The sequence below is a fragment of the Anaeromyxobacter dehalogenans 2CP-1 genome (assembly GCF_000022145.1).
Classification (GTDB): domain Bacteria; phylum Myxococcota; class Myxococcia; order Myxococcales; family Anaeromyxobacteraceae; genus Anaeromyxobacter; species Anaeromyxobacter dehalogenans.
Window position 1 is genome coordinate 1,018,430 of sequence record NC_011891.1, and the last position, 54,249, is coordinate 1,072,678.

General features: G+C 76.5%; 53 protein-coding genes and 1 tRNA gene (1 of these 54 running past the window's edge). 29 read left to right on the forward strand and 25 right to left on the reverse strand.

All coding sequences use genetic code 11. The annotated features are described in order from the left end of the window. Positions 1-355: 355 nt before the first annotated feature. A complete protein-coding gene (locus tag A2CP1_RS04475) occupies positions 356-1,135 on the forward strand; it encodes a DUF4142 domain-containing protein (protein WP_245529979.1) in 780 nt (259 codons plus the stop codon). A 66-nt stretch (positions 1,136-1,201) separates the two neighbouring features. Here A2CP1_RS04475 and A2CP1_RS04480 read toward each other — a convergent pair whose 3' ends face one another. Next, entirely contained in the window at positions 1,202-3,103 is a 1,902-nt protein-coding gene (locus tag A2CP1_RS04480) for a carboxypeptidase regulatory-like domain-containing protein (protein ID WP_012632259.1), read from the reverse strand. A 384-nt stretch (positions 3,104-3,487) separates the two neighbouring features. On the opposite strand from A2CP1_RS04480, the gene A2CP1_RS04485 reads away from it, so the two are divergent. After that, the gene (locus tag A2CP1_RS04485; RefSeq protein WP_012632260.1) at positions 3,488-3,982 is read left to right on the forward strand and encodes an energy transducer TonB; all 495 of its coding nucleotides are present in this window, start codon (positions 3,488-3,490) and stop codon (positions 3,980-3,982) included. A 27-nt stretch (positions 3,983-4,009) separates the two neighbouring features. On the opposite strand, the gene A2CP1_RS04490 is transcribed toward A2CP1_RS04485, so the two are convergent. From A2CP1_RS04490 to A2CP1_RS04500, 3 genes are all read right to left on the reverse strand, one after another. Then, positions 4,010-5,242: an ABC transporter permease gene (locus A2CP1_RS04490; protein ID WP_041450616.1), complete on the reverse strand. Its 1,233-nt coding sequence runs from the start codon at positions 5,240-5,242 to the stop codon at positions 4,010-4,012. An 82-nt stretch (positions 5,243-5,324) separates the two neighbouring features. Next, a complete protein-coding gene (locus tag A2CP1_RS04495) occupies positions 5,325-6,230 on the reverse strand; it encodes a S1C family serine protease (RefSeq protein WP_012632262.1) in 906 nt (301 codons plus the stop codon). Further along, positions 6,227-7,165 carry a S1C family serine protease gene (locus A2CP1_RS04500; protein ID WP_012632263.1) on the reverse strand — a complete coding sequence of 313 codons (939 nt, stop codon included), beginning with the start codon at positions 7,163-7,165 and terminating at the stop codon, positions 6,227-6,229. The genes A2CP1_RS04495 and A2CP1_RS04500 overlap by 4 nt, the downstream gene beginning before the upstream one ends. Before the next feature lie 166 nt (positions 7,166-7,331). Between A2CP1_RS04500 and A2CP1_RS04505 the strand changes: the two genes are divergently transcribed. From A2CP1_RS04505 to A2CP1_RS04515, 3 genes are all read left to right on the forward strand, one after another. Beyond that, the gene (locus tag A2CP1_RS04505) at positions 7,332-7,958 is read left to right on the forward strand and encodes a helix-turn-helix transcriptional regulator (protein ID WP_012632264.1); all 627 of its coding nucleotides are present in this window, start codon (positions 7,332-7,334) and stop codon (positions 7,956-7,958) included. A gap of 134 nt (positions 7,959-8,092) precedes the next feature. After that, positions 8,093-8,602, forward strand: coding sequence for a HugZ family pyridoxamine 5'-phosphate oxidase (locus tag A2CP1_RS04510; RefSeq protein WP_012632265.1), 510 nt, complete (start codon positions 8,093-8,095; stop codon positions 8,600-8,602). A gap of 689 nt (positions 8,603-9,291) precedes the next feature. Continuing rightward, complete coding sequence (locus tag A2CP1_RS04515; RefSeq protein WP_012632266.1) at positions 9,292-10,404, forward strand: HNH endonuclease; 1,113 nt, start codon at positions 9,292-9,294, stop codon at positions 10,402-10,404. Positions 10,405-10,416: 12 nt separating this feature from the next. Here the strand turns inward: A2CP1_RS04515 and A2CP1_RS04520 are convergent, their stop codons facing one another. Genes A2CP1_RS04520 through A2CP1_RS04530 form a run of 3 tightly spaced genes read right to left on the reverse strand, consistent with a single transcriptional unit; the run spans position 10,417 to position 13,147 of the window. Beyond that, positions 10,417-10,803, reverse strand: a complete 387-nt coding sequence (locus A2CP1_RS04520) for a translation initiation factor (protein ID WP_012632267.1) — start codon at positions 10,801-10,803, stop codon at positions 10,417-10,419. Next, a complete protein-coding gene (locus A2CP1_RS04525) occupies positions 10,800-12,011 on the reverse strand; it encodes a TfuA-like protein (RefSeq protein WP_012632268.1) in 1,212 nt (403 codons plus the stop codon). Before A2CP1_RS04525 ends, A2CP1_RS04520 begins: the two co-directional genes overlap by 4 nt. Further along, complete coding sequence (locus A2CP1_RS04530; RefSeq protein WP_012632269.1) at positions 12,008-13,147, reverse strand: YcaO-like family protein; 1,140 nt, start codon at positions 13,145-13,147, stop codon at positions 12,008-12,010. The genes A2CP1_RS04525 and A2CP1_RS04530 overlap by 4 nt, the downstream gene beginning before the upstream one ends. A 70-nt stretch (positions 13,148-13,217) precedes the next feature. On the opposite strand from A2CP1_RS04530, the gene A2CP1_RS04535 reads away from it, so the two are divergent. Together A2CP1_RS04535 and A2CP1_RS04540 are read left to right on the forward strand one after the other, a co-directional pair. Beyond that, complete coding sequence (locus tag A2CP1_RS04535) at positions 13,218-14,615, forward strand: M20/M25/M40 family metallo-hydrolase (protein WP_012524971.1); 1,398 nt, start codon at positions 13,218-13,220, stop codon at positions 14,613-14,615. Between the two features lie 129 nt (positions 14,616-14,744). After that, positions 14,745-17,270, forward strand: a complete 2,526-nt coding sequence (locus A2CP1_RS04540; protein ID WP_012632270.1) for a glycogen/starch/alpha-glucan phosphorylase — start codon at positions 14,745-14,747, stop codon at positions 17,268-17,270. Here the strand turns inward: A2CP1_RS04540 and A2CP1_RS22895 are convergent. Further along, positions 17,173-17,610 carry an MGMT family protein gene (locus A2CP1_RS22895; protein WP_081444525.1) on the reverse strand — a complete coding sequence of 146 codons (438 nt, stop codon included), beginning with the start codon at positions 17,608-17,610 and terminating at the stop codon, positions 17,173-17,175. The two genes, A2CP1_RS04540 and A2CP1_RS22895, sit on opposite strands and share 98 nt — an antisense overlap. A 108-nt stretch (positions 17,611-17,718) precedes the next feature. Between A2CP1_RS22895 and A2CP1_RS04545 the strand changes: the two genes are divergently transcribed. The 4 genes from A2CP1_RS04545 to A2CP1_RS04560 all read left to right on the forward strand — a co-directional run bounded on the left by A2CP1_RS04545 (position 17,719) and on the right by A2CP1_RS04560 (position 20,389). Further along, positions 17,719-18,270, forward strand: coding sequence for a BP74-related protein (locus A2CP1_RS04545; RefSeq protein WP_012632271.1), 552 nt, complete (start codon positions 17,719-17,721; stop codon positions 18,268-18,270). A 94-nt stretch (positions 18,271-18,364) separates the two neighbouring features. Further along, a complete protein-coding gene (locus tag A2CP1_RS04550) occupies positions 18,365-18,946 on the forward strand; it encodes a LemA family protein (protein WP_012632272.1) in 582 nt (193 codons plus the stop codon). Further along, positions 18,946-19,737 (forward strand): TPM domain-containing protein, encoded by a 792-nt coding sequence (locus A2CP1_RS04555; protein ID WP_012632273.1) that lies wholly within the window; start codon positions 18,946-18,948, stop codon positions 19,735-19,737. The genes A2CP1_RS04550 and A2CP1_RS04555 overlap by 1 nt, the downstream gene beginning before the upstream one ends. Before the next feature lie 10 nt (positions 19,738-19,747). Further along, positions 19,748-20,389, forward strand: coding sequence for a TPM domain-containing protein (locus tag A2CP1_RS04560; RefSeq protein WP_012632274.1), 642 nt, complete (start codon positions 19,748-19,750; stop codon positions 20,387-20,389). 16 nt (positions 20,390-20,405) lie between these two features. Here the strand turns inward: A2CP1_RS04560 and A2CP1_RS04565 are convergent, their stop codons facing one another. Both A2CP1_RS04565 and A2CP1_RS04570 read right to left on the reverse strand, forming a co-directional pair. Continuing rightward, positions 20,406-21,878 (reverse strand): potassium/proton antiporter, encoded by a 1,473-nt coding sequence (locus A2CP1_RS04565; protein WP_012632275.1) that lies wholly within the window; start codon positions 21,876-21,878, stop codon positions 20,406-20,408. A gap of 80 nt (positions 21,879-21,958) precedes the next feature. Continuing rightward, positions 21,959-22,999 (reverse strand): radical SAM/SPASM domain-containing protein, encoded by a 1,041-nt coding sequence (locus A2CP1_RS04570; protein ID WP_245529980.1) that lies wholly within the window; start codon positions 22,997-22,999, stop codon positions 21,959-21,961. Positions 23,000-23,030: 31 nt separating this feature from the next. On the opposite strand from A2CP1_RS04570, the gene A2CP1_RS04575 reads away from it, so the two are divergent. Together A2CP1_RS04575 and A2CP1_RS04580 are read left to right on the forward strand one after the other, a co-directional pair. Further along, positions 23,031-23,696, forward strand: coding sequence for a helix-turn-helix domain-containing protein (locus A2CP1_RS04575; RefSeq protein ID WP_245529981.1), 666 nt, complete (start codon positions 23,031-23,033; stop codon positions 23,694-23,696). A 148-nt stretch (positions 23,697-23,844) separates the two neighbouring features. After that, positions 23,845-25,224: a response regulator gene (locus A2CP1_RS04580; RefSeq protein WP_012632278.1), complete on the forward strand. Its 1,380-nt coding sequence runs from the start codon at positions 23,845-23,847 to the stop codon at positions 25,222-25,224. A 36-nt stretch (positions 25,225-25,260) separates the two neighbouring features. On the opposite strand, the gene A2CP1_RS04585 is transcribed toward A2CP1_RS04580, so the two are convergent. After that, positions 25,261-25,467 carry a hypothetical protein gene (locus tag A2CP1_RS04585; RefSeq protein ID WP_012632279.1) on the reverse strand — a complete coding sequence of 69 codons (207 nt, stop codon included), beginning with the start codon at positions 25,465-25,467 and terminating at the stop codon, positions 25,261-25,263. Positions 25,468-25,569: 102 nt separating this feature from the next. Then, positions 25,570-25,791 (reverse strand): hypothetical protein, encoded by a 222-nt coding sequence (locus A2CP1_RS04590; RefSeq protein ID WP_012632280.1) that lies wholly within the window; start codon positions 25,789-25,791, stop codon positions 25,570-25,572. A gap of 171 nt (positions 25,792-25,962) precedes the next feature. On the opposite strand from A2CP1_RS04590, the gene A2CP1_RS04595 reads away from it, so the two are divergent. The 4 genes from A2CP1_RS04595 to A2CP1_RS04610 are packed head-to-tail and all read left to right on the forward strand — an operon-like array spanning position 25,963 to position 29,561. After that, a complete protein-coding gene (locus A2CP1_RS04595) occupies positions 25,963-27,147 on the forward strand; it encodes a CgeB family protein (protein WP_012632281.1) in 1,185 nt (394 codons plus the stop codon). Continuing rightward, the gene (locus A2CP1_RS04600) at positions 27,144-27,914 is read left to right on the forward strand and encodes a sugar phosphate nucleotidyltransferase (protein ID WP_012632282.1); all 771 of its coding nucleotides are present in this window, start codon (positions 27,144-27,146) and stop codon (positions 27,912-27,914) included. The genes A2CP1_RS04595 and A2CP1_RS04600 overlap by 4 nt, the downstream gene beginning before the upstream one ends. A 4-nt stretch (positions 27,915-27,918) precedes the next feature. After that, the gene (locus A2CP1_RS04605; RefSeq protein ID WP_012632283.1) at positions 27,919-28,680 is read left to right on the forward strand and encodes a TIGR04290 family methyltransferase; all 762 of its coding nucleotides are present in this window, start codon (positions 27,919-27,921) and stop codon (positions 28,678-28,680) included. Between the two features lie 11 nt (positions 28,681-28,691). Next, positions 28,692-29,561 carry a glycoside hydrolase 5 family protein gene (locus tag A2CP1_RS04610; protein WP_012632284.1) on the forward strand — a complete coding sequence of 290 codons (870 nt, stop codon included), beginning with the start codon at positions 28,692-28,694 and terminating at the stop codon, positions 29,559-29,561. Here the strand turns inward: A2CP1_RS04610 and A2CP1_RS04615 are convergent. Beyond that, a complete protein-coding gene (locus tag A2CP1_RS04615; protein WP_012632285.1) occupies positions 29,552-30,295 on the reverse strand; it encodes a hypothetical protein in 744 nt (247 codons plus the stop codon). The genes A2CP1_RS04610 and A2CP1_RS04615 overlap by 10 nt on opposite strands. Positions 30,296-30,500: 205 nt before the next feature. On the opposite strand from A2CP1_RS04615, the gene A2CP1_RS04620 reads away from it, so the two are divergent. The 4 genes from A2CP1_RS04620 (at position 30,501) to A2CP1_RS04635 (ending at position 33,318) form a co-directional block, all read left to right on the forward strand. Continuing rightward, positions 30,501-31,013 carry an OmpA family protein gene (locus A2CP1_RS04620; protein ID WP_012524989.1) on the forward strand — a complete coding sequence of 171 codons (513 nt, stop codon included), beginning with the start codon at positions 30,501-30,503 and terminating at the stop codon, positions 31,011-31,013. Between the two features lie 87 nt (positions 31,014-31,100). Continuing rightward, positions 31,101-31,523 (forward strand): NfeD family protein, encoded by a 423-nt coding sequence (locus A2CP1_RS04625; protein WP_012632286.1) that lies wholly within the window; start codon positions 31,101-31,103, stop codon positions 31,521-31,523. A gap of 28 nt (positions 31,524-31,551) precedes the next feature. Beyond that, positions 31,552-32,562 (forward strand): SPFH domain-containing protein, encoded by a 1,011-nt coding sequence (locus A2CP1_RS04630; protein ID WP_012632287.1) that lies wholly within the window; start codon positions 31,552-31,554, stop codon positions 32,560-32,562. Positions 32,563-32,658: 96 nt separating this feature from the next. Next, positions 32,659-33,318 carry a DUF4142 domain-containing protein gene (locus A2CP1_RS04635; RefSeq protein ID WP_012632288.1) on the forward strand — a complete coding sequence of 220 codons (660 nt, stop codon included), beginning with the start codon at positions 32,659-32,661 and terminating at the stop codon, positions 33,316-33,318. A 161-nt stretch (positions 33,319-33,479) separates the two neighbouring features. Here A2CP1_RS04635 and A2CP1_RS04640 read toward each other — a convergent pair whose 3' ends face one another. Beyond that, on the reverse strand, positions 33,480-34,304 hold the full coding sequence (locus A2CP1_RS04640) for a MerR family transcriptional regulator (protein ID WP_012632289.1): 825 nt from the start codon (positions 34,302-34,304) through the stop codon (positions 33,480-33,482). 79 nt (positions 34,305-34,383) lie between these two features. Here A2CP1_RS04640 and ligD point away from each other — a divergent pair, with 79 nt between their 5' ends. Together ligD and A2CP1_RS04650 are read left to right on the forward strand one after the other, a co-directional pair. Then, on the forward strand, positions 34,384-36,753 hold the full coding sequence (gene ligD / locus A2CP1_RS04645; protein WP_012632290.1) for a non-homologous end-joining DNA ligase LigD: 2,370 nt from the start codon (positions 34,384-34,386) through the stop codon (positions 36,751-36,753). A 68-nt stretch (positions 36,754-36,821) separates the two neighbouring features. Beyond that, on the forward strand, positions 36,822-37,160 hold the full coding sequence (locus A2CP1_RS04650) for a hypothetical protein (RefSeq protein WP_012632291.1): 339 nt from the start codon (positions 36,822-36,824) through the stop codon (positions 37,158-37,160). 18 nt (positions 37,161-37,178) lie between these two features. Here the strand turns inward: A2CP1_RS04650 and A2CP1_RS04655 are convergent, their stop codons facing one another. Beyond that, positions 37,179-37,448 (reverse strand): hypothetical protein, encoded by a 270-nt coding sequence (locus tag A2CP1_RS04655; protein ID WP_012524996.1) that lies wholly within the window; start codon positions 37,446-37,448, stop codon positions 37,179-37,181. Positions 37,449-37,511: 63 nt separating this feature from the next. Between A2CP1_RS04655 and A2CP1_RS04660 the strand changes: the two genes are divergently transcribed. Further along, positions 37,512-38,813 carry a mechanosensitive ion channel family protein gene (locus A2CP1_RS04660; RefSeq protein WP_012632292.1) on the forward strand — a complete coding sequence of 434 codons (1,302 nt, stop codon included), beginning with the start codon at positions 37,512-37,514 and terminating at the stop codon, positions 38,811-38,813. A gap of 68 nt (positions 38,814-38,881) precedes the next feature. Here A2CP1_RS04660 and A2CP1_RS04665 read toward each other — a convergent pair. After that, positions 38,882-38,957, reverse strand: a tRNA-Ala gene (locus A2CP1_RS04665). 105 nt (positions 38,958-39,062) lie between these two features. Here A2CP1_RS04665 and A2CP1_RS04670 point away from each other — a divergent pair. The 3 genes from A2CP1_RS04670 to xrtE all read left to right on the forward strand — a co-directional run bounded on the left by A2CP1_RS04670 (position 39,063) and on the right by xrtE (position 43,706). Then, positions 39,063-41,324, forward strand: coding sequence for a tetratricopeptide repeat protein (locus A2CP1_RS04670; RefSeq protein ID WP_012632293.1), 2,262 nt, complete (start codon positions 39,063-39,065; stop codon positions 41,322-41,324). Between the two features lie 218 nt (positions 41,325-41,542). Further along, positions 41,543-42,049 (forward strand): hypothetical protein, encoded by a 507-nt coding sequence (locus A2CP1_RS04675; RefSeq protein WP_012632294.1) that lies wholly within the window; start codon positions 41,543-41,545, stop codon positions 42,047-42,049. 10 nt (positions 42,050-42,059) lie between these two features. Continuing rightward, entirely contained in the window at positions 42,060-43,706 is a 1,647-nt protein-coding gene (gene xrtE / locus A2CP1_RS04680; protein WP_012632295.1) for an exosortase E/protease, VPEID-CTERM system, read from the forward strand. A 16-nt stretch (positions 43,707-43,722) separates the two neighbouring features. On the opposite strand, the gene A2CP1_RS04685 is transcribed toward xrtE, so the two are convergent. The 3 genes from A2CP1_RS04685 to A2CP1_RS04695 form a co-directional block, all read right to left on the reverse strand. Further along, positions 43,723-44,418: a response regulator gene (locus A2CP1_RS04685; RefSeq protein ID WP_012632296.1), complete on the reverse strand. Its 696-nt coding sequence runs from the start codon at positions 44,416-44,418 to the stop codon at positions 43,723-43,725. Then, positions 44,415-46,007, reverse strand: coding sequence for an ATP-binding protein (locus tag A2CP1_RS04690; protein WP_012632297.1), 1,593 nt, complete (start codon positions 46,005-46,007; stop codon positions 44,415-44,417). Before A2CP1_RS04690 ends, A2CP1_RS04685 begins: the two co-directional genes overlap by 4 nt. 82 nt (positions 46,008-46,089) lie before the next feature. Beyond that, a complete protein-coding gene (locus A2CP1_RS04695) occupies positions 46,090-46,392 on the reverse strand; it encodes a hypothetical protein (RefSeq protein ID WP_012632298.1) in 303 nt (100 codons plus the stop codon). Positions 46,393-46,535: 143 nt separating this feature from the next. On the opposite strand from A2CP1_RS04695, the gene A2CP1_RS04700 reads away from it, so the two are divergent. Then, positions 46,536-48,578 carry an APC family permease gene (locus A2CP1_RS04700; RefSeq protein ID WP_012632299.1) on the forward strand — a complete coding sequence of 681 codons (2,043 nt, stop codon included), beginning with the start codon at positions 46,536-46,538 and terminating at the stop codon, positions 48,576-48,578. Here A2CP1_RS04700 and A2CP1_RS24055 read toward each other — a convergent pair. Together A2CP1_RS24055 and A2CP1_RS04710 are read right to left on the reverse strand one after the other, a co-directional pair. Then, positions 48,503-48,976 carry a glycosyltransferase gene (locus tag A2CP1_RS24055; protein ID WP_425358203.1) on the reverse strand — a complete coding sequence of 158 codons (474 nt, stop codon included), beginning with the start codon at positions 48,974-48,976 and terminating at the stop codon, positions 48,503-48,505. The genes A2CP1_RS04700 and A2CP1_RS24055 overlap by 76 nt on opposite strands. A gap of 131 nt (positions 48,977-49,107) precedes the next feature. Next, on the reverse strand, positions 49,108-49,509 hold the full coding sequence (locus tag A2CP1_RS04710; RefSeq protein WP_012632301.1) for a four-helix bundle copper-binding protein: 402 nt from the start codon (positions 49,507-49,509) through the stop codon (positions 49,108-49,110). Positions 49,510-49,754: 245 nt separating this feature from the next. Between A2CP1_RS04710 and A2CP1_RS04715 the strand changes: the two genes are divergently transcribed. Further along, complete coding sequence (locus A2CP1_RS04715) at positions 49,755-51,503, forward strand: hypothetical protein (RefSeq protein WP_012632302.1); 1,749 nt, start codon at positions 49,755-49,757, stop codon at positions 51,501-51,503. 33 nt (positions 51,504-51,536) lie between these two features. On the opposite strand, the gene A2CP1_RS04720 is transcribed toward A2CP1_RS04715, so the two are convergent. The 4 genes in view from A2CP1_RS04720 to cyoE are tightly spaced (at most 19 nt apart) and all read right to left on the reverse strand, a layout consistent with a single transcriptional unit that may run on beyond the window. Beyond that, positions 51,537-51,965, reverse strand: a complete 429-nt coding sequence (locus A2CP1_RS04720) for a DUF420 domain-containing protein (RefSeq protein WP_012632303.1) — start codon at positions 51,963-51,965, stop codon at positions 51,537-51,539. Next, positions 51,962-52,828 (reverse strand): ABC transporter permease, encoded by an 867-nt coding sequence (locus tag A2CP1_RS04725; RefSeq protein ID WP_012632304.1) that lies wholly within the window; start codon positions 52,826-52,828, stop codon positions 51,962-51,964. The genes A2CP1_RS04720 and A2CP1_RS04725 overlap by 4 nt, the downstream gene beginning before the upstream one ends. Then, positions 52,825-53,775, reverse strand: coding sequence for an ABC transporter ATP-binding protein (locus A2CP1_RS04730; RefSeq protein WP_012632305.1), 951 nt, complete (start codon positions 53,773-53,775; stop codon positions 52,825-52,827). The genes A2CP1_RS04725 and A2CP1_RS04730 overlap by 4 nt, the downstream gene beginning before the upstream one ends. A 19-nt stretch (positions 53,776-53,794) precedes the next feature. After that, positions 53,795-54,249, reverse strand: partial view of a heme o synthase gene (gene cyoE, locus A2CP1_RS04735; protein ID WP_174315301.1) — the 3' portion only. It continues 433 nt past the right edge of the window; 455 of the gene's 888 nt are visible here — the last part of the coding sequence; its start codon lies off the right edge, out of view — the gene reads right to left on this strand; the stop codon is at positions 53,795-53,797.

Below are 54,249 nucleotides of genomic sequence, written 5' to 3' on the forward strand. Positions count from 1 at the left end.
CCGGCAACGGCGGGCCGGCGCGGGGTGGCCGGGCGTGGCAGACGGGCGCGGCACGGGCCCCGGGGCCGCTGCTCGCGGGGAGGACGCTCGGGCGGAGCGTGCGGATCGCTCGGTCCCTCTCCACCTTGTTCGCCGACGCATTCGGGAACCCAAAGGAGAGCGATCGATGATGCAATGGAATCGTTGGGGGATCGCCGCGGGTCTCGCGGCGGCGCTCGCGTTCGCCGGCCAGGCGGTCGCGCAGGGCGCAGGCGGATCGGGCGGGAGCACGGGGAGCGGGCAGTCGGGGGGCAGCACCGCGGGTGACCGCGGCAGCGCGGGCAGCTCGGGATCGATGGGGAGCGGCTCCGGCAGCATGGGCGCCGGTTCCGCGGGCGGCAGCGCCGGCGCGAGCGACGCCGGATCGAGCGCCACCGGCGCGACGCCGGGCGCGACCGGCAGCACCGGGACGGGCTCGGCGGCGCACGGGTCCTCGAAGAAGATGTCGAAGACCCTCGAGGATGGGCTCCAGAAGCTGCACGCGGCCAACCTGTCCGAGGTGCAGATGGGCGAGATGGGCGTGCAGCACGCGCAGAACGAGCAGGTGAAGCAGTTCGCGCAGCAGATGGTGGACGACCACCGGAAGGCGGACGAGCAGCTCACCCAGACCGCGCAGCAGATGGGCGTGGACCTGAACGGCAGCGCCTTCCAGAAGGAGCAGACGAAGGCCCAGAAGCAGACGGACAAGCTGACCTCGAAGACCGGGGCCGCCTTCGACAAGGCCTACATGGCCGTGATGGTCGAGGACCACCGGAAGGACACGCGCGAGGTCGCCACGCTTGCGAAGCAGGCGCGCCAGGGCCAGCACCAGGAGCTCGCCTCGTTCCTCGAGCAGACGCACGGCACGCTCCAGGGGCACCTCAAGGCGGCGCAGCAGACGCAGAAGGCGCTCGGCGCGGGTCGCCAGGCGCGGAAGGCGCACGGGAGCTCGGGCGCCGGCTCGATGGGGACCGGCTCCGGCTCCGGCGGCAGCTCGGGCTCGACCGGCGGGAACCCGGGCTCGTCCGACACCGGCTCCGGCGGCGCTGCGGGCTCCGGCTCGCCCAGCGGCGGCGCGGGCTCGGGCTCCGGCACCGGCGGCGGCGGGACGCACTGACGTCGAGCGCGCGTCCGGCGCGCGGATGCGAACGGGCCGGGGGCGTCGCGCTCCCGGCCCGTCGTGCTATCCGCGCACCAGCCGCCGGGGCACGCGCACGTCGAACGTGGACGTGCCGCGCCGCACCTTCAGCAGCACCGACGTGCCCTCCGGGCCGCGGATCGCGTCGATCGCGCCGGCCATGCCCAGCTCGGCCACCTGGCGCCCATCCACCTCCACGACCAGGTCGCCGCGGCCCAGCCCCACCTCGGCGGCCCCGCCGCCGGCGATGACCTGCGCCACCGCCAGGCCGTCGCCCGACGGCGCCAGCACCGCGCCGATGCCGGCCAGATCCACCCGCGGCTCCTCGCCGTCCGCCGTGGGACGGAGCCGCACCTCCACCGGCCCGGCCGTCCCGCCCGGCTCGACCTGCACGCCGCCCAGCACGCGCGCGTGGTGGCCGGCCGCGGCCACGAAGATCGAGGAGCGCGCCGGCAGCCCCGCGAGCGCGAACGTCCCGTCCGTCCCGCTCACCGCCTCCGACAGCACCGGGAACGTGGACGCCGCGGCGCTCGGCAGCGCGCCCTCCACCGAGAGCCGTGCGCCGGCGATGGGCGCGCCGGTGGCGTCGTCGCGCACCACCCCGGTCAGCCGCCCCCCGGACTCCAGCGCCGCGTCCACCACCGCCTCGCCGCCGTCGCCCGGGATCTCCACCGCGCGCTCGCCGGACGGCGCGTAGCCCGGCGCGGTGATCACCACCGTCGCAGGGCCGGGGGCGAGGTCGTCGAGCGCGTAGCAGCCCGAGGGATCGATGACGGACCGCGTCCGCTGCGGCACCAGCCGGAGCGGGCCGCGCCGCTCCAGCACCAGCACCGTGAACGGCGCCACCGGCGCGCCGGCGGCCGCGGATCGCACGCACCCGCGCAGTCGTCCCCCGGCGGCCAGCTCGAGCACGAGGTCCTTCGCGCCCGGCGCGACCCGGCGGAGCGCGGCCGGCGCGCGGCCCTCGGCGCGCGCCCGCACGCGGTAGGCGCCGGGGTCGAGCGGCGGAAGCTCGAAGCGGCCGTCGGCCGAGGTGACCACCTGGGCCGTGGGGGCGTCGTCCAGCCCGAGGACGCGCTCCGGCGACGCGGTCACCAGCGCGCCGGCGATGGGGGAACCACCCTTCGCGATCACGCGCCCCGCCACCGGGGCGCGCTCCCCCAGCGGACGGTGCGCCGGGCCGAGCTCCACCGTGACGCGCCCGTTGACGCGCTCGAGCGGGCCGATGTCGGCGCGCCCGGGGAGGAAGCCGTCCTTGCGCGCCTCCAGCACCGCGCCCTCCGGCGCCGCGAACCGGAACGCGCCCCGCGCGTCGCTGGTGAAGTGGTCGGGGATGGGCACCAGCGCCGCCTCGCCCGCGGCGCCGAGCAGGCGGACGTCGGCGCCCGCCACCGGCGCGCCGTCCCGGTCGACGACGTGGCCCTCGAGCTCCGCCGCCTGGGCGAGGTGGATCTCGATGCCGCGCACGTGGCGGCCCGCCGCGGCGTCGAGCTGGACCGGGCTGTGGCCCCACTCCGGCGCGAACGGCAGGAACCCGGGAGCGGTGACCGCCGCGAGCAGCCAGCGCCCGGTCTCCGGCGGCTCGAAGCGGAACGCGCCGTCGGGCCCCGCCCGCACCGACGCGGCCGCGCCCGCGCGCGAGAACGTCAGCTCCGCGCCGGGCACGCCGGCGCCGGACCCCGCCGCGACCACCTTCCCCTCGAAGCTGGCCGGCGCGGCGTCGGGCGGGGCCGGCGCGGCGGGGGGCACGCGGATGGGCAGGGCGGTCGGGGGAGGGGCCTCGGGCGCTCGCGCCGCGGGCGCGGGCCGGACCCCGGCGGTGGGCGCCGGCGCGCCCTGGGGGCCGGGCTCGTCCGGTGCGGTCCGCCGCAGCAGCGCGGCCGCGAGCAGCAGCGCGAGGAGGGCCAGGCCGAGGGCGAGGAACGCGGTGCGGCGGGGGCTCTGCATGCCGGGTCTGTATACCGCGACCTGGCCTCCGGAGCAGGTGGCACGCCGGGTGCGGGCGTGGTACCGATGCGCCTTTACGTTGCGTGACGGGCGGCGGCCCCGGAGGCCGCCCCGGCTGCGGCGCGGTGGCGCGCCACGGGGTGAGGGCGGGTGCGGGACGGCGGGAGGGCGCGAGGGGGCTGGGGGCTGGCGTCGCTCGCCGCGCACGCGGCGCTGCTCGCCGCGCTGGCGTGGCGTCCATCGCGCCCGCGGCCTCCGCCGGCGCCGGTGATGGTGCTCCTGCCGGGCGCACCCGCGCTGCGCGCCCCGCACCGGGCCGCGCCCGCCAGCGCTCCCGCGAGGCCCGCGCCCCGCGCCGCCCGCTCGGGCGGGGGCCACCGCGGCATGCCCGTGCCCCGCGCGCTGCCCGACGCGCTGCCGGCGGCGGAGCTCGCGCCGGTGGCGCTGGAGACGGAGGAGGCCCTCGCGCCGGGCGCCGGGCCGAGCTTCACCGGGGATGGCGCCGGCGACGGTCCGTTCGTCCCCGGCGGCGGGTTCGGCGCCAGCCGCGGCGGCGGTGCGGGCGAGGAGGCGGCAGACGGCGAGGGCGAGGAGGGCCCGCCCTGGCTCCGCTCGGCGGTGCTGCGCCAGCTGCAGCGGCAGATCGAGCGCGACCCGTACCCGCCGGCCGCCGAGCTGATGGGCTGGTCCGGGACGGTGCGGGTCGGCTTCACCGTCCTCACCGACGGGAGCGTGGCCGACCTCCGCGTCGTGGTGTCGAGCGGCCACGGGGTGCTCGACCGCGCCGCGCTGGCGGTGATCCGCAAGGCCGCACCGTACCCGCGCCCGCCGGTGGACCAGCCCGTCATCGTGGCCGTGGTCTGGTACCTGCCCCCCTGAGCCGGAGCCCGGACCGCGGGGCGCGCGCTACTCCGCCCGCATCGCCTCGACCGGATCGAGCCGGGAGGCGCGCGCCGCGGGGTAGATCCCGAACACCAGCCCCGCCGCGGCGGCGGAGCCGAGCGACAGCAGCACCGACCAGAGCGGCACGCGCGCCGGCACGACGTCCAGCTCCCGCGCCACCAGCGCCACCCCGCCGCCGAGCGCGACGCCGATCGCGCCGCCCACCAGCGCGAGCACCAGCGACTCGACCAGGAACTGCGCCAGGATCCGCTCGCGCCGCGCCCCGAGCGCCATGCGCACGCCGATCTCGCGGGTCCGCTCGGTCACCGAGACCAGCATGATGTTCATCACGCCGATGCCGCCCACCAGCAGCGAGAGCGCGCACAGGCCGAACGTGGCCGCGCCCACCACCCGCGCCAGCCCGTCGAACAGCTCCGCGGCGGTGTCGTTCGAGAACACCTCGAAGTCGTTCTCCTCGAGCGGGCCGAGCCCGCGGACCCGGCGGAGCGTCGCGACCACCTCGGCCATGGCCTGCGGCACGTCCTCCACGCGCGTGGCGCGGACGGCGAGGTTCGTGCCGCGGGCCCGGCCCAGGACCGCGTCGTAGGCGGTCCACGGGACCGCCACGAACCCGTCGCGCGACTCGAGCCCGAGCACGGTCCCCATCCGCTCCGCCACGCCAGCCACCTCGAACGGCACGCCGCGGATCCGGATCTCGGCGCCGACCGCGTCGGCCCCCGGGAACAGCACGTCGGCGACGCCCGCGCCCACGAAGGCCACGCGGCGCGCCAGCGCCACGTCGGCGTGCGAGAGGAACCGCCCGCTCGAGACCGTCACCGCGTTGGTGAACTCGTAGTCCGGCAGCACGCCGAGGACGTCGATCTCGTTGCGCGTCGCGCGCGTCCGCGTGGCGACGGCCTCGGGCCGGCGCCCCTGCTCCTCGATCGACACGAACGCGACGTGGGGGAGGCCGCGGAGCGCCTCGCCCTGGGCGCGGGTGATGTCCTTGCGGCTCGCGTACCGGTGCCACGCCTCGTGGCCGACCGTGACCATCGGGAACTTCTCCACCCGGAACGCGCCCGCCTCCAGCATGGAGAGCTGGCCGGTCATCTCCAGCCGCAGCCCCTCGGTGAGCGCCATCATCGCCACCACCGTGGCGGTGCCGATGACGATGCCGAGCGCGGTGAGCAGCGAGCGGAGCGGGCTCGCTCGCAGCGTGGCCGCGGCCATTCCGACGTCGTCGAGCCAGGAGCGCATCGCCTCCCAGTTCACCACGCCACGCCGCCAGCGTCACGCCCCGATCGCCGGTGGGGCGCGACGTCGGTGTCGCCACGGACCCTCAGGCCGCGGCGGCGCGCGGCGGGTCGGGCCGGATGGCGAGCCGGAGCGGGCGGCCGGCGCGCAGGACCGCCAGGTCGATCTCGCCCGCCCGGGCCAGCACCAGCACGCGCTGCAGGTCGTCCAGCGTCTGCACCGGGCTGCCGCTCGCCGCGACGAGCAGGTCGCCCGGCCGGAGGGCGGCGCGGCCGGCCGGCGATCCCTCGACCACCTCGAGCACCCGCACGCCGCGCCCGTGGCCGGCGAGCGCCGCGTCGCGCGCGTCGAGGTCCTCGCCGCGCGCCGCGATCCCGAGGAACGGGCGGCGCACCTCGCCCTCGCGCATCAGCACCGAGGCCACCCACGCCGCCGTGTGCGCCGGCACCGCGAAGCCGATCCCGTGCGCCCAGGGGAGCATGGCGGTGCTGAGCCCGACCACCGCGCCGCCGGCGTCGAGCAGCGGTCCGCCCGAGTTGCCCGGGTTGATCGAGGCGTCGGTCTGGACCAGCCCCTCCAGCACCGCCCCGCGCGGCGCCGCCAGGTTGCGGTGCAGCGCCGAGACCACGCCCAGGGTGACCGAGCGCTCGAAGCCGAGCGGGTTGCCGATGGCCACCACCAGCTCTCCGACCGAGAGTCGCCGCTCGGAGAGCGCCAGGGAGGGGAGGTCGCGCGCGTCCACCCGCAGCACCGCCACGTCGGTGCGGTCGTCGCCGCCGGCGCGCTCCGCCGCCACCACCCGCGCGCCGGAGAGCCGGACGCGGACCGGGCCGCGTCCGCGCGCGACGTGCGCGTTGGTGAGCACCCAGCCGTCCGGCGCGATCACGACGCCGGAGCCCTGGCCGCCGCCCTGCTCCACGCCCACCACCGCCGGGGCGGCGCGGGCCACGAGGTCGGCGACGTCGCGCGAGAGCGCCTGCAGCCCGGTCACGCCCGCCTCCCGCGCGCGCCCACGGTGACCGCGACGTCGCGCACCTCGCCCGCGCGCAGCACGCGCAGCGTCACCGCCTGGCCGATCCGGTCCTCCGAGAGCAGGGCCAGCAGCTCCCCCGGATCCTGCAGCGCCTCGCCGCCCACCGAGAGGATGGCGTCGCCGAGCAGCACGCCCGCGCGGTCCGCCGGGCTGCCCGGCTCGACGCGCGCGACGAGCAGCGCCAGCTCCTCGCCGGTGCGCGCGCGCAGCGCCGGCGGGAGCGGGACCGGCTGCGTGGCGAGGCCGAGGTAGCCGCGGCGCACCTCGCCGTGCGAGAGGAGCGAGGTCACCACCCGCGCGAGCGTGGCGGCGGGCACCGCCAGCGCCGCGCCCCGCACCAGCCCCGCCGCCGCGAGGCCGAGCGCGAGGCCATCCGCGCCGAGCACCAGGCCGCCGGAGAGCCCCGGGTGCCGGGGGATCCCCAGCTCCAGGTAGCGGTCGACGCGCCCACCCATGGGCGCGCGGAACGCGTCGCCGGCGCGCGCCAGCAGGCCCAGCTCCGCGCGCGGCCCTCGCCCCGGCCGCGTGACGACCAGCGTGAGCTGCCCCCCGGCGGCGCCGGCCGCGTCCGCCCAGTCCGGCGGCGCGAGCCCCGGCGCGCGCACCCGCAGCGCGGCGAGGTCGGTGCTGGGGTCGCGGCCGATCACCTCCGCCGCGACCTCGTCGCCCGAGGGCAGGCCGACCGTCACGCCCTCGTCGCGCTCGAGCGCGTGGTGCGCGGTCACGATCACGCCGTCGGCCGACCACACCACGCCCGACGCGGGCGCGTGGCGCCGTCCCTCGACCCGCACGACGTGCGCGGCGGCGGACGCGGTGAGGGCGGCGAGGCGCGCGGAGAGCTGGGCGAGCAGGTCGGACGGCAGGGCAGGGCTGACGGGAGGCGCGGAGGTCATGGCGGGAAGCTAGGCGGTCCGCTCGCCGCGCACATCGGCGGGAGGGCCAGGGCGCGGCCTGGTCGGATGGGCAGGTCGCGCCCGGCGCGCGGGGAGGTGCGCGCGCCGCAGGGGGCGCCGGTTGCGGGACCGGGCCGGTCCGGTCGAGGGCGGTTAGATCCGCGGGATGGAGCCGCTCCGGGTGCTGGTGGTCTCGGCCGATCCGCTGGCGCGGGCCGGCCTCGCCGCGCTGCTCGGCCTGAGCCCGGAGCTCCGGCTCGCGGGCGAGGCGGAGCCGGCGCGCGCGCCGGCCGCGGCGCGCGAGGTGGACGCGGCGCTCTGGGACCTGGGCGCGCCCGCCGCCGCCCGCGGCGCGGCGGACGCGGGCGGGGCCGAGGCGCTCGCGGCGCTCGCGGCGGGGCTGCCCGCGGTCGCGCTGGTGGCCGGGGAGGCGCAGGCGGGCGAGGCGCTCCGGGCCGGCGCGCGGGGCGTGCTCCAGCGCGGCGCCGGGGCGGAGGCGATCGCCGCGGCGCTGCGCGCGGCGGTCAGCGGGCTGACCGCGCTCGATCCCGAGCTCGCGGCGACGCTGCTCCGGGCGCCCGCCGCCGAGGCGGGCGGCCCGCTCACGCCGCGCGAGCGCGAGGTGCTGGCGCTCGTGGCGGAGGGGCTCGGCAACAAGGCCATCGCCGGGCGACTCGGCATCTCCGAGCACACCGCCAAGTTCCACGTGAACGCGATCCTCGGGAAGCTCGGCGCCGGCTCGCGCGCCGAGGCCATCGTGCGCGCGGCGCGGCTCGGGCTGGTGGTGCTGTGACGTCGCCTGGGCGCGGTGGCGTCGGGGCGGCGCGGCAGGGCGCCGCTGCCCCGCGCGGGCGTGGCGCGCGTCCGGGCGGCGGGCGATCGGCAGGTGCGGGCGCGACGGCGTCGCGGCGCCCGGGGAGGACGGAGATGGCGGGGCACGAGGCGGAGGAGCGGGCGCAGGCGGGCGCGGAGCCCGCCGGCGGCATCGAGGCGGTCCGGACGCTGCTGGAGCGGGAGCGGGCCGGGGTCCTGTCCACGATCTCGTTGCGGCACGCGGGGTGGCCGTACGGGACGCTGGTGCCGTTCGCGGTGGCCGCGAACGGGGAGCCGCTGCTGCTGCTGTCGGCGCTGGCGCAGCACACGCAGAACCTGGCGGCCGATCCGCGCTGCACGCTGCTGGTGTTCGACGGCGAGGCGGCGCGAGGGGATCCGCGGACGGCGGCGCGCGCCACGCTGGTCGGCCGGGCCGTGCGGGTGGGCGCGGCGGAGGAGGAGGACGCGCGCGAGCGGTACGCCGCGCGCGTGCCGGGCGCGAAGGGGCTGCTCGCGCTCGACTTCTCGCTGTGGCGGCTCGAGGTGGAGGAGGTGCAGCTGGTGGGCGGGTTCGCGGCGGCGGGGTTCTTCTCGGGGGAGGCGCTGCGCAGCGGGGGCGCGTGAAGGGGGGGCTTTTGAACGGGGGCGGGGGTTTTGACGGGGGTGGCGGCTTTTGAACGGGGCGGCGGCTTTTGACGGGGGCGGGGGTTTTTGACGGGGATGAGGCTCTTGAAGGGGGCGAGGCTTTTTGACGGGGCGGGCGGCTTTTGACGGGGGCGGGGCTTTTGACGGGGATGAGGCTGTTGAAGGGGGCGAGGCTTTTTGACGGGGCGGGCGGCTTTTGACGGGGGCGGGGCTTTTGACGGGAACGGAGGCTTTTGACGAGGGCAGCGGGCGGCCGAGGGCGGGTGCGCGTGGTCCGGAACCGGGGCGGCGCGGATCGGCTCGCGAGAGGCCCGAGGGCGGGGCGCGGGACGCGGGGCGCGTGCGGTCGAGCGTTCGCGGCGAAGCGGCGAAGCGGCGGGGCGGCGGGGCGGCGGGGCGGCGGGGCGGCGGGGCGGCGGAGGATGATGGTCACCGTGAGTGGATGTTTGCGGCCCAACGGGAACGCCCTGCGGGCTTGACGGGGGTCGCGCGGGGAGCGGCTTGCGCGGGCGGAACCGCAGGGGCGCAGCGTTCTGAGGCGTCGGCGGGGCTCGGCTGAGACGCTGGACGATGAGGCGAGGGGTCGCGGGGCCCTGGGTGCGTTCGCGCGTCTGCGGCGATCCTCGTGCGTTTCACGGAGGGCGAAGATCGCGTGCGATGCTTCGTGCATGGACGACGCAAACGAGTTCACGAAGCGTCTGGTCGCGCTGCTCCGGTCCGAGCGGCATGCCATGGCGGAGTTCCTGGTCGCGCTGGCGGAGTTCGACCGGCGAGGGCTATGGCGGGAGCGGGGGCACACCTCGCTCTTTTCGTTCCTGCGGCGTGAGCTGGGGCTGTCCGCCGGCGCGGCGCAGTACCGCAAGACGGCGGCGGAGCTCGTCCAGCGGTTCCCGGCGGTCGAGGGCGCGCTGCGGGACGGGAAGCTATGCCTGTCGTCCGTCTGCGAGCTCGCGAAGGTGGTGACCACCGGGAACTGCGCGGAGATCCTGCCGCGGTTCTACGGGCTCTCGAGCCGGGACGCGGCGGAGGTGGCTGCTTCCATCCGGCCGGTGGCGAATCCGCCCCGGCGCGAGGTGGTCGTGCCGGTGCGGGCGACCTCCGCGCCGGCGTCGGTGACGGCGCCTGTCGCGGAGCCGATTCTATTTCGGGCGCCCGAACTGATTGCACCCAGTCGGGCCGAGCCCACGGGTCAATCAGGGTCCGCTCACAGTGCAGAGTCCGCTCGCAGTGAGCCCGTCGAACTGCGAGTGGCGAGCCCCGTCGCCAAGCCCAGCTCCGTCGACTGGCTCGAGGGCGACCAGGCTCGCATGCATCTCACCGTCTCCAAGGCCTTCCTGAAGAAGCTCGAGGCGGCTCGGGACGCGCTGTCGCATTCGATGCCGTGTGCGTCTCGCGAGAACGTTCTCGAGGCGGCGCTCGACCTGCTCATCGCAGAGCGGGGCCGCCGCAAGGGGCTCACGGCTCGGCCGCAGAAGGAGCCTCGCCCCTCCACGCGGCCGGACCACGTCCCCGCCCACGTCCGCCGGGAGGTCTGGGAGCGCGATGGCGGGCGGTGCACCTTCGTCCTCGCGTCGGGGGAGCGCTGCGGGTCCACGCATCGGCTCGAGCTCGACCACGTCGTCCCGCGAGCGCGCGGCGGGGGCTCGACGGCGGGCAACCTTCGGATCCGCTGCCGCGGGCACAACCTCGCGGAGGCGCGGCGGGTCTTCGGGGACGCGGTGATGGACGGGTACGCGGCGAGACGGCGGGGCGGGGCGCGCGATCCGGCGGGCTCACCCTGAGTAAACATTCCCTCAACCGCGGATCACCTTCCGGACTCCGCGGCGCTCCAGCCATGCGACGGCGCGGTCGCGCTGGTCGCCCTGCAGCACGATGGCGTCGCCCTCCACGCCGCCGCCGCAGCCGAGGGCGCGCTTCAGCGAGTCGGCCCACTCGGCGAGCGGCCGGGGCGCGAGGGCGAGCTTCTCCACCACGGTGGCTTCCTTGCCGCCGCGGCCCTTGCGCTCCAGGCGCACCACGGCGCGCGCGGGAGCGGACGCGGGGGTGGGGGCGGCCGCAGGCGGCGGCGCGGGTTCGGGTGCGGGGACGTGGTCCGGGGGGAGCTGCGCACGCAGCTTCTCGAACGCGGCGTTGAACGGGCCGGCGGGCGCGTCCACGGGCGGCGCCTTCTTCTTGCTCACGGGGACCTCCTCCTCGTCCTCGCGCGGCGGCGCGGGCGCTCGTGCGGCGTGGCGAGCCGCTGCGCCTCCTCCAGCCACGCTCCACCGAGCCGCGCGGCGAGCGCCAGGCCCTCCTCCCAGGACGGTCCGTCGGGCACGGCGCGCTCGGCCATCCCGAGGAGCCGCGCCTCCAGCGCGAGGTCCTCGCAGAGCCGGCGCGCGGCGCCGTCGTCGAGGCCGCAGGCGGCGAGGAACGCGGCGCGCCCGGACGGCCGCACGCCGGCGCGGCGCAGCCAGGTGCGCTCGGCCTCCGCGGTCTCGGCCTCGCCGGCGGCGAGCCCCATCGACCGGGCCAGCGCGGCGAGCGCGGCGCGGCGCAGCCCGTCGGCGGCGAGCCGGCGGGCGTCGGGCCGGCGCGCGAGCGCGGCCAGCACCTCGCCGGAGGGGACCTCGGCGCCGCCAGGCAGCAGCGTCGCGGCGCGCGCGAGGCGCGCCCGGCGCAGGTGCGCGGGCGGCGAACCGGCGGCGGGACGGGGCGGGGGCGGCGCCCCCTGGCGGCGCGCGCGGGCGAAGTCCGCGGCTGCAACGAGGCACGCCTGGGCGTCGGCGCGCTTCACGTCGGGCGCGCGGGGAAGGCGCTCCCCGAGCCGCGCCCGCTCGGCGGGCGCGAGCCGGGTCCGCGTCAGCACGGCGGGCCAGGTGCGCGCGGTGTAGGGGATGCCGGCCGCGGCGGCGAGCACGGCCCGCGCGGCGGCCGGGCCGACCTCTCCCGAGGCGCGCGCGTCCTCGAGCGCGGCGCGCACCTGCACGAGGGGGAGCGTGAACGGGCGGAACCCGTCCTCGGCGCGCCCGTGCAGCAGCGCCACCTCGCCGTCGTCGTCGATGACGCCGTCGCGGTACCAGCCGAAGACGCGGCCCACGCCGACCACCCCGTGCGCGGCCAGCTCCGCGGCCCGGAGCGCGCCCATGCTCCCGCCGCCGAACACCGCCACGCCGGCGTCGAGCGCGGCGAGCACCTCGCGCGGCCACACCGACGGGACCGTGTCGAACAGCCCGTCCACGAGCGCGATCGCGAGCGGGCGCGCCGGCAGCACGGCCAGCAGGTCGCCGGCGCGGGCGGGCGGGAGCACGCGGCAGGGCGCGAGCCGGCGCGCCTCGTCGGCGCCGAGCGAGGGGCCGAGGAAGGCGACGACGTCGCCGGGGCGGAGGCGGCCGGAGGCGGGCTTCACAGGAGCTCCGAGCGCAGGAGGCCGGGGGCGACGATCTTCACCACGTGCAGGCCGGGCGGGCCCTCGAGCGCGACGCGCACCGCGGGCCCCAGGCCGGCCGCGCGCAGCCGGCCGGCGATCCGCCGGAGCGCGGCCGAGGGCGACGGCGCGGCGAGCGAGGGCAGCGCGGCGGCCCTGCGCGACGGCCGCAGCGCGGCGCAGCGCGCGGCGAGCGGCGCGGCGGACGCGCGGTCGCCGTGCAGCACGTCCTCGCGCGCGCCGTGGATCTCCGTGGCGCGCGACTGGGCGGCCTCGAGGAGCGCGGCGAGGAGCGCCTCGTCGCGGCCGGGCCGGCAGGCGTAGCCGGCGGCGAGCGGCACCGGCCCTCCCGGATCCCCGAGGAGCGCGCCGGCCACGGGCAGCCCGAGGCCACCGGCGCGGCGCCCGGCGGGCACGAGATCGAGCAGGTGCACGCGCAGCCCGCGCGCCTCCAGCGACGCCGCCAGGGCGGCGGTGCGCGGCGCGGCCGCCGCCAGCCCGCCGGGATCGAGCAGGCGCCGGGCCAGCTCACGCTCGGTGAAGCCGTCCGGGAGCGCCCGCGCGAGCTGGTCGCGCTCCACCGCCTCGAGCAACGCGTGCAGGGCGGCGCGGTCGGGGTCCGGGTGCGCGCCCATGCCGTTCGAGGTCCAGGTCAGCACCGCGGGGCCGAGGAGCGGGCCGCCGGGCGGCGGGCAGAACACGGCCTGCGCCGGCACGGCGATCGGCGCGCCGCCCTCGAGCGGCACGCCCTGGCACCAGGCGACGCGCAGCGCCTCCCAGGCCGGATCCGCGCCGCCGCCGGCCAGGGCGCCGGGCCCGATGACCGCGCCCTCGCCCAGGCGGGCGCGGAGCTCCGCCGCAGAGGCCAGGGGCATCGGGCCGGGGCGCTCCGCCGCCCACAGCTCGGCCGCCTCGGCCAGCGCCCCCAGCGCGGCGTCCTCGAACCGCGCACCCTTGCCGTTCGTGACCTGGAGCACGTGGCCGTCCGGGCGCACCGCGCTCGCCACCTCCACGCCGGTCCGGTCGAGGCCGGTCAGGCGGGCGACGCGCGTCACTCCGAGTGCATGCGTCAGCGTGCCGCGCCGTCCGTCCCGAAGGGGTCGAGGGATCCCGGCCATGCGCCCTTATATCCCGGGCCGCCCCTCGCCCGCCCGCGGCGCGGGAACCCTTCTGCCCGAGGTGACATCCATGCCCGAGACGCCGGTCGACCTGGCCCTGGCCCACTACGAGAAGAACGCCGCGAACTACCTGGACGAGCTGAAGCGGCTGGTCCGCATCCCCAGCGTCTCGTTCCCGGGCTTCCCGGAGAACGAGGTGCGGCGCAGCGCCGAGGCGACCGCCGAGCTCCTGCGGCGGCGCGGCTTCGAGAAGGTCGAGGTCCTCGAGGTCGAGGGCGCGCACCCGTACGTCTTCGGGGAGCGCGTCGAGGATCCCGCCGCGCCCACCCTGCTGCTGTACGCGCACCACGACGTGCAGCCCGCCGGCGAGGCGGAGGCCTGGAAGACCCCGCCGTTCGAGCCCACCGAGCGCGACGGCCGCCTGTGGGGCCGCGGCGCCGCCGACGACAAGGCCGGCATCATCGTGCACGCGGCGGCGGTGGACTCCTGGGTGCGCGGCGCCCGGCGCATGCCGCTCAACGTGAAGATCGTGGTCGAGGGCGAGGAGGAGATCGGCTCCGATCACCTGACGGCGTTCCTCACCCGCTACCGCTCGCGCCTCGACGCCGACGCGATGGTGCTCACCGACACCGGCAACGTGGATTCGGGCGTGCCGTCGATCACGGTGGCGCTCCGCGGCCTGGTGGTCCTCGAGGTGGAGGTGCGCGCGCTCGAGCAGAGCGTCCACTCCGGCATGTGGGGCGGCCCGGTGCCGGATCCCACCATGGCGCTCGCCAAGATGCTCGCCGCGCTGGTGGACGACGACGGGGCCATCGCCATCCCCGGGATCCACGACCGCGTCCGCCCGCTCACCCGCGAGCAGCGCGAGGCCATCGCCGCGCTGCCGGTCACCGAGGAGGACATCCGGCGGCAGGCCCGGCTGCGGCCCGGCGTGCGGCTGCTGGGCGGGCGCCATCCGCTGGAGACGAACTGGTGGCAGCCGTCGCTCGCGGTGAACGCCATCCAGGCGTCCTCGCGCAAGGACGCGCGCAACATCATCAACGACGTGGCCTGGGCGCGCCTCGGCGTGCGGCTGGTCCCGGACATGGACCCGGTGGACGTGCGCGAGAAGCTCGTCGCGGCGCTGCACGCCGCAGCGCCCTGGGGCGTGGAGGTGACCGTGAAGCCGGACACCGCCGGCGCGCCCTGGATCACCGACCTCGGGCACCCGGCGTTCGACGCCGCGTTCCGGGCCCTGGAGAAGGGGTTCGGGCGCCCCGCCCTCGCGATCGGGTGCGGCGGGTCGATCGGGTTCGTGGAGCCGTTCGCCAAGGCGCTCGGCGGCGTCCCGGCCCTGCTCATCGGCGTCGAGGATCCGTCGTCGAACGCGCACTCGGAGAACGAGAGCCTGCTGCTCTCCGACTTCCAGAAGGCCATCCGGAGCGCGATCCACCTCTACGAGGAGCTGGCCGGCGCGCTGCGCCGGTAGCGCCCGGCCGCGCGCTCCGCCGGTGCGACGCGGGGTCCGCCCCGCCGCGCCGCGGCGGGGATGCGGCTATGATGTCCCGCCGCCCGCCGTGGCCGCCGCCCGCGCCCGGTGCGCACCCTGAGGAGAAGCATGCCCCCACCGAGGAAAGCCGCCGTCGCCCGCACGGAGGAGGCGCGCGCGCTCGAGCGCGCCCGCGACCTGCCCAACGCCCGCACCGCGCTGGACGTGGACGCGCTCCGCCGCGCGTTCGCCGACCACCTCCAGTACTCGCAGGGCAAGGACGAGCACACCGCCACCCCGCTCGATCGGTACTTCGCGGTCGCCTATGCGGTGCGCGACCGGATGATGCGGCGGTGGATCCAGACGCAGCAGACCTACTACAAGGCCGACGCGAAGCGGGTCTACTACCTCTCGCTCGAGTTCCTGATGGGCAAGGCGCTCGAGAACAACCTGCTGAACCTCGGCATCTACGACAACATGCGGTCGGCCCTGAGCGACCTCGGGCTCGACCTGAACGCGCTGCTGGAGCAGGAGCCCGACGCCGGGCTGGGCAACGGCGGCCTGGGGCGGCTCGCCGCCTGCTTCCTGGACTCGCTCGCCACGCTCTCGATCCCCGCGTACGGCTACGGGATCCGCTACGAGTTCGGCATCTTCGACCAGGAGATCCGCAACGGCTACCAGGTGGAGCGCCCGGAGGAGTGGCTGCGCTTCGGCAGCGCCTGGGAGATCCCGCGCGGCGACGCCTGCGTGCCGGTCTCGTTCTACGGGCGGACCGAGCACGGCGTGGACGAGAAGGGCCGGCTGCAGGTGCGCTGGGCGGACGCGCGCCACGTGCTGGGCATGCCCTACGACGTGCCCATCACCGGCCACGGCAACCAGACCGTCAACACGCTGCGGCTCTGGCGCGCCCGCGCGTCGCAGGAGCTGGACCTCGCCGACTTCAACGCCGGCGATTACCTGTCGGCGGTCGAGGAGAAGGACCTCTCGGAGAACATCTCCAAGGTCCTCTACCCGAACGACCTCACCGTGATGGGCAAGGAGCTGCGGCTCCAGCAGCAGTACTTCTTCGTCTGCTGCTCCATCCACGACATCGTGAACCGCCACCTCAAGATGCACGAGGGCTTCTCCGACTTCCCGGACAAGGTGGCGATCCAGATGAACGACACGCACCCGGCCATCGCGGTGGCCGAGCTGATGCGGGTCCTGGTGGACGAGCACGGGCTGGAGTGGGGGAAGGCCTGGGAGATCTGCGGCGGCACGTTCGGCTACACCAACCACACGCTGATGCCCGAGGCGCTGGAGAAGTGGTCGGTGGACCTGTTCGGCCGGGTGCTGCCGCGCCACCTCGAGATCGTCTTCGAGGTGAACCGGCGGTTCCTGGACGGCGTGCGCGCCGCGCGCAAGGCGGACGAGCCGGCGCTGCAGCGCATGAGCCTCATCGAGGAGGGGCCGGTCAAGCAGGTGCGCATGGCGAACCTGGCGGTGATCGGCTCGCACTCGGTGAACGGCGTGGCCGCGCTCCACACCGAGCTGCTGAAGCGCGAGCTGTTCCACGACTTCCACGCGCTCTGGCCGGAGCGGTTCAACAACAAGACGAACGGCGTGACGCCGCGGCGCTGGCTCCTGCAGGCGAACCCCGCGCTGGCGCGGTCGATCAGCGAGGTCATCGGGCCGGGCTGGGTGACGGACGCGGCCCAGCTCCGCAACCTCGAGCCGCTCGCCGAGGACGCGGGCTTCCGCCGCCTGTTCCGCGACGTGAAGCGCGACAACAAGGAGCGGCTCGCCGGGATCGTCCGCGTCGAGAACGGGATCTCGCTCGACCTCGACTCGATCTTCGACGTCCAGGTGAAGCGCATCCACGAGTACAAGCGGCAGCTGCTCGCGATCCTGCGGGTGGCGAGCGAGTACCTCCGGCTCAAGGAGGAGCGGGGCTACGACCCGTACCCGCGCAGCTACCTGTTCGGCGGCAAGGCGGCGCCGGGCTACGCGATGGCGAAGTGGATCATCAAGCTCGTCGGCTCGGTGGCCGACGTGGTGAACCGGGACGTGGACGTCCGCGGCCGCATCGCGGTGGCGTTCCTGCGCAACTACCGGGTGTCGCTCGCCGAGCGGATCTTCCCGGCGGCCGAGGTGTCCGAGCAGATCTCCACCGCCGGGAAGGAGGCCTCGGGCACCGGCAACATGAAGTTCGCGCTGAACGGCGCGCTCACCGTCGGGACGCTCGACGGCGCGAACGTGGAGATCCGCGAGGAGGTGGGCGCGGAGAACTTCTTCCTGTTCGGGCTCACCGTGGAGGAGGTCGCGGCGCTGCGGAAGGGCGGCTACGACCCGTGGGAGTGGTACCGCAAGGACCGCCGCATCAAGCAGGTGCTCGACGCGCTGTCCTCGGGCGTGTTCTCGCCGGGCGAGCCGGGGCTGTTCCGGCCGGTGGTCGAGTCGCTCCTCAACGGCGGGGATCCGTACCTGGTGCTGGCGGACTTCGCCGCCTACTGCTCCTGCCAGGAGCGGGTGGAGCAGGCCTACCGCGATCCGGACGGCTGGACCCGCAAGGCGATCCTCAACGTGGCGCGCGCCGGGAAGTTCTCGTCCGACCGGACGATCCACGAGTACGCGACCGAGATCTGGAACGTGCCGCCGGTGCGGGTGGTGGAGTAGGGCGGGCCGCCCGCGGGCCGCGCCAGCCGAACCCGTCCAGCTCCACGCGCCCCTGCGCGTCGAAGCGGACGCCCTCCGCCTCGAGCAGCGCGCGCTGCACCGCCGCGCCCATCGGATCGAGCATGCTGATCCCGGCCCGCCCGCGGGGGCGCGCGCCCAGCACCCGCTGCCACGGGACCGTGTGCCGGCTCCCGTGCAGCGCCGCCAGGGCGTAGCCGACCTGACGGGCGGCGCCGGGCCTGCCGGCGGCGAGCGCCACCTGCCCGTAGGTCGCGACGCGGCCCCGCGGGATCCGCTTCACGACGCGATAGAACAGCGCCCACCCTGCCGGCTCCGCCATGCGCGGAGCCTACCACCGCGCCGGCGGGCGGCCGGGTCCCGCGCGCGGCGTGCCGGCGCGGGCGTCCGATGCTAGGCTCGGGGCCGCGGCGGCGCCGCGGGAGGTCACATGCACGGGGCGAGGTGGGGGGTCATCGCGGCGGTGCTGGCAGCGTCGGGCTGCTTCGACACCGAGCCCTGCCCGGCGCCGCTCGAGGCGTGCGGCGGCATCTGCTACGACCTGCGCACCGACCGGCTCCACTGCGGCGACTGCGGCAACGCCTGCGGCGGCGGCGAGGTGTGCCTGAGCGGCGCCTGCGTGTCGGATCCCAACGCGGCCTGCGTGAGCCGCTCCGGCGGCGCGTTCGTGACCCTGGGCGTGTGCGGGGACACGGTGAAGGCCTGGATCGTCGCGCCCGACTTCATCAGCCGCGCCGAGGCGCTGGTCGCCGATCCGTCCTCGCCCGGCGCCTCGGTGCCCACGTTCGACCTCCGGGACGGGAGCGACTGCGACGCACAGTGGAGCTGGAGCCCGTCGCCCGCGACCGCCCGCTTCGCGGACGCCGCCGCGGCCTCGTGCAGCGCCTGCCCCAGCTCGGTCCAGGCGGATCCCGCCGGATGGATCGCCCAGGTGGGCGTGTGGTGCCCGCCGGCGCGGGTCCTCGCCGTCCACAGGCAGTGAAGCGGGCCCCCGGCCGCATCCCCAGGCCCGACCTGGGTGTGGCTGCGTTAATTCGTCCTTCTCGCGCCGGTCGCCGCGCGCTAGCCTCCGGCGCATGACTCACGCGCGATCCGTCCTCGTCGCCGCCGCCGCGCTGCTGCTCGCCGGCTGCGGCTTCCAGTCCATCCCCCAGGCGGAGAACGCCGTCTCCGGCGCCTGGGCAGAGGTGGAGAACCAGTACCAGCGCCGCGCCGACCTCGTGCCCAACCTGGTCGAGACGGTGAAGGGCTACGCCTCGCACGAGCGCCAGACGCTCGAGGCGGTGATGGCGGCCCGGGCCCAGGCCACCCAGGTGCGCATCCCGGTGGACCAGCTCACGCCGGAGAACATGAAGAAGTTCGAGGGCGCGCAGGGCGCGCTGTCCTCGGCGCTGGGGCGGCTGCTGGCGGTCTCGGAGAACTACCCGCAGCTGAAGGCGAACGAGAACTTCCGCGACCTGCAGGCGCAGCTCGAGGGCACCGAGAACCGCATCGCCATCGCGCGCCGCCGCTACATCCAGGAGGTGCAGCGGTTCAACGACCTCGTGACCGTGCCGCCGACCAGCTGGACGAACTCGATGATGTACCACAAGCAGCCGAAGGCGCAGTTCACCGCCACCACGCAGGGGGCGGAGAAGGCGCCCGCGGTGAAGTTCTGATGGCGGTCGCCGCCCCGGCCGCCGGCCCGCGCGCGCTCGCGGTCGCCGCCCTCCTGCTCGCCGCGGCGCTCGGCGCCGCGCCGTCCCGTTCCGCGGCCCAGGCGGCCATCCCGCCGCTCACCGGCCCGGTGGTGGACGCGGCCGGCGTGCTCTCGCGCGGCGACGAGGAGCGGCTGGCCGCGCTCGCGCGGGCGGCCCGCGGCGGCGAGGGCGGGCAGGGCGTGCAGCTCCAGTACCTGCTGGTGCGCACGCTGGAGGGCGAGCCGATCGAGGACTACTCGATCCGGGTCGCCGAGGCCTGGAAGATCGGCACGCGCGGCAAGGACAACGGCGTGCTGGTGACGGTCGCGGTCGACGACCGCCAGGTGCGCATCGAGGTGGGCGGCGGGCTGGAGGGCGGCCTCACCGACGTGCAGTCCTCGCGCATCATCCGCGGCGCGATCGCGCCCGCCTTCCGGCAGCAGCGCTACGCCGACGGGCTCTACGACGCGGGCGTGCAGATCCTGGGCGCGCTCGGCGCCCTCCCGCAGGGCGTGGACGCGCGCCGGGCGGTCCGGCCGCAGGTGCGCGTGCCCTCGCTGTTCGTGCTGCTCCTGTTCGTGGTCGCGTTCGTGATCCGCGTCCTGACCGGCTTCGGCCCGCGGCGGCGCCGCTCGCTCTGGTGGGGCGGCGGCGGGCCCTGGGGCGGCGGCGGCCCGTGGGGCGGGGGCGGGTTCGGCGGAGGCGGCGGCGGCGGCTGGTCCGGCGGCGGGGGCGGGTTCTCGGGCGGCGGCGCCTCGGGGCGCTGGTGAGGAGGCGCGCGTGAAGTTCGAGGCGCAGTTCGACGAGGCGGCCCGCCGCCGCATCGCGGAGGCGGTCGGGCGCGCCGAGGCGCTCTCGCGCGGGCAGATCGTTCCCGTGGTGGTGGAGAAGAGCGATCCGTACCCGGAGGTCCGCTACCGCGGCGCGCTCCTCGCCGCCGCGATCGCCACCGCGGCGGTCCTGGCGCTGCACCTGCCGGTCACGCTCGCGGAGCTGCCGCTCGTCCAGCTCGCGGCCGGCCTGCTCGGCGCGTGGCTCTCGATGTGGAACCCGGTGGAGCGCCGGCTCGCCGGCGCGCGCGCGCTCGACCAGGCGGTGCGCGCGCGGGCGGTCCGCGCCTTCCACGAGAACGGGCTGCACCGGACCACCGAGGGCACCGGCGTCCTGGTGTTCGCGTCGCTGTTCGAGCACGAGGCGGTGATCCTGGGCGACCGCGGCATCCACGAGAAGATGGGCGACGCGGGCTGGGACCGCGCGGTCGCGGCGCTGGTGGCCGGGATGCGCGACGACGACCCGGGGCGCGGCTTCGTCGAGGCCATCGCCCAGTGCGGCGCCCGGCTCGCCGAGCACTTCCCGCGCGACCCCTCCGCCCGCCCGCCGCCGAACGAGCTCGAGGACGCCATCCGGGCCTCGCGGACCTGACGGCGCCCGGCGCGGCTCATCCCTCCTCCTCGCGCCCGAACAGGAGCTGCACGAACGCCTTCTCGTCCGGCGGGGCGAACACGTAGACGTGGTCGCCGGGCTGGAGCACGGTGCGCCCGCGCGCCGCCACCAGCTCGCGGCCGCGGACCACCAGCATCACGGTCGAGCCCTCCGGGAACGGCAGCTCCGAGATGCGCGAGCCGGCCACGGCGCTCGCCGGCTCGACGTAGTACGAGGCGACCTCGCCGCCGAGCTGCTGGGTGGACACGATCTCGAGCACGGCGCGCGGCGGGGGCGGCCCCGCGGTCTCGAGGCCGAGCTTGCGCGCGAGCCAGGCGATGGTCGAGCCCTGCACCACCGTGCTCACCACCACCACGAAGAAGACCAGGTCGAACACGTGCTCGGCGAACGGGAGGCCGGCCAGCACCGGCGTGGTGGCGAGCATGATGGGGACCGCGCCGCGCAGCCCGACCCAGGAGATGAAGATCACCTCCCGTGCCGGCATGCGGAACGGCAGCAGCATGAGCCCCACCACCAGCGGCCGCGCCACGAACGCGAGGAGCAGGCCGATCGCCAGCCCGGGGCCCGCGACCGCCGCCACGCGCGACGGGAACACCAGCAGCCCGAGGAGCAGGAACATCGCCACCTGGCTGAACCACGCCATGGCGTCGTGCACGCGGCGCAGGCCGGCCAGGTAGGGGAGCTGGCCCGCGCCGAGCGTGAGCCCGGCCGCGTAGACCGCCACGAAGCCGCTGCCCCACAGCAGCGTGGGCGCGCCGAACGCGAACAGGGCGATGGAGAGGGTCAGCACCGGGTAGAGGCCGCTCGCGGCGAGGTGCGCGCGGCGGAGGAGCCAGCGCCCGCCCAGGCCGATGCCCACGCCGGCGGCCAGCCCGACCGCGAGCTGGATCGCGATCTCCGCCAGGATGGTCCAGCGGACCGGCTCGCCGGACGCGAGGACCTGGGTCACGGCGAGGGTGAGGATCACCGCCATCGGGTCGTTGCCGCCCGACTCGACCTCGAGCAGGTGCGCCACGCGCGGGCGCACCCGCACCCCGGCGTTGCGCAGCGCCGAGAACACCGCCGCGGCGTCGGTGGAGGAGACGATGGCGCCGAGCAGCAGCGCCTCCGGCCAGGGCAGGCCGAACGCGCGCGCGCCCAGCGCGGTCAGCGCGGCGGTGCCGGCCACGCCGGCGGTGGCGAGCAGCGCGGCGGGCGCGATGATCCGGCGGAGCCCGCGCACGTCGGTGCTGAGGCCGCCCTCGAACAGGATCAGCACCAGCGCCACCGTGCCCACGCGGAACGTGAGGTGGTAGTCGGCGAACGCGATCCCGCCGATGCCCTCGGAGCCCGCCAGGATGCCCACCGCGAGGAACAGCAGCGCGAACGGGACGCCCAGCCGCCCGGAGGTGCGGGACGAGAGGACGCTCAGGCCGAGCAGGAGCGCGGTGGCGGTGAGCGCGATCGCGGTGGGGAGTGGCTCGGTCACCTGCCGACCTTAACCGAGGCGGCGCCGCCGTGGGGCCGCGAGCGTACGCCCCGGGCGCGTCCTGCGCGCGGCGCGCGCGCTCAGGCGCCGCCGGGGCCCCGGAACGCGCAGCGGTCGCACAGCGGGTGAACGGGGTGCCCCCCCGGGCCGGGCGCGACGAACGCCCGGAACGCCGGGGCCGCCCACAGCGCGCCGAGCGGCGCGTCGGCCACCGAGCCGAACTCGCCCAGCGCGCCCGTGGCGGCGGCCGGGTGCGGGCACGGCGCCAGTCGGCCGTCGGGGTGGACCCAGGCCTCCCGTCCCGCGAACGGGCAGGGGCCGCGCGGCGCCGGGGCGGCCGGATCCGGCGCGAGCTCGACGGCGTTCTCGAGCGCCGGCGCGCGTCCGGAGCGCGCGAGCGCCTCCGCGGCCGCCGCGCGCACCGCCCGCGCCGCGGCGTTCCAGCGCGCGATGGCCTCGGGGCTGCGGCGCAGCGACAGCGGCGCCAGGTCGGGGCTGCGCACCTGGAGCTGGTTCAGCTTCACCCGATCCACGCCGAGGCGCGCCGCGAGCCGCACGATCCCGGGCAGCTCCGCCACGTTGTCCTCGCGCGCGGTCACCTGGAACGAGACGCTGCAGCGGGCGCCGCCGCCGGCCGCGTGCCGGTCGCGTGCGGCGACCAGGACCCGGACCCCCTCCACCGCGGCGTCGAGATCGAGGCCGGGCATCACCGCCGCGGCGGTCGCAGGGGTGGCGCCGTTCCAGGAGATCTTGACGTCGCGGCACGCCGGCACCAGGACCTCGGCCCAGCCGGCGGCGCCGCGGCCGGGGAAGGTGCCGTTGGTGGTGACGTTGCCCCGGAGCCCGAGCGCCGCCGCGCGCGCCAGCAGGTCCGGCAGCGCCGGCCAGAGCAGCGGCTCCCCCATGGTGGAGGGGATGAGCTCCCGGAGCGGGCTGCCGCGCCGCTCCTCCAGCACGCCGGCCGCGAGCGCCGGCGCCATGCGCCGCGGCGGCGAGCGCGGCCCGCCCCGCGCCCGCGCCGCACCGCACGGGCACATGGCGCAGGCGAGGTTGCAGTCGTCCGGGTCGGTGACGAGCGTGAGCCGCCACGGGCCGGCGGCGCTGGCGGAGCGCGTTGACAACGCCTCCGTTGTAACGGAAAACCATCGGTTCATGAAGACCGCCCGCGACACGCAGAAGCGACCCCGGCGTCCGGCCGCGGCACCGCCCGAGGCCCGCTCCGCCCCCGAGCCGGGCGAGGTGGCGCCCGCCGGCAAGGACCTCACGCCGGTCGTCGGGACCAACCTCCGCCGGCTGCGCACCCAGCGCGACCTGTCGCTGGAGAAGCTCTCGAAGCTGTCCGGGGTCTCTCGCGCGATGCTCGGCCAGATCGAGCTCGGGCAGAGCGCCCCGACCATCAACGTGCTCTGGAAGATCTCGTCCGCCTTGAGCGTGCCGTTCTCGGCGCTCATCACCGCGCGCAGCACCGGCGGCCTGCACGTGCTCCGGGCCGAGCACGCGAAGGTGCTGAGCAGCCACGACGGCAGCTACTCCTCCCGGGCCCTGTTTCCGTTCGACGAGCCGCGCCGGGTGGAGTTCTACGAGCTGCGCATGGCGCCGGGGAGCGTGGAGCGCGCCGACGCGCACAACCCCGGGACCATCGAGAACCTGGTGGTCGCCGCGGGCGCGGTGGAGATCGAGGTCCCCGGCCGCAAGGAGCAGCTCGGCACCGGGGACGCCATCGTGTTCCAGGCCGACGCGCCGCACGTGTACCGGAGCCGGGCCGACGTCGAGACGGTCATGTACCTCGTGATGACCTACGCCGACACGGTGGGCTGAAGCGATTCTCTCTGGGTGAAGCCCCCGGCGACCACCTCCCCCGCGGGCACGACGGGGTGTCGAGGGTCGCGGCGTCGTGGGACGCCGCCGCTCGCCGCCGCCGCCTAGAATCCGGCTCGACCCGCCCTGCGGGTCGGGGGGAGGGGGCGTGGTTCCGCACATCGGGGAGCTGCTGGTCCGGCGCGGCGTGGCGACCGCCGCGCAGGTGGAGTCCGCGCTGCACGACCCGCGCGATCGGCCGCTGCCGCTCGCGTCGAGGCTGCTGGAGGCGGGCGTGGACGAGGGCGCGCTGGCCGCCGCGCTGGCGGAGCGCTTCGGCATGCCCGGGGTGGACCTGTCGCGCACCACCATCGATCTCGACGCGCTGGAGGCCGTTCCGCGGACGGTGGCCGAGCAGGACCTGATCCTGCCGCTCTCGCTGGAGGGCGGGCGCATCCACCTCGCCATGGCGCGCCCGCTCGACGACCGCGTCGTCGCCGAGCTGCGCTTCGTGACCGGGCGCGAGGTGTCGGTGTACGCGGCGATCCGCTCGGCGCTCGATCGCGCCATCGAGGGCGCCTACGAGGCGCGCGCGCGGGGCGAGCGGTCCTGGCGCGGCGCGAACGCCGGGCCGCTGCCGGAGCTGGGCGCGGCGTTCCCGGAGGGCGAGGCCGCCGACGAGCCGCTGGACGTGGTGGAGGTGCTCGAGGCCGACCTCCTGCCCGACGAGCCGGACGTGGGCGTGCGGATCGAGGTGGGCGCGCCGGAGCCGCTGCCGGTGCGCGCGGACGCCCGGCCGCTGGCGCTGGTGGTGGACGACGAGCCGGAGATCCGGCAGCTGGTGCAGCGCACGCTCGAGTCCAGGGGCTGGGCCGTGGAGCTGGCCACCGACGGGGAGGAGGCGCTGGCCCGTGCCGACGCGCTGCTCCCGGACGTCGTGCTCCTCGACGCGATGCTGCCCCGGCTGCACGGGTTCGAGGCGTGCCGCCGGCTCCGCTCATCGCCGCGCACCCGCAACGTGCCGGTGGTGATGATGACCGCCATCTACCGCGGCTGGCGCTTCGCCGAGGACGCGCGCGAGAACTACGGCGCGGTGGACTACGTGGAGAAGCCGTTCCGGCTCGACGACCTGGCCCGGCGCGTGGCGGCCGCGCGCGAGGCGAGCGCGTCCCGGCCGCTCGCGCCCGCGCCCGAGGCGGACGCGCGCGTGGCCCGCGGGCGCGCGCTCCTCGACGAGGGCCGCGCGGTCGAGGCCGCAGCGCTCCTCGCCGACGCGGCCCACGCCGACCCGCTCGGCGCCGAGGCGCACCTCCAGCTCGGGCGGGCGCTCGCCGCGACCGGCGACGCCTTCGGCGCGATGACCGCCCTCGAGCGCGCCGTCGAGCTGCGTCCGGGCAACCTGCCGGGGCTGCGCGCCCTGGCGCGGCTGTACGAGGAGAAGGGCTTCCGCCGCAACGCGGCCGGGACGCTGGAGCGCGCCGTCGCCGCGGCGCCGGAGGGGGCGGAGCGCGCCGCCATCCGCGAGGACCTGCTGCGCCTGCTCGCCTGAGCGCCCGGCCGCCGCGCCGCCCCGCGCGCGAGGCGATCACCCGCCGGCCGTCCCAGGCGTCTTCCAGCTCCGGATCAGGAACTCCTCCTCGAGCGGCGTCAGGTCGAAGCGCCGCGCCGCCTCGCCGATGGCGCCGGCGCGATCGACGTTCGGCGCCTCGCGCGCGCGCTCGTCCAGCCAGCGCAGCGCCCGGCGCAGGGATTCACCCTCCGGAAGGAATCCACCCGAGCCCTCGCGCGCCATCCTCGACCTCCGTGCGAAATCGCGCGGCCATCATGGCAGCGGCGGCTCGCCGCGGCGCGTGCCGGGCGGGGCTGCTGCGTCCTGCCGCGCCGCGCGCGGCGGTCACCGCTGCCGGTGCTCGGGGTCCTTCTGCGCCGACGACTCGGGCTGCGACCAGCCCTCGTCCTCGCGCGCGTCGGACGCCTCGCGCTCGCGCTCGACGCCGGGCGGCTTCCCCGCGCGCGCTGCGCGGCCGGCCTCGCCGGACACGCCACGCTCCCGCTCCGGATCCGCCGCCTCCCGCGGCGCCTGCTCGCCCTTCTGCTTCACCCGTCGGTCCGCCATGGTCCCCTCCCGTTCGCTCGCGCCGGAGAGCATGCGCACCCGTTCGCGGCCGCGCCGCAGCCGGCGCCCGGGCGGCGGCGCGGTCGTGGGGCCGGTGGTGGGCGGTGTGGGTCCGCCCTAGCTTTCCGGCTGAGGGCCCGCAGCGCGGGGGCGGAGAGGGGACTCCAGGGCGTGCGCTTCGTCGTCTTCGGGCTGACCGTCAGCTCCTCGTGGGGGAACGGGCACGCCACGCTGTGGCGCGCGCTGGCGGGGGCGCTCGCGCGCGAGGGGCATCGGCTCGACTTCTTCGAGCGCGATCAGCCCTGGTACGCGGCGCACCGGGACCTGTGGACGCTCCCCTCCGGCGATCTCGTGATCTATCGCGACCTCTCCGAGGTGCGGGCGCGCGTCGACGAGGCGATCGCCTCCGCCGACGTGGCCATGGTGACGTCGTACTGCCCGGACGGCGTGGAGGCGGGCGATCGGGTGCTCTCCGCCCGCTCGGCGCTCCGCGCCTTCTACGACATGGACACCGGGGTCACCCTGGAGCGGGCGCGGCGCGGGCAGCCGGTCGAGTGGCTGGGGCCCCGCGGGCTGCGCCATTACGACCTGGTGCTCTCGTTCACCGGCGGCCGGGCGCTCGGCGCGCTGGCGGGGCTGCTGGGGGCCCGCCGCGTCGCGCCGCTCTACGGCTCGGTCGATCCGCAGGTGCACCGCCCCTCGCGCCCGGTCCGCCCGTTCCTGGGCGACCTCTCGTACCTGGGCACCTACGCGCCGTCGCGGCAGGCGCTGCTGGAGGCGCTGTTCCTCGGCCCGGCGGAGCGGCTCCCGGATCGCACGTTCGTCCTCGCCGGCTCGATGTACGACGATCGCTTCCCCTGGCGCCCGAACGTCCGCTACGCGCGGCACCTCGAGCCCTCGCTCCACCCCGCGTTCTTCTGCTCCTCGCCGCTCACGCTCAGCGTCACCCGCGCCGAGATGGCGGCGCTCGGCCACTGTCCGTCGGGGCGGCTGTTCGAGGCGGCCGCGTGCGGCGTGCCGGTGCTGTCCGACTGGTTCGACGGCCTGGACGCGTTCTTCACGCCCGGCGAGGAGATCCTGGTGGCCCGCTCGACGCGCGAGGCGGTGGCCGCGGTGGAGCTGCCGCGCGAGCGGCTCGCCCGCATGGGCGCGCGCGCCCGGGAGCGCGCGCTCGACGAGCACTCCGCCGCCGCGCGCGCGCGGGAGCTGGTCCGCCTGTGCGAGGCGGCCCGGCGCAGCGAGCGGCTCGCGCTGCCCCCGTTGCCGGGAACGGAGGCGCGCGCGGGGATCGACGCCGGCGGGACGCGGGGGGCCACCGCGGCGCTCGACGCGGCGGCGGAGGGGCTGGCCGGATGACATGGGGCATCGTGCCGGCCGCGGGCGTGGGGAGCCGGATCCAGCCGCTGGCGTTCTCGAAGGAGCTGCTGCCGGTGGGGAGCCGCCTGGTGGACGGCAGCGAGCGCCCGCGCGCCGTGTCGGAGTACCTGGTCGAGCGGATGCTCCGCGGCGGCGCCGACCGGCTGTGCTTCGTCATCTCGCCGGGCAAGTCGGACATCGTCGAGTACTTCGGCGGCGCCGTCGGCGGCGCCCGCATCTGCTACGTGGTCCAGCCGCGGCCGGCCGGGCTGTGCGACGCGCTGTTCCGTGCGCTGCCGTTCGTGGCCCCCGGGGACGAGGTGCTGGTCGGGCTGCCGGACACGGTCTGGTTCCCCGCGGACGGCTACCGCGCGCTCCCGGGCGGCGGCCTCGCGTTCCTGTGCTTCCCGGTGGAGCGGCCGGAGCTGTTCGACGCGGTGGTGAGCGGGCCGGACGGCGCCGTGCGCGAGATCGAGGTGAAGGCCGCGGCGCCGTCCACCGGCTGGGTGTGGGGCGGCTTCAAGCTGACCGGCGCGGTCCTCGCCGAGCTGCACGCGCTGTTCGTGGAGCGCGGCGAGGTCGACGCGTACGTCGGGACGCTGGTGAACGCCTGGCTCGAGCGCGGCGGCGCGGCGAAGGCCGTGCGCAGGGGCCGGGCCTACGTGGACGTCGGGACGCTGGACGGGTACCGGCAGGCGCTGCGGCTGCTCCGCGAGGGGCCGCAGCCCGAGCCGGAGGACGCCGGCGCGGCGCCGGGGATCGGGTGAGCGGATGACGCGAGCGGAGCTCGAGGCGCGCGTGCGCGCGCTCTCGCCGTGGTTCCACAACCTCGAGCTGAACGGCGTGCGCACCGCGCCGGACCACTTCCTCGGCGACTACCCGGGCCTGGTCTGGAGGGCGATCGCGCCGGCGCTCCCGCAGGACCTCTCGGGCAAGAGCGTGCTCGACGTGGGCTGCAACGCCGGCTTCTTCTCGCTCGAGATGAAGCGGCGGGGCGCCGACCGCGTGCTGGGCGTGGACTTCGATCCGCGCTACCTGGCCCAGGCACGCCTCGCCGCCGAGGTGTCCGGGCTCGAGATCGAGTTCCGCGAGCTGTCGGTCTACGACGTCGCGGGGCTCGGCGAGCGCTTCGACGTGGTGCTGTTCATGGGCGTGCTCTACCACCTGCGGCACCCGCTGCTCGCGCTCGACCTCCTGCGGGCCCACGCGGTCGGCGACCTGCTCGTGTTCCAGAGCATGCTGCGCGGGTCGAACGGCCGGTTCCCGGCGGAGGCCGACTATCCGTTCGAGGAGCGCGAGGTGTTCGATCACCCCGCCTGGCCCAAGCTGCACTTCGTGGAGCGGCGCTACGCGCACGACGAGACCAACTGGTGGATCCCGAACCGCGCCTGCGCCGAGGCGATGCTCCGCTCGGCCGGCTTCGCGCCCGAGCCCGTGCCGGGCACCGAGGTGTACCTGTGCCGCCTGGCGGAGCCGGAGGCCTTCGGCGGCCCGGTGTACCCGGCGCGGCCGCGCGACGGAGGTGCGCCGTGATCGAGGCGGTGATGCTCTGGAACGAGCCGAACAACCTGTCGCACTGGGACTTCGACGCGGACCCGGGCTGGCGCCGCTTCTCGGAGATGGTGCGCCTCGCCGGCGCGGCGGTGCGGGCCGAGCGCCCCGGCCTGACGCGCGTGCTGGGCGGCACCTCGCCCATCGACGCCGGGTTCCTGCGCCTGGTGGAGTCCCAGGGCGCGCTCGCCGAGGTGGACGCGGTCGCCGTCCACGGCTTCCCGCTCGACTGGAACCACTGGCAGATCCAGGAGTGGCCGGCCCGCCTCGCCGAGATCACCGCGGCGGTGCGGCTGCCGGTGTGGGTCTCGGAGGTGGGCGTCTCGTCCTTCGGCGCGGAGGAGGTGCAGGAGTGGGGGCTCCGCCGCACCGCCGAGCTGCTGCTCGGCAGGGCGCCGCGCATCCACTGGTACAGCCTGTTCGACCTGCCGCGCGCCTGGCCCGCCACGACCCGCCACCGCGAGGCGGAGGGCTCGTCGTACTACCGGCACTTCTACATGGGGCTCATCCGCGAGGACGGCACGCCCAAGCCGGCGCTGGCCGCGTTCCCCGCGCTCGCGCCCGGCCTGGGCATCTGCCAGTGGTTCCACTTCGAGGACCCGCGGCTCGACGCCGGCGTGCGCTGGCTGAAGGACCTCGGCGTGCGCCACCTGCGCACCGGCCTGTCCTGGGCGGACAGCTTCCGCCCGGGCTGGGAGGCCTGGTTCGACCGGCAGATGCGCGCGCTCGAGCCGTTCGAGGTGACGGTCACGTTCTGCTTCACGCCGGAGCACCGCGGGCTGAAGCCGCATCACACCAGCCCGCCGCGCGAGCCCGAGGAGTACGCGGACTTCTGCGCGCGGATGGTGCGGCGCTACGCCTGACCGCGGCCGCGGCCGCGCGCGCGGCCCCGGCGCGAGCCCCCGGACCGCGACCCGCCGCGCGAGGTCCCGCGCGAGCTGCCGCGCGCCGTGCTCCGCGACTTGCCGCGGGCGGTGCCCGACCGCGAGGTCCCGCTGCGCCGCGTGGTGGTGCGGGCCGCCTCGGCGCGGGAGGCCTGGCGGCGCCCCTGCGTCTCGCCCGTGCGGCGCCCGCCCGTCCGGCCGCGCGTGCTGCCCTGCGCGCCGCCCCGCCTGCCGCCCGACGTCCGCGCCGCGCCCGCGCGCGCCGCCTTGCGCGTGCGTCCCGTGCCCCCGCGCCCGGACCGCGCCCCGGCCCGCCCCGCCGCCGTGCGGCTCCGCGCCCGCGCGCTCGTCCGGGCGCCGCCGCGGCGCGCGCCACCGGCGCGGCTGGCGCGGCGCGACGTCCGCTGCCCACGCGCCCGTGCCGCGGCCGTCTCGCGCCCGATGAGCTTGTTGAAGTTGGAGCGCTGCCCGCCGGCGGTGGTCTCCTCGTAGGTGAACGCGAGGTCCGCCTCGTCGAACTTCTCGAACCAGTCGTCCCAGGAGATCCGCTCCAGCTTCCCCTCGCCGCTGTAGCCGGGGAAGTCGATGCGGATGATGCCGGTCTCGTCGCCGCGCTCGGTGCCGCTGACCGACGCCGGCCAGCCGCCGCGCTCCTCCACCCACCTGCGGATCGTGTCGTGATCCGTCGTCGTGTTCGAAACCCGTCGCGCCATGGCCCACCTCCGTGACGCGTACATCCTGCGCACGGCGCCTGGCCGGCGGGAGCCCGCCCGGCCTCCACCACGCGCGTGCATCCGCGCTCGCCGCCGCGGGTGCAGGTGGGTCCGGGGCCCACCGCGTCGCCCTCGGAACGCGCTCGGCGCTTGCGGTGCCCCCGTCCGGCGGAGAAGATCCGCGCCTCGCGCAAAGGAGCCCGACATGACCCGCCTCGCACTCGCCGCCGTGATCACCCTCGCCCTCGCCGCCCCTGCGGCCGCACAGGTGCCCTGGGACGCCGCCAAGAAGGCGGCGGGCCAGGCCACCGTCGGGAAGCTCGAGAAGGAGATCAACCGCCGCCTGCTGGAGGAGGGCCGCAAGAACCAGTGCTCCTTCAAGACCGACACCGATCAGCTCGAGCCCGGCTGCGACCAGAAGATGAAGCGGCTCTCGAACGCGCTGGTGGACGCGAAGAAGCGCCTGAACGGCGCGGGCGTGAAGAACTTCAAGTTCGTGGTCTCCGGCCACACCGACACGTCCGGCTCGGCCGCGCACAACCAGGAGCTGTCCGCCCGGCGCGCCGCCGTGATCGAGAAGGAGCTGGTGGCGCGGGGGATCCCGCAGGCGGAGATCGAGTCGGTGGGCATGGGCTCGAAGAAGCCGCTGGTGAAGCCCGACGACACGCCGGCGAAGAAGGCGAAGAACCGGCGCTACGAGCTGCAGGTGAAGCTCTAGCCTCCGCCGGACGGCAGCCGAGCCCGGCCCGCGCCGCCGCGCGCCGGCGGCCCGCCTCTGCTAGCATCCGGGCGGTCGGAGGGGCGCATGGACTGGTGGATGTGGGTGCTGGCCGGGATCGGCCTGCTGGTGGTGGAGCTGGTCACGCCGGGCGGGCTGTTCGCGCTGTTCTTCGGCGTGGGCGCGCTGGTGGTGGCGCCCGCCGCGGCGGCGGGCCTGGGTCGTGTCGGGCAGTGGCTGCTGTTCACCGCCGTCTCGCTGGCGCTGCTCGCGACGCTGCGCCGCCGGCTGCAGGACCGCCTGTCGCGGCGCCCGGGGGGCGCGGTGGACTCGCTCGTCGGCGAGGAGGTCGTGCTGATCGGCGACGTGCCCGCCGGCGGCGAGGGGCCCGCCGAGCTGCGCGGTGTGCCCTGGCGCGCGCGGGCGGTGGGCGGCGACGCGCTCCGGGCCGGCCAGCGCTGCCGGGTGGAGCGGGTCGAGGGCGTGCTGCTGTGGGTCCGCGCCGCCTGACGGCGCGCACGAGGTCCAGGAGGACGGGATGGAGCCGATGAGCGCCGGGCTGATGATCGCGATCGTGGTCGCGGCCTTCGCCGTGTTCGTGGTGGTGAAGACCGCGGTGGTGGTGCCGCAGCAGAACGCGTTCGTGGTGGAGCGGCTGGGCCGGTTCCACAGCGTGCTCGACGCCGGCTTCCACGTGCTGCTGCCGTTCGCGGACGTCATCCGCTACCGGCACACGCTGAAGGAGCAGGCGGTCGACATCCCCGAGCAGATCTGCATCACCAAGGACAACGTGCAGGTGGCGGTGGACGGCATCCTCTACCTGAAGGTGCTCGACGCCCAGCGCGCGTCCTATGGCATCGCGGACTACTACTACGCCATCAGCCAGCTGGCGCAGACCGCGCTCCGCTCCGAGATCGGCAAGATCGACCTCGACCGGACGTTCGAGGAGCGCTCGCACATCAACGCCATGGTCGTCACGGAGCTCGACAAGGCCACCGGGCCCTGGGGCGTGAAGGTGCTGCGCTACGAGATCAAGAACATCACCCCGCCGCAGGACGTGCTCGCCGCCATGGAGAAGCAGATGCGCGCCGAGCGCGAGAAGCGCGCGGTGGTGCTCACCTCCGAGGGCGAGCGCGACGCCGCCATCAACAACGCGGAGGGCAAGAAGCAGCAGGTCATCAAGGAGTCCGAGGCCTCGCGCCAGCAGCAGATCAACGAGGCCGAGGGTCAGGCCCAGGCCATCCTCGCGGTCGCGCACGCCACCGCCGAGGGCCTGCGCAAGGTGGCGGAGGCGATCTCCGGGCCGGGCGGCGTGGAGGCGGTCCAGCTCCGCGTGGCCGAGCAGTACGTGGAGCAGTTCGGCCAGCTCGCGAAGGTGAACAACACGGTGATCCTGCCGGCCACGCTCTCCGACGTGGGTTCGATGGTGGCGGCGGCCATGAACGTGCTGAAGACCGCGCGCGCCGAGGAGCCGGTGCGCAGCGCCGCCATGGCCCCGCCGCGCATGGGGGCCGCCGTGCCGCCGCGCCCCCCGCTGCCGCGGCCCTGAGAAGCCGCCCGCCCCGCCGCCGGCGGGGTGGGCGCCGCGACGGAGCGTGCCGGGGCTCGCCGGCGTCCCCATCCTCTCCAGCGAGGAGGGACACGCATGATCGTACGAATCTCGAAGCTCGCGCTCGGCGCGGCGCTGGCGATCGCCGCCGGCTCCGCCGGCGCCCAGACGCCGGGCACGCCGCGGCCGATCCCGCGGCAACCGCCCGCCACCACGCCGCCGATCACCGCGGCGCCCGGGCAGCCGGCGGCAGGCCAGCCGGCGCTGACCGAGGACGCCCGCAACACGCTCGCCACCCTGCACCTGCGCAACGCGTTCGAGGTGGACGCCGGACAGCTCGCGCAGCAGCAGGGCGGGTCGCAGCCGGTGAAGGACTTCGGCCGCACGCTCGAGCAGGACGCCCGCCGGGTCGACGGGGAGCTGGCGTCCCTGGTGCGCGAGCGCGGGCAGGACGTGGCCACGCTGCCCCTGCCGGAGCACGAGCGGGCCGGGCACCAGCAGATGATGGACCGGTTGCGCGCGGTGCAGGGCGACGCGTTCGACCGCGAGCTGGTCCGCGCCGCCATCGACGTCGAGCAGCGCTACGTCCAGGACCTGAAGACGATGCGCAACCGGACGCCGGGCCAGGACGCGCGCCTGAAGAAGTGGCTGGACGACACCGAGAACGTGGCCGAGGCGCACCTCGCCGCGGCGCGCGCGCTCAAGCGCAGCCAGGACGGGCAGCGCGCGGCGCGCCGTCCGCCCGGGGCGCCCTGAGAGCACGTGAACCACTCCCCTCCCGTCGCCGCGGCGCCTCGGGGCATGCTCGGTCGTCGCGCCTCGCGCTGCTCGCGTCTCGACCGCCTGGCTCGGTCCGGGGATGGATTCACGCGCTCTGAGCGGCGGTTCGTGATCCGCCACCGCCCCGTGGCGCGGGGCTAGTCGCCATCGCGGGCCGCGTCGAGGTGCCGCCGGGCGTCCTCGGCGCGGCCCAGCCGCTCCAGCAGCCGCGCCGCGGCGCGATGCGCGTCCGGGAGCGCCGGGTCGGCCTCGATGGCGCGGGCGCACGCGAGCAGCGCCTCGTCGAGGAGCCCCTGGGCCTCCAGCGCCGCGGAGAGCGCCACCCCCGCGCCGGCGCGCAGCGCCGGATCCTCGAGCGCGCGCCGGAGGTGCAGCTCCGCCGCGCGCGCGTCGCCCTCGTCGCGCAGCAGCAGCCGGCCGAGGTGCAGGTGGGCGCCGGCGTGGTCCGGCGCGACCCCGAGCGCCTGCCGGTAGGCGGTGCGCGCCTCGGCGGGCGCCACGTCGTGCAGGTCGCGGCCCCAGTGGAACCACGCCTCGCCGTCGAGCGGCCGCATCCCCCGCCCGCGCCGGGCCGCCGCCCGCACCAGCGGCGCCACGCGCCGGGCCAGCTCGCCGATCTCGAAGTCGAGCAGCACCTGCCCGGTGTCCGGGTGCCACCGCGCGCCGCCGTCGCGCACGACCACCCGCCCGCCCTCGGCGGCCACCTGGACCGACGCGAGCGAGCGGCCCTCGGGAAGCTGCGCCGCCAGCCGGCGCAGCGCGCGCCGCACCCGGGCCGGCCGGAGCCGCGCCTGGACCAGCCCGGCCGCCGCCCGCAGGAGGACGAGGTCCTGGAACGAGAAGCGCAGCGCGTTGCCCGGACCGCGCCGCGCCGCCACGAAGCCCGCGCGCGCGAAGCGCCGGACCTCCGCCGGTGGGAGGCCGAGCATGCGGGCGACGTCGCGGGTGCGGTAACCCCACATACGTCCGCGGAGGTTCGCACGCCGCGGCGGATCTGGGAAGCGCGGGCCCCGGGAGCGTCCGAGGGCTAGATCAGCTGCGGTGCCCGACCGGCTGGAGCGATACCGCGCCATGCGCGACCCGGGCCGGACGCCGGAGCCGTTCGGCGGCGGTGCGCCCGGCGAGGACGGATCCGGCTCGGCGCGGGCGTTCGTCGTCCAGAAGCACGCGGCCCGGCGCCTCCACTGGGACTTCCGGCTCGAGCTGGGCGGGACGCTGCGGAGCTGGGCGGTGCCGAAGGGCCCCTCCGCCGATCCCTCCGACCGGCGCATGGCCATCGAGGTGGAGGATCACCCGGTCGAGTACGCGGACTTCGAGGGGATCATCCCCGCCGGCAACTACGGCGCAGGGGCGGTGATCGTGTGGGATCGCGGCGCGTGGTGGCCGGTGGGCGATCCCGAGGACGGCCTGGCCCGCGGCAAGCTCGTGTTCCGCCTGAGGGGCCACAAGCTGCGCGGAGAGTGGACGCTGGTCCGGACCCGCGCCGGGGACGGCGGGAAGCGCCAGTGGCTGCTCCTGAAGCACCGCGGCGATCCGTTCGCCGGGCCGGGGCGGCCGTTCCCGGAGGCGTCCGTGCTCTCGGGGCGCACCGTGGAGGAGCTCGCGGCCGGCACGAGCCGGGCCGAGGCCGCCGCCCGCGAGGCCGCGCGCCTCGGCGCGCCGGCGCGTCCGCTCCCGCGGCGGGGGCCCGCGCCGATGGCGCCGGGCGCGCGCCGGGCGCCGTTCGACCGCGCGGGCTGGCTGTTCGAGGTGGCGCAGGGCGGCCAGCGCGTGTCGGCGCGCCGCGAGGGCACCGGGGCGGTGCTGCGCTCGCCGCAGGGTGAGGACCTCGGGCCGCGCTTCCCGGAGGTGGCGCTCGCCGTGGCGCTCCTGCCCGGCGATCCGGTGCTCGACGGCGAGCTGGTGGTGCTCGACGACGAGGGGCGGGCGTCGGCCGAGGCGCTCGAGGCTCGCGCCCGCACCGGCGCGAGCGCGGCCGCCGGCGCCGCGCTGCAGCGGCCGGCGACGCTGTTCGCGTTCGACCTCCTGGCCCTGGGTGGGCGCGACCTGCGCGCGCTGGCGCTCGCCGACCGCAAGCGGCTGCTCGCCGAGGTGGCGCCCGCGGTCGGCTCGGTGCGCTTCGCCGGCCACGTCGAGCGCGAGGGGAAGGCGCTCCACCGCGAGGCGGCGGACCGGGGCCTCCCCGGCGTGCTCGCCCGGCGGGCCGCGGCGCCCTACCGGTCCGGCCGATCCGCCGACTGGGTGCTCGTGCCCGCCGCCCGGAGCGCGGCCCCGCGCCCGCCGGCGCCGCGCCCCCGGGGCGACGCGCCGGCCGCGACCGGCGCCGTCCCGGTGGAACGCACCGTGAACGTGGTCCATCCGGAGAAGGTCTGGTTCCCGGAGGACGGGATCACGAAGGGCGAGCTCGTCGCGTACCACCGGGCCATCGCACCGTTCATGCTGCCGTACCTGGCCGATCGTCCGCTGGTGCTCACCCGGTTCCCGGAAGGCATCCACGGTCGCAGCTTCCTGCAGGAGGACGCGCCGGCGTGGCGGCCGCGCTGGTTGCGCGCGGCGACGGTGCACGCAGGGGAGGGGGGCCGCACCCTCGATCACCTCCTGGTGGACGACGCCGACGGCCTCGCCTGGCTGGTGGATCAGGGCGCGATCCCGCTCGACGTGCTGGCGGGCCGCGCCGGCGCGCTGGAGCGGCCGGACTGGTGCGTGCTGGAGCTCGACGCGGGCGACGCGCCGTTCGCGCAGGGGGTGCGGGTGGCGCGCGCGCTCCACGCGCTGTGCGACGCCGCCGGGCTGCCGAGCCACGTCAAGACCACCGGCGAGCGGGGGCTGCACGTGCTCGTCCCGCTCGGCGGCCAGCTCACGCACGCGCAGGCCCGCACGCTCGCCGAGCTGCTGGCGCGGACGGTGGAGGCCGAGCTGCCGGACCTGGCCACCACCGCCCGCACGGCCGCGGCGCGCGGCGGCCGCGTGCACGTCGACGCGCTGCGGAACGGCCACGGCACCGCCATCGCGGCGCCGTACACGGTGCGCCCGAGGCCGGGGGCGCCGGTGTCCACGCCGCTGCGCTGGAGCGAGGTGAATGCCCGCCTGGACCCGGCGCGGTTCACCGTGCGCACGGTGCCTGCGCGCGTGGCCCGGCTCGGACGCGATCCGCTCGGGCCGGTCCTGACCGAGCGCCCGGATCTGCTGCGCGCGCTCGCGCGCCTGCGGGCGCGGCCGGGTGCGGTCGGGTGCGGTCGGCCGGCGCGCAGCGCGCCGTTCGTGACGCGCCGCACGCCTGGGGATGCGACCCGCCGCCGCGCGCGCCGCCTCGTGGTGCCGGCGCGCATGTGGGGACAGGTGGCCGAACCCCGCCCGGGGGGCGACTTTGCGGCAATGTGCCGGCCGACGCGCAATCGTTCGCGCCAATGAAGGGCGACGGGAGCGTGGACAATCAATGCGGATGGACTATGTTTCGTCCACACCCGAGGGAAACGCCCATGCCGAGACCCACCCGCGAGACCTCCATCGACGCCATCATCCGCGAGACCGCCGACCGGGTGGTCGAGCGGATCTCCGCCGCCATCGCCCGGCAGGTCGGCGAGCTCGTGCAGGACGGGATCCAGCGCGAGATGGCGGCCGGACGCGCCGGGCGGCCGGCGCGCTCCAGCCGGCGCCGCGTCGAGATCACCCGCTGGGTGGCCGACGCCCGCGCGCGCCGCGTGCCGAACTTCGTCATCGAGGCGACCGGCCTCGACACCAAGAAGAAGATCGTGGCCCGCTTCGGCGAGAACGCGGCGTTCGAGAAGGGCAAGCCGCTGCCGCGCGCCCGCGCCTGACGCCCAGCGTCGATCCGCTCAGCGTCGGACGAGGCCCTGCACCAGCCCGGCGCGCTCGAGCGCCTCGACGCCGCGGTCGGCGTCGGGCGCGTCCACCCAGAACCCGACCCCCTGGCGGCGCGCGCGGAACGCGCTCGGCGGCGCCAGGTCCTCGGTCTCGGCGCCGTACTCCAGCCCCGCGCCGTCGAGCGCACGCTCCACCTCCTGCGCCTCCTCGAGCCGCGCGGCCAGGTAGACGCGCACGATCTCGGTGCCCTCCTCGAAAGCCTCCATCGGGATGCGTGCCATCCGGTTCCTCCGGCGCCAATGTAACCCGCCGCGCCGGGCGCGCCCGCGCTATCCTCCCCCGCCATGACGCGATCCTCCCTCGCCCTCGCCCGCGCCGCCGCGCTGGCGCTCGCGGCCGCGCTCGCCGCGCCCGCCGCCGCGCAGCCGGGCGCCGCCGCCGGCGCCCCGCCCGCCGCGGCGTCCCCCCGGGACGCGGCCGCGCCACCGGCGCGCGCGCCGCGCGTGGAGGTGCGCGTCGAGCCCGAGCCGGAGGCCCGTCCGTTCTTCGAGGCGCACCTGCCGGCGCCGCTCCGGGAGCGCGGGCCGCGCGGCCTGCTCTGGTGGCAGTGGCTGGCCATGCCGGGCGTGGTCCTGGTCGCCGTGACGCTCGGCTCCGTGCTCGGGTGGCTCACGCGCAAGGGGCTCGGCCACCTCGCCGCGCGCACCCGCACCACCTGGGACGACCTGCTGCTGCAGCGCATCGCCAGCCCGCTCACCGCGCTGTGGGCGGTCGGCCTGGTCACCGCGATGCTCCCGTGGCTGGTCCTGCCGGACGGCGCCGCCACGGTGGTGCACCACCTGCTGCGCGCCGTCGCGTTCCTGGTGGTGTTCTGGGGCGCCTATCGCTCGGTGGGCGTCGCGTTCCAGGCCATGGCGCTGGCGCCGCGCACCGCCACGAACCCGGGGCTGGCCGCGTTCCTGCCGGTCGGTCGCAAGATCGCGAAGGCGGCGGTGGTCGCCATCGGCCTCATCTCGGTCCTGAACGAGCTCGGGTTCCAGGTCGCGAGCCTCCTCGCCGGCCTCGGCATCGGCGGCATCGCGGTGGCGTTCGGCGCCCAGAAGACCGTCGAGAACCTGTTCGGCTCGGTGTCGATCGGCGTGGACCAGCCGTTCCGGCAGGGCGACTACGTCAACGTGGAGGGGGTCACCGGCACGGTGGAGTCGATCGGCATGCGCTCCACGCGCATCCGCACGCTGGACCGGACGCTCGTCACCATCCCGAACGGGAAGCTCTCCGAGATGCGGAGCGAGACCTTCGGCGCCCGCGACCGCATCCGGCTCTCGCTCAACCTCGGGCTGTCCTACTCGACCTCGGCCGCGCAGATGCGCGAGGTGATCCGCCGGGTGGACGCGCTGCTCCGCGCGCATCCCAGGGTCCACCCCGACGGCATCGGCGTGCGCTTCACCGCGCTGCTCGACTCGACGCTCAACGTGGAGGTGCTGGCCTGGTTCCAGACCACCGACTGGAACGAGTTCTGCGAGATCCGCACCGAGGTGCTGCTGCAGATCATGGAGGCGGTGGAGGGGGCGGGGTCGTCGTTCGCGTTCCCGACCCGCACCGTCCAGCTCGTGTCGGAGGGCGGCGCCGATCCGGCGCGCCGGTAGGAGGGGCGCGCAGGCGGCCCTCCCCGAAAAGACGAAGGGCCCGGCGTCGCCGCCGGGCCCTTCGAGATTGGTGGAGCTGATCGGGATCGAACCGACGACCTCTAGAGTGCGATTCTAGCGCTCTCCCAGCTGAGCTACAGCCCCACGAAGACTTCCCCGAGGTCAGGGGACGCCTTCTCTAGCGGTTCCGGCGGGGGGGTGTCAAGCACCGTCTGCCCCGCCGGCCTCGATGCTATCTTGGTCTCCCCCATGCGCACGCCTGGAAAGCCCCTCACGCCCGCCGAGCTGTCGGCGCTCGAGCACGCCTTCGCCTCCGACCCCGGCTCGGACGCCTATCGTCCCTTGACCGAGGCATACCTCGCCGCCGGTCGCTTCATGGAGGCGATGGTCGTCTGCAAGAAGGGCGTGAAGGCGCACCCGGACGATCCCGCCGCCAAGGTGCTGCTGGCGCGCGTCTACGCCGAGCAGGGGAAGGACCGGAAGGCGCTCGAGGAGCTCGGCGCGGTCCTCGCGGCGTTCCCGACCTTCGCGGCGGCGAACCAGCTCGCCGGCGTGCTCCACCTGCGGCTCGGTGAGCGCGAGGCGGGCGAGGCGGCGCTGCGCCGCGCCGCCGACGCCGCGCCGAACGATCCGGAGATCCGTGCGCTGCTGGAGAAGCACGGGATCGGCCCCGCGTCGCCCGCCGCGCCCGCGACGCCTCCGCGGCCGGCCGCGCCGGCGGCGTCCGCAGGGGGGCCGCCCGTCGCCCCGCGCGTCGCCACGCCGGGCCAGCGCCCGCCTGCTCCCCCGCCGGTCACGGCGCAGGCGCCGGCGGCTCCGCGCGAGCGGTCGGAGGAGGTGCCGCTGCCCACGCCGCCGCCCGCGCGCGCGAGCGGCGCCGCGTACGCGCAGCAGCTCGCGGAGAAGTACGGCACCCAGACGTTCCAGATCCCGCACGCGCGGCAGCAGCCGAAGCGCGCCGGCCGCGGGCCCATCGTCGCCACGGTGGCGCTCGCCGCCGCGCTGGCCGTGGCGCTGGGCGGCTGGGCGCTCTACAGCAAGGCGCGCAAGGAGCGCATCGAGGCCATCGACCGGCTGCTCCGCGAGACGCGCGAGCTGGTGGATCGCGACGCCTACGCCGCCTACGGCGAGGCCGCGGCGAAGCTCCAGGAGATCCTGAAGCGCGACCGCGACGCGCTCGCGGGCCACGCGTTCCTCGCGTACGTGGACGCGATCCGCTGGGCGGAGCACGGCGACGGCGACGCGGTGCGCGACGAGGCGATGCGCCACGTGGACGCGGCGCGAAAGCTCGGGCGCCACTCGCACCTGGTCGCGGCGGAGGCGTACCTGCGCGCGAGCTCGGGCGACGCGGCCGGCGCGAAGCAGGCGCTCGACGCGGTGCTGGGCGGCGAGGACGGCTCGCAGAGCCCGTTCCTGCTCGCGGTGCTCGGCGCGGTGCAGCTGCGCGCCGGCGATCTCGACGCCGCGCGCGACGCGCTCACCCGCGCGCAGAAGGCGAACCCCGGCGACGCGCGCACCGCCTGGCTGCTGGCCGAGCAGTTCCGGCGGCGCGGCGAGGGCTACGAGCTGCAGGCGTCGGGCTACTACGACTACGCGCTGCGGATCCAGAAGGAGCACCTCCCGTCGATCCTGGGCAAGGCGCTGGTGGTGCTCGGCCGCGGCCAGCTCGACGAGGCGGCCCGCGCCGCCGCGCTGGTCCTCGCGCCGCAGGCCGGCGCGTCGAAGCCGCAGCAGGCGCTGGCGCACGCGGTGCGTGCCGGCGTGCTCGCCGCGCACGGCAAGGCCGCCGAGGCGGCCTCGGAGGAGCAGGCCGCGGCGAAGCTCGACCCGGCCAGCCCGGAGATCCCGTGGCTGGTGGGGCAGCGCAAGCAGCGGGCCGGCGACGCCGCCGGCGCGGTGGAGGCGTTCCAGCGCGCCGTGTCGCTCGACGACCGCCGCGTCTCGCTCTACGCCGACCTGGTGCGGGCGCAGCTCGCGCAGGAGGGCGGCGCGCAGCGCGCCCTGGAGACGCTGAAGCGGGCCGTGGCGCGCGTGGGCGAGAGCCCGCGCCTCGCGCTGCTGCTCGGCGACGCGTACCGTGCCGCGGGCGACGCCGACCTGGCGCGGGGCCAGTACGAGAAGGCCATCGCGCTCGGCAAGCCGTTCCCCGACGCGCGGGTGGCGCTGGCGCGGCTGCACCGCGATCGGAACAACGTGCCCGGCGCGCTGGTGGAGCTGACGCAGGCCATCGACGAGTACGGCCAGGGCGGCGCCGGCGGCGCGGCCGCCGCCTACGTCGAGATGGCGGACGTGGAGCGCGCGCGCGGCGCGCGCGCCGAGGTCGTGGCCGACCTGTACCGCAAGGCGCTCGACAAGGACCCCGCGAGCTGCGAGGCGCTCTGGGGCGCCGGCAAGCTCGAGCACGACGCGAACAAGCTGGCGGACGCGAAGACCAAGCTGGGCACCTACGCAAAGCTCTGCCCGCGCGGGCCGCACGCGGCCGAGGCCGCGCGCCTGGCGGGCGGGAACTGATCGGGTCGTCCCCCGCAGGCGCAAGCGATCGCGCGGCTTTCCCCGGGTGTGATCCGGGGCCGCGCCCCTGCGCACACCCGTACGGTGGGTGACACGCCGGGAATGCTCCGGGGCGCGCAGCCCCACCCACTGTCGCTCGCGTTCGGGATTGTGCCGGTGACGTGCGGGATCCAGACTCCCCGTACTGGCGCCACCGTGGGCGCTCGGGGGATTCAGACATGCGGTTCTCGTTCGTTCCGCTGGGAGCGTCCGCAGTCGCTGCGCTGCTGCTCTGGTCCGGGGATGCGACGGCGCGGGAGAAGTTCCGGCCGGACGGCGCCAGCCGTTCGGATCCGGTGGCCGACCGCGCCGGGCGTGCGGCGCCGGCCGATCCCGGGGTGCCGTCCGTGCGCGAGCCGCTCGCCGGCGACGCGCAGGGCGAGGCGCCCGCCGACGACCGCGCCGGCGAGCAGGGAGAGCAGAACGGCGTCGGCCACCACAACGGCGGCGACCACGGCAGCGGCGTCGGCCAGGGCAACGACGGCACCCAGGGGACCGGCGGTGGATGGGGCTCCGGCGGGGTCGGCGGCGTCGACGTGGGCGGCGGCAACGCGGGCGCCGGCCACGGCGGCGGCGGGGAGTCGGGCGGCATCGGCGTCCCCGAGCTCGATCCGTCCGCGGCGGGCGTGATCGCCGCCCTGGTCGCCGGCGGCGGCATCCTGCTGGCGCGCCGCCGTCGCCGCTGAGCACGGCCGCATGAGCGCGGGCGCGGGCGTCGCCGCCAGGTCCTGCGGCCGCGGCCTGCGCGTCGCGCGGCTGCGGGGGGGCGTCCGATGGACGGTCCCGGCGGTGATCGTGGCCGCGGAGTACCTCGGCCTGTCGCTGCTCGTCGACCTGCCCATGGCCGGCCCGGCCATGACGCTGGTCCGGCCCCTGCGCATGCTCGGGCCGGTGCTGTTCGGCGCCGCCGCCGCCGGCTGGCTCATCGCCCGCGGCGAGTCGCGCGGCGGAACGGGTGCGGCCCCGCTCCCGCCGCTGCCGGCCTGGCGGCCCTGGCCCACGCTCGCGCTCCAGGCCGGCGCCTACGCGGTCACCGCCGCGACGGCGGTGGCGCTCCTCCGCCCCGGCGCGCCCCCGCCGTCCCCCGCGGCCATGGCGGTGTTCATCGCCTGCGCGGCCGCCACGGGCCTGCTCGCCCTGCGCGCCGCCGCGCCGCTCGGGTGGCTGCTCGCCGCGCTGGCGCGGCGCTGGCTGGCGCCGCTGGTGGCGCTCTCGGTGGGGCTGCTCGCCTGGCGCGCGGCGTCGGCGGCGGAGGGGCTGTGGGGAGCGCTCACGGCGGTGACGCTGCACGCGGCCGGCGCGCTGGCGTCGGCGGCGGGCGCCGAGATCCAGGTGGACCCGGCCCGCAGCGTGATCCGGGCGAGCGGGGTGCGCATCGAGATCGCGCCCATCTGCTCCGGCGTGGACGGCATCGGCCTGGTGGTCCTGTTCCAGGCGGTCTGGATCGCGCTCGCGCGCGAGCGCATCCGGTGGGAGCGGGCCCTCGTCCTCCTGCCGCTCGGCGCCGCGGCCGCGCTCGCCGGCAACGTGCTGCGCGTCGCGGCCCTGACGCTGCTCGCGGCCGCGGGGCGCCCGGACCTCGCGTTCGGAGGCTTCCACTCCAAGCTCGGCTGGGCGTTCTTCATCGCCATCGCGCTCGGCAGCGTGGCCATCGCCGAGCGGTCGCGGTGGCTGGCTCGCCCCGCCGACGCGGAGGGCAGCGCGGCCGCCGGCGTCCCGCCCGGCGCGGGCGCGTACGCGGCGCCGTTCGTGGCCATGCTCGCGACCGCGCTCGTCACCTCGATGCTCGCGGGCGACGGCCTCGACCGGCTCTACGGGCTCCGCGTCGCCGCGGGCGCCGGCGTCCTGCTCGCGGTCCGCCGGCGGCTGCCGGTGGCGGTGCTCGCCCCGGCGCTGCTGCCGATCGCGGCCGGGCTCGCGGTGGGCGCCGCGTGGGTCGCGCTCGCCGGCGGCGACGGGACCGCCGTCTCCGAGGGGCTGGCGCGGATGGGCCCGGCGGAGCGCGCCGCGTGGATCTCGGCGCGGGTGGCCGGCGCTTGCCTGCTGGTGCCGGTGGTGGAGGAGCTCGCGTTCCGCGGGTTCCTGCTGCCCTGGCTGGTGTCGCCCGGCTTCCGGGACGTCCCGCCGCGCGCCTGGAGCTGGCCGGCGGCGCTCGGGTCCTCGCTCGCGTTCGGCGCCATCCACTCACAGTGGTTGCTCGGCGCGGCGGCCGGCCTGGCCTTCGCCGGCGTGCGCCGCTGGCGCGGCCGCCTCGGCGACGCCGTGCTGGCGCACGCGGTCGCGAACGCCGCCATCGCCGCCGCGGTGCTGGGCGCCGGACGCTGGGGGCTGTGGGGCGGCTGAGCCGGCCTCGCGTCCGTCAGTCGACGCGGTCGCGCAGGCGGTACCCGACGCCGGGCTCGGTCATCAGCAGCCGCGGCCGCGCCGGCTCGTCCTCGAGCTTCTTGCGCAGCTCGGCCACCTGGACGCGGACGTAGTGCGCCTCGGTCGCGTTCGGGCCCCACACCTCGCGGAGGATCTGGCGGTGGGTCAGCACCTTGCCCGCGTTGCGCGCGAGCATCGCGAGGACCCGGTACTCGGTGGGCGTGAGCCGCACCTCGGCGCCGCTCCGCGTGATCTCGCGGCGGGCGAGGTCGATGCGGAGCGGCCCGACCTCGACCACCGGAGGCCCATCCGGCGGCGCCTGGGCGTGCCGGAGCGCCACCCGGACGCGCGCCAGGAGCTCGTTCACTCCGAACGGCTTCGTCAGGTAGTCGTCGGCCCCGGCGTCGAGGGCGGTCACCTTGTCCTCCTCGCGGCCGCGCGCCGACAGCACGATGATCGGCGCGCGCGTCCACTCGCGGAGCCGCCGGGCGAGGTCGATCCCGTCGCCGTCCGGGAGCCCGAGGTCGAGGAGGAAGACGTCCGGGTTGTGGCCGGGCGCGAGCTGCTCCGCCTCGGCGACCGTGCCGGCCTCCTCGATCCGGTAGCCGTGCGCGGCCAGCGCGGCGCGCAGGAAGCGGCGTACCGGCGCCTCGTCCTCGACGACGAGCACGAGCGGGCCGCCGCCGGTCACGGCCCGCCCCCTCGCTCCGGCAGGCGCTCGCCGGGGGGCTCCGGCGGTGCGGCAGGAGGCGCCCCGACGGGCAGGGTCAGGCGGAACACCGCCCCGCCGCCGGCCCGGTTCGCCGCCGTGAGGCGGCCTCCGTGCGCCTGGGCGATCGCCCGCGCGATGGGGAGCCCCAGCCCGACGCCTCGCACGCCGGGACGGGCGGCCCGCTGGAACCGGTCGAAGATGCGCTCCTCCTCGCCCTCGGGGAGGCCGGGGCCGCGATCGGCCACCTCGATCGCGACCATCCCGCCCTCGCGGGCGGCGCGGACCGCGATCTCGGAACCCGGCGGCGTGTGCTTGGTCGCGTTCTCGAGCAGGTTCACGAACAGCTGCTGGACCAGGATCGGGTCGACGGAGAGCAGCGGGAGCTCGTCCGGGATGGCGACGGCGACCGGGCGTGCCGCGAGCGGCCGCTCCAGGCGGTTCATGGCGGCGCCGACCACCTCGGTCAGCGGGACCCACTCCCGCTTCGGCTCGACCGCGCCCCCCTCGAGGCGCGTCATGTCGAGGAGGTTCGAGACGAGCCGCTCGAGCCGCTCCGCCTCGTCGACCACCGTGGCGGCCAGGTCCCTCCGGATCGCCGGATCGTTCACGCCGTCGTCGAGGAGGAGCGTGCCGGCGCCGGTGATGGCGGCGAGCGGGGTCCGGAGATCGTGCGAGACGGAGGACAGCAGGCCGCTGCGCAGCTCCTCCGTCCTGGCCCGGAGCGCGGCCCGCCGCGCCTCGTCGGCGAGGCGTACCCGATCCAGCGCGACGGCGGCGTGCCGCGCCAGCGCCTCGACGAGCTCCTGCTGCTCGCCGCCGAGGCTGCGCTCGTTCACGGGCCGCAGCGCGATCACCGCCAGGACGTCGCCCCAGGTCCGGAGCGGGATGCAGAGCACGGACTCGCCCGGGAGCGCGTCGGTGCCGCAGCCGGCGGGACGTCCGTGCTCGGACGCCCACCGGGCGACGGCGAGCTCGCCGGTCCCGAGCGACTGGTCGGCGGGCGCGGAAGCCACCGCGTCGAGCGTGTCGCGATCCCGCGCCAGGAAGAACAGCGCCGCGCAGTCGAAGGCCTCCGCGACCGCGCGCACACACGCGGCGCCCACCCCGGTCGAGTCCATCGCCGCCGCCAGCTCCTTGCCGAGCGCGTACACCGCGGCGGTGCGCCGTTCCCGGACGATCGCCTCCCGCCGCTGCTCGCGGAGCCGCAGCGTGAGCGTCCCGATGACCACGCCGATGCCGAGCATCATCGCGAACGTCAGGACGTAGCGGGCGTCGGCGACGTCGAGGGTGAACGGGGGCGGGACGAAGAAGAAGTCGTAGCAGACGACCGCGAGCGCGGCGGCGAGGGTGGAGGCCCGGCGGCCGCTGGTGAGCGCCACCACCATCACGCCCAGCAGGAACAGCATCTCGACATCGGGGACGTGGAGGAGCGCGCGCGCCGCCGCGGCCAGCGCGGTGGTGGCGCCGATGACGCCGGCCGCGCGCAGGTACTCGCGCGCGGGCGTCCCGAGGTCGGGCGTCCGCGCTGGGCGGCGGTCCGGGTCTGCTCGCTCGGGCGCTGACGTCATGTCGGGGGCCCCCGGCTCGATCCTCCGTTCATCAAGGCTCGCGGCGCCAGGCCCGTCAAGCGCGACCCGGGCGGCGGTGGATTCACGCAACGTGCTCGGAGCGGTCCCTGCGGTGGCGCCGCTTCCCTGCGCGGATCGACGAGCCGGCCGATGCCCACAGGTGGCGTCCGGTGAACAGGGTCCCGGCCGCCGCCAACCCCAGCTCGCCCTGCGTCCACTGGCCGAAGTGGGCGGCTGCGCCGACGAGGGGCAGGCACGCGATCGCGAAGAGGGTCCCGATGAGGAGCAGGTCTTCGAGCGTCCCCTCGTCACCGGGGACGGGCACGTCGACCCGAGGCCTGCCGTGGGCCGCGACGGCGTGGAGTCGGGGGGTGACGGTGGCCATGGCCGGTCCCTTCGGCACGAGAGCCTAGCCCGGCCGGGATCAAGAAGGTGTCAAGGTGACGGGGCCCCTTCTTGACGTTCCGTTGACGTCCGCCGATCCAGTCTTGATGTCGCGGTGACACGCGCGGGCGGCAAGCTGCCGGCATGCCAGCCACCCCGGGAACGACGCCGGAGGAGGGGGCGCGCGCGCAGGGATCCCTCGGCCCGCCGCGGCGTCCGCTCGCGCGGCTCCGGACGCTCGTCTTCGGCGCGCCGAGGGACGTCCAGGATCCGCGCACCCACCACTCCATCTCGCTCGTCGCGCTGCTCGCCTGGGTCGGCCTCGGCGCCGACGGGCTGTCCTCGTCGGCCTACGGTCCCGACGAGGCGTTCCGCGCGCTGGGAGACCACCGGTACCTCGCGGTCGCGCTCGCGCTCGCCACCGCGACGACGGTGCTCGTCATCGCGGTCGCATACTCGCAGATCATCAAGCGCTTCCCGTTCGGCGGCGGAGGGTACGTCGTGGCGACGGAGCTGCTCGGCCCGCGCGTGGGCGTCGTCTCCGGCTCCGCCCTGCTGGTGGACTACGTGCTCACGATCTCGGTGTCGGTGGCCTCCAGCGGCGACGCCATCTTCAGCTTCCTCCCGCCGGGGCTCGACCGATGGAAGCTGCCGGTCGAGGCGCTCGCGATCGGCCTGCTCGTCGTGCTCAACCTGCGCGGCGTGAAGGAGTCCGTCACGATCCTCGCGCCCATCTTCGGCGTCTTCCTGGTCACGCACCTCGTCCTGATCGTGGGCGGCGTCGGCGCGCACCTGCCGGACGTGCCGCGGGTGGCCGGCGAGGTGGGCCACGGGTTCCGCTCGGGCCTGGCCGAGCTCGGCGCGCTCGGGCTGCTCGCCGTCTTCGTCCGCGCCTACTCGATGGGGGCCGGGACGTACACCGGGATCGAGGCGGTCTCGAACGGCATCCAGATCATGCGCGAGCCGAAGGTGCACACCGCCAAGCGGACCATGGCGTACATGGCGGTCTCGCTCGCGTTCACCGCGGGCGGCATCCTGGTCTGCTACCTCCTGTTTCGCGCCGCGCCCGAGGAGGGGAAGACGATGAACGCGGTGCTGCTCGAGCGGTTCGCGGGCGGCTGGAGCCTGGGCGGCGTGCCGGTCGGCCGGGGCTTCGTGATCGTGACGCTGCTCGCCGAGGCGGCGCTGCTCGTGGTCGCCGCGCAGGCCGGGTTCATCGACGGGCCGCGGGTCATGGCCAACATGGCCCACGACTCCTGGCTGCCGCACCGCTTCGGCCAGCTCTCCGACCGGCTCACCATCCAGGACGGCGTCCTGCTCATGGGCGGCGCCTCCCTCGCGACGCTGCTCTGGACCCGCGGCGACATCCTGCACCTCGTCACGATGTACTCGATCAACGTGTTCGTGACGTTCTCGCTCTCGCAGCTCGCGATGCTCCGCTACTGGCGCCGGACCCGCACGGGCGGGCGCCGCCGCGGCCTCGCGATCCACGGGATCGCGCTCGTGCTCTGCCTCGCCATCCTGACGGGCACCGTCTACGAGAAGGGCGCGCAGGGGGGCTGGATCACCATCCTGGTCACGAGCCTGGTGGTGGGCCTGTGCCTCGCCATCCGGCGCCATTACCGCAGCGTGCAGGCGAACCTGAGGCGCCTCGACGACATCCTCGAGGTGCTGCCGCCGCAGCAGCCCGGCCCGCACCCCGTCCTCGACCCGCGGGCTCCGACCGCCGTGCTGCTCGTCGGCGGCTACGGGGGCCTCGGCGTGCACGCGCTGCTCACCATCCAGCGGACGTTCCCGGGGCACTTCCGGAACTTCGTGTTCGTGTCGGTCGGCGTCATCGACGCCGCGTCCATGAAGGGGGTCGAGGAGGTGGACCGGGTCCGGCTCCAGACGCAGGCCGCGCTCGAGCAGTACGTCGCGCTCGCGCACCGCCTGAAGCTCGCGGCGGACCTCCGGATGGAGATCGGCACCGAGGCGGTCAGCGTGGCCGAGAAGCTGTGCCTCGAGCTCTCCCGCGAGTACCCGCGGAGCGTCGTGTTCGCGGGCAAGCTCGTGTTCCAGCAGGAGCGCTGGTACCAGCGGCTGCTGCACAACGAGACGGCCTACCAGCTTCAGCGCCGCCTCCAGCTCGGCGGGCTGAACGCGATGGTGCTCCCCGTGCGCGTGCTGGCCCCGGCGTTCGGCTGACCGGCCACGGCCGTCCGGCGGCCGCGACACCCCGGCCGATCGCGAACCGTCACCCCGCCGCCCCGCGCGCGACACGCGCGCGCGCCATCCTGCGCGTGCGCCGGGGCGCGGAGGTGGCCTGCATGGAGTGGCTCTCGAACGTCCTCCTGGTCGGCGCCGCGGTGGGGATCGCGGCGGTCGCGACGCAGCACCTCGTGCTGTGGCGGCACGTGCGGCAGGCTCCGCGCGTGCCGCTCGGCACCCCGGGGGTCTCGGTCCTGAAGCCGCTGTGCGGGCTCGAGGACGGGCTCGCCGGAGGGCCACAGCGCCATGCGCCCGAGCACGTAGTCCTCGGCGAGCACGTCCTTCACCGGCTCGAAGCCGCCCAGCGCGAGGAGGTCGGCTCGCCTCAGCGCCATCGACTTGCCCACCTGCGGCGCACGCCCTGGGGGGCCACGGCGTCATCCTCGACGTGACCGGCTGGCGCTAGCGGGTCGCCGCGCGCCCCGGATCCGCGCGGGGTCCGGGGCCGCGCGGCGGCCACCGTCGCTCAGTGCCGGGCGGACATCTGGCGGCACGCCTCTGCGCAGGACCGGCACGCGTCCGCGCACGCCTTCATCTGCGCGTCGCCGCCGAACTCCTCGCACGCCTCCTCGCACGCCTTGCAGATGTCCGCGCACAGCTCGCAGTGCCGGGCGTGGAACGCCGACTCCCGCGACATCATCGCCGCGCTCATCCGGCAGCTCTCGGCGCAGTCCACCATCACCTTGACGAGGTCGGCCGCCGCGTGGCGGCCGCCCTTTCGCAGGCAGTGCGCCAGCGTCTGCTCGCACACGCTGAAGCAGGAGAGGCACTCCTGGATGCAGCGCTGCATCTGCTCGGCCATGTGCCCGAAGTGCGGCGTCCCCTGGTACGCCGCCTGGAAGCCCTGCGTGCCCGTCGTCGTGGCCATCGTCGTCGCTCCCTGGAAAGAGAGACGAACGATGGGCACGCGACGGGGGGCGTTCAACGACGCCGGCGGACGGGCGGGCGCCGCGGCTGCGGGCGTGCATCGGGGCGTGCGCCACCGCCTTGGCGTGACCCCGCGGCGGCGCGGAATTCGGCCCGAGGGCGTGCGTTCCCTGGCTGCGGCGGGTGCGCGGATCGCGCACCCGTTCCGTGAGCCCGGCCCCCCACCCGCCGGGCGGGAGGATCCTCGTGAAGACCTCTGCTCCGGCCGCGACCGTGCTCCTCATCGCCTCGTCCGTGCTGCTCGCCGCCTGCGGGGGTGGCGGCGGAGGCTCCACGTCGCCGGGAGGCGCCTCGGCGGGCACGCTCAGCGGCGCCGTGGTGCTCGGGCCGGTGGCGGGCGCGACGGTCCGGGCGTACGCGCTGAGCGGGGGCACGCAGGGTGCGCTGCTCGGCGAGGCCACCGCCGACGCCGCCGGCCGGTTCGACGTCTCCATCGGCCACCACGCGGGGCCGGTGATGGTGGTGGCCACCGGCGGCAGCTTCGTGGACGAGGCCACCGGCGCGTCGATGGCGCTCGGCACGGGAGACGCGCTGGCCTGTGCGATCCCCTCGGTCGCCGCCGATGCCGCCACCGCCGGCATCCACGTGACGCCGCTCACCTCCATGGCGCGCGCCCGGGCCGCCGCGATGCCCGGCGGGATGACCGAGGCGAACGTGGCGGCCGCGAACGCGGCGGTGGGTGCGTACTTCCAGGCCGGCGACGTGCTGCGCGTCGCGCCCATGGATCCGACGGCCGCGGGCGCGGGCGCCGGCGCGACGCAGGACGAGCGCGCCTACGGGATGGCGCTCGCCGCCATGTCCCAAGAGGCGATGGCGCTCGGGATGACCTCGTCCGCGGGGATGGCGACCGCGCTCGCCGCCGACGCTTCGGACGGCGTGATGGACGGGATGATGGGCGCGACGCCCGTCTCCATGGGCGGCATGGGCGGGATGAGCGGCGGGACGATGGAGGCGAACGCGGGGACCGCTGGCCTCGCCGACGCGATGCACGCCTTCCTCGGATCCGCGCGGAACCGGTCCGGCCTGACCGCGGACGACCTGCTGGCGTGCCTCGCGCAGCTCTCGGGCTCGGGCGGGCAGCTGCCCGGCGCGGGCGGCTCGGGTCCGGGGCAGGGCGCCGGGCAGGGGACGATGACCGGGACCGCGTTCATGGGCGCGATGTCCGGCGGCACCGTGACGGCGTACGCGGTGAGCGGCGGCGCCCGCGGGCAGGCGCTCGCGGCCGCCCCGCTCGGCGCCACGGGCGCGTTCAGCGTGGGCCTGGGCGCGTACGCCGGGCCGGTCATGCTCGAGGTGGCCGGCGCGACCTACGAGGACGAGGCCACCGGGATCTCGATGCCGATGGCGTCGGGCGACGTGCTCACCGCGTGCGTCCCGTCGGTGGCGGCGGGCGCGACCACCTCCGGCGTGCAGGTGACGCCGCTCACCACCATGGCCCAGGCGAGGGCGCAGGCCATGCTGGGCGGCATGACGACCGCGAACGCAGCGGCGGCCAACGCCGGGATCGGCAGCTACTTCATGGCGGGCGACGTCCTCGGGACCATGCCGATGGATCCGGCGGTCGCGGGATCGGGCACCGGCGCGACCCAGGACCAGCGAGACCACGGGATGGCCATCGCCGCCATGTCCGAGTACGCGCACGGCCTCGGGATGACCGGCTCCACGTCGGCGATGGCGACCGCCATGGCCGAGGACGCGAGCGACGGCGTCATGAACGGGATGATGGGCGGCACCGCCATCCCCATGGGCGGCATGGGCGGCGGCGGGATGATGGGCGGCGGCGCGGGCATGATGGCGGCGAACGCGGGCACGACCGGGCTCTCCGGCGCGATGACGACGTTCGCCGGCTCCGCCATGAACCGGTCGGGCGTGGCGCTCGCAGCCGTCCAGCCGCTGGTGAACCAGCTCGCGGGCTCGAACGGCACCATCCCCTGACGACCGGGGGGCGGCGGCGGCGCGGCGACCGCGCTACGGCGCCGGCGCCAGGTGATACAGCATCACGTACACGACCACCCCGGTCACGGAGACGTACATCCAGACCGGCAGCGCGGCGCGGGCGATGCGGCGGTGATCCGGAAAGCGGGCGCGGAACGCCAGGAACAGCGTCCGGAGGATGAGCGGCGCCGCCAGGGCGGCCAGCAGGGTGTGCGAGCCGAGCACGGCCAGGTACGCCGCGCGGAGCGCGCCGCCGCCGGGGAAGCGGTGCGTGCCGGTCAGCGCGATGCGCGTGAAGTAGCCGGCCAGGAACAGCACCGAGCTCGCGCAGGCGGCGAGCATGAACGCGCGGTGGACGTCGCGGGCGCCGCGGCGGATGGCCACGAAGCCGGCCAGGAGCAGCACGGCGCTGGTGCCGTTCAGGACGGCGTTCACGGTGGGGAGGATCTCGGCCAGGGTCATGCGCGCGGGGCCCGTCGGGTGGAGAGGACGGCGGCCGCGAGGGCGATCGCCGCGAAGGCGGCCAGCACGGCCAGGTCGCGCGCGGCGGAGCCGGGCAGCGCGCCCGGAGCGTCGGGGCCGGCCAGGGCCCGGCGCGCGGCCGACACCGCGTAGGACACCGGGTTCCAGCGCATGGCGGTGGCGAACCCGGGCCGGTCGGCCGGCACCGGGAACATCGCGCCGGAGATCACCCACAGCGGCACGAGCAGCGTCATCTGCACCGCGTGGTAGCCCTGCACGTTGTCGATGAACCAGGCCACCGCGAAGCCGAGCGCGGCCAGCCCCACCGCGGCGAGCGCCAGCGCAGCCACCAGCAGCGGCCAGTCGATCGATCCGTACGGGAAGCCCGCCGCGGGGGCGAGGAGCAGGAACAGCGCCGCCTGGCTGAGCGCCACCGAGGCGGAGCCGAGCGTCTTGCCCGCGACGAGCGCCGCGCGCGAGCCGGGCCCCGCCAGGACGCCCTGGAGGAAGCCGCGGTGCCGGTCCTCGATGACGGACAGCGTGGTGAAGATCGACGCGAACAGCACCACCATCAGCACGACGCCCGGGAAGAAGTAGGCGAGGTAGCCGGTGCCGCTGCCGGCCATCCGGAACGTGCCGGACATGCCGGAGCCGATGACGAACCAGAAGATCAGCGGCTGCCCCAGCGCGCCGGCGAGCCGCGACGGCTGCCGGAAGAAGCGGACCAGGTCGCGGCGCCACAGCACCAGCGCGGTGGCGACGTCGCAGGCGAGGGCCGGGCCGGGCGCGGGCAGCGGCGCGGCGGGGGCGGCGCCGGCCGGCGGCGCGGCGCGGGCGGTGGACCCGGGGACGGCCGGGCTCACGCGGCCACCTCCGCGGCGTCCTCGAGCGACGCGCCGGTGAGCGCCAGGTAGGCGTCGGCGAGCGTGGGGCGCCGCAGGGAGACGGCGCGCAGCCGCCCGGCCGGGAACGCCTCGACCATGCGCGGCACCAGGGTGTGGCCGGCCTCGCGCTCGACGTGCACCGCGCCGTCGCGCACGCGGGCGGGGAGGCCCAGCCGCGCGCGGATGTCCGCGGCGAGCGCTTCCGGCGCGTCCGCCTCGACCACCACCACGTCGCCCGGCACCCGCGCCCGCAGCGCGTCGGGCGACTCGCACGCGACCACCGCGCCGCCCGAGAGCACCGCGAGGCGATCGCAGCGCTCCGCCTCGTCGGGCCGGTGCGTGGTGAGCACCACGGTGAGCCCCTGCTCGCGCCGGAGCGCCAGGACCTCGTCCCAGAACGCCTGGAACGCGCCGGCGTCCAGCCCGGTGGTGGGCTCGTCCATGACCAGCAGCGCGGGCCGGTGCACCAGCGCGCGCGCCAGCTCGACCCGCCGCCGCATGCCGCCGGAGAAGCGGTCCACCGGCTCGCGGGCGCGGTCGGCCAGCCCCGCGCCGGCGAGCAGCGCGGCGATGCGGCGGCGGGCCTCCGCGCGCGGCACCCGGTGCATCGCGGCGGCGAGGCGCAGGTTCTCCTCGGCGGAGAGCTTCCCGTCCAGGCCCGGCGACTGGAAGACGATCCCGGAGGCGGCCCGGAGCGCGCGGGCGCCCGCGCGGATCTCGCGGCCGTCCAGCCAGAAGCGTCCGGCCGCCGGCGGCAGCAGGCCGGCCAGGATCGAGAACAGCGTGGACTTGCCCGCGCCGTTCGGCCCGAGCAGCCCGAACACCTCGCCGGCGCGGACCTCCAGCGAGACGCCGCGCAGCACCTCGCGCGCGCCGTGGCGGAACGCGACGTCCTTCAGCGCGAGGCGCGCGGGAGCGGCCTGCATGGCGGCGGGGGCGGGCACGTCAGCGCGAGAGGAAGAGGGCCACGAACAGCACCGTGAGGTGGACGAGGGTGCCGAGGAAGAACGTGCGCGCCCAGCGCCCGCCCTCGCGGCCGATGCCGGAGATGGCGTAGGCGGACAGCGCGATCCCCAGCACCGCCGCGGTCACCGCGTAGCCGGTGCCGGCCAGGCCCAGCGGGACGAGCGCCAGCGAGGCGGGCAGGAGCAGGATCGTGGTCAGCGCCATCCACAGCCGGGTGGCGCGCTCGCCGTGCACCGAGGCGAACATGCGCAGCCCGCCGCGCTGGTAGTCCTCGCGGAGATAGAGCGAGATGGCGAGGAAGTGCGGGAGCTGCCACGCGAACAGGAGCCCGAACAGCGCCAGCCCGCCGGCGTCCACCCCGCCGGTCACCGACGTCCAGCCCATGAGCGGCGGGATGGCGCCCGGGACCGCGCCCACGAACAGCGCGGCCGCGG

Excerpts from the sequence above, each read along its gene's own strand:
- A2CP1_RS04475 (WP_245529979.1), top strand. The coding sequence starts at position 356 with ATGGGCGCCGGTTCCGCGGGCGGCAGCGCCGGCGCGAGCGACGCCGGA.
- A2CP1_RS04480 (WP_012632259.1), bottom strand. The coding sequence starts at position 3,103 with ATGCAGAGCCCCCGCCGCACCGCGTTCCTCGCCCTCGGCCTGGCCCTC.
- A2CP1_RS04485 (WP_012632260.1), top strand. The coding sequence starts at position 3,488 with ATGCCCGTGCCCCGCGCGCTGCCCGACGCGCTGCCGGCGGCGGAGCTC.
- A2CP1_RS04490 (WP_041450616.1), bottom strand. The coding sequence starts at position 5,242 with ATGCGCTCCTGGCTCGACGACGTCGGAATGGCCGCGGCCACGCTGCGA.
- A2CP1_RS04500 (WP_012632263.1), bottom strand. The coding sequence starts at position 7,165 with ATGACCTCCGCGCCTCCCGTCAGCCCTGCCCTGCCGTCCGACCTGCTC.
- A2CP1_RS04505 (WP_012632264.1), top strand. The coding sequence starts at position 7,332 with ATGGAGCCGCTCCGGGTGCTGGTGGTCTCGGCCGATCCGCTGGCGCGG.
- A2CP1_RS04510 (WP_012632265.1), top strand. The coding sequence starts at position 8,093 with ATGGCGGGGCACGAGGCGGAGGAGCGGGCGCAGGCGGGCGCGGAGCCC.
- A2CP1_RS04515 (WP_012632266.1), top strand. The coding sequence starts at position 9,292 with ATGGACGACGCAAACGAGTTCACGAAGCGTCTGGTCGCGCTGCTCCGG.
- A2CP1_RS04530 (WP_012632269.1), bottom strand. The coding sequence starts at position 13,147 with ATGGCCGGGATCCCTCGACCCCTTCGGGACGGACGGCGCGGCACGCTG.
- A2CP1_RS04535 (WP_012524971.1), top strand. The coding sequence starts at position 13,218 with ATGCCCGAGACGCCGGTCGACCTGGCCCTGGCCCACTACGAGAAGAAC.
- A2CP1_RS04540 (WP_012632270.1), top strand. The coding sequence starts at position 14,745 with ATGCCCCCACCGAGGAAAGCCGCCGTCGCCCGCACGGAGGAGGCGCGC.
- A2CP1_RS22895 (WP_081444525.1), bottom strand. The coding sequence starts at position 17,610 with ATGGCGGAGCCGGCAGGGTGGGCGCTGTTCTATCGCGTCGTGAAGCGG.
- A2CP1_RS04545 (WP_012632271.1), top strand. The coding sequence starts at position 17,719 with ATGCACGGGGCGAGGTGGGGGGTCATCGCGGCGGTGCTGGCAGCGTCG.
- A2CP1_RS04550 (WP_012632272.1), top strand. The coding sequence starts at position 18,365 with ATGACTCACGCGCGATCCGTCCTCGTCGCCGCCGCCGCGCTGCTGCTC.
- A2CP1_RS04555 (WP_012632273.1), top strand. The coding sequence starts at position 18,946 with ATGGCGGTCGCCGCCCCGGCCGCCGGCCCGCGCGCGCTCGCGGTCGCC.
- A2CP1_RS04575 (WP_245529981.1), top strand. The coding sequence starts at position 23,031 with ATGAAGACCGCCCGCGACACGCAGAAGCGACCCCGGCGTCCGGCCGCG.
- A2CP1_RS04585 (WP_012632279.1), bottom strand. The coding sequence starts at position 25,467 with ATGGCGCGCGAGGGCTCGGGTGGATTCCTTCCGGAGGGTGAATCCCTG.
- A2CP1_RS04590 (WP_012632280.1), bottom strand. The coding sequence starts at position 25,791 with ATGGCGGACCGACGGGTGAAGCAGAAGGGCGAGCAGGCGCCGCGGGAG.
- A2CP1_RS04600 (WP_012632282.1), top strand. The coding sequence starts at position 27,144 with ATGACATGGGGCATCGTGCCGGCCGCGGGCGTGGGGAGCCGGATCCAG.
- A2CP1_RS04605 (WP_012632283.1), top strand. The coding sequence starts at position 27,919 with ATGACGCGAGCGGAGCTCGAGGCGCGCGTGCGCGCGCTCTCGCCGTGG.
- A2CP1_RS04610 (WP_012632284.1), top strand. The coding sequence starts at position 28,692 with ATGCTCTGGAACGAGCCGAACAACCTGTCGCACTGGGACTTCGACGCG.
- A2CP1_RS04615 (WP_012632285.1), bottom strand. The coding sequence starts at position 30,295 with ATGGCGCGACGGGTTTCGAACACGACGACGGATCACGACACGATCCGC.
- A2CP1_RS04620 (WP_012524989.1), top strand. The coding sequence starts at position 30,501 with ATGACCCGCCTCGCACTCGCCGCCGTGATCACCCTCGCCCTCGCCGCC.
- A2CP1_RS04625 (WP_012632286.1), top strand. The coding sequence starts at position 31,101 with ATGGACTGGTGGATGTGGGTGCTGGCCGGGATCGGCCTGCTGGTGGTG.
- A2CP1_RS04630 (WP_012632287.1), top strand. The coding sequence starts at position 31,552 with ATGGAGCCGATGAGCGCCGGGCTGATGATCGCGATCGTGGTCGCGGCC.
- A2CP1_RS04635 (WP_012632288.1), top strand. The coding sequence starts at position 32,659 with ATGATCGTACGAATCTCGAAGCTCGCGCTCGGCGCGGCGCTGGCGATC.
- A2CP1_RS04640 (WP_012632289.1), bottom strand. The coding sequence starts at position 34,304 with ATGTGGGGTTACCGCACCCGCGACGTCGCCCGCATGCTCGGCCTCCCA.
- A2CP1_RS04650 (WP_012632291.1), top strand. The coding sequence starts at position 36,822 with ATGCCGAGACCCACCCGCGAGACCTCCATCGACGCCATCATCCGCGAG.
- A2CP1_RS04655 (WP_012524996.1), bottom strand. The coding sequence starts at position 37,448 with ATGGCACGCATCCCGATGGAGGCTTTCGAGGAGGGCACCGAGATCGTG.
- A2CP1_RS04660 (WP_012632292.1), top strand. The coding sequence starts at position 37,512 with ATGACGCGATCCTCCCTCGCCCTCGCCCGCGCCGCCGCGCTGGCGCTC.
- A2CP1_RS04670 (WP_012632293.1), top strand. The coding sequence starts at position 39,063 with ATGCGCACGCCTGGAAAGCCCCTCACGCCCGCCGAGCTGTCGGCGCTC.
- A2CP1_RS04675 (WP_012632294.1), top strand. The coding sequence starts at position 41,543 with ATGCGGTTCTCGTTCGTTCCGCTGGGAGCGTCCGCAGTCGCTGCGCTG.
- xrtE (WP_012632295.1), top strand. The coding sequence starts at position 42,060 with ATGAGCGCGGGCGCGGGCGTCGCCGCCAGGTCCTGCGGCCGCGGCCTG.
- A2CP1_RS04690 (WP_012632297.1), bottom strand. The coding sequence starts at position 46,007 with ATGACGTCAGCGCCCGAGCGAGCAGACCCGGACCGCCGCCCAGCGCGG.
- A2CP1_RS04695 (WP_012632298.1), bottom strand. The coding sequence starts at position 46,392 with ATGGCCACCGTCACCCCCCGACTCCACGCCGTCGCGGCCCACGGCAGG.
- A2CP1_RS04700 (WP_012632299.1), top strand. The coding sequence starts at position 46,536 with ATGCCAGCCACCCCGGGAACGACGCCGGAGGAGGGGGCGCGCGCGCAG.
- A2CP1_RS24055 (WP_425358203.1), bottom strand. The coding sequence starts at position 48,976 with ATGGCGCTGAGGCGAGCCGACCTCCTCGCGCTGGGCGGCTTCGAGCCG.
- A2CP1_RS04710 (WP_012632301.1), bottom strand. The coding sequence starts at position 49,509 with ATGGCCACGACGACGGGCACGCAGGGCTTCCAGGCGGCGTACCAGGGG.
- A2CP1_RS04720 (WP_012632303.1), bottom strand. The coding sequence starts at position 51,965 with ATGACCCTGGCCGAGATCCTCCCCACCGTGAACGCCGTCCTGAACGGC.
- A2CP1_RS04730 (WP_012632305.1), bottom strand. The coding sequence starts at position 53,775 with ATGCAGGCCGCTCCCGCGCGCCTCGCGCTGAAGGACGTCGCGTTCCGC.